The organism is Vibrio lentus (genome assembly GCF_002875945.1).
Classification (GTDB): Bacteria; Pseudomonadota; Gammaproteobacteria; order Enterobacterales; family Vibrionaceae; genus Vibrio; species Vibrio apostichopi.
In genome coordinates this window covers 173015-218172 of the sequence record NZ_MCZK01000102.1, presented here as the reverse complement: position 1 = coordinate 218172, position 45158 = coordinate 173015, and the positions used below count along the sequence as shown (strand labels likewise).

Annotated in this window: 41 protein-coding genes (1 of these 41 cut by a window edge); 19 read left to right on the top strand and 22 right to left on the bottom strand. The window is 44.5% G+C overall.

Annotated elements, in window-relative coordinates; translation table 11 throughout:
* Positions 1-40: 40 nt before the first annotated feature.
* The gene (locus BCT49_RS09540; RefSeq protein WP_133151655.1) at positions 41-940 is read left to right on the top strand and encodes a hypothetical protein; all 900 of its coding nucleotides are present in this window, start codon (positions 41-43) and stop codon (positions 938-940) included.
* A 57-nt stretch (positions 941-997) separates the two neighbouring features.
* On the opposite strand, the gene BCT49_RS09535 is transcribed toward BCT49_RS09540, so the two are convergent.
* The 3 genes from BCT49_RS09535 to BCT49_RS09525 all read right to left on the bottom strand — a co-directional run bounded on the left by BCT49_RS09535 (position 998) and on the right by BCT49_RS09525 (position 5829).
* Complete coding sequence (locus BCT49_RS09535) at positions 998-1396, bottom strand: hypothetical protein (RefSeq protein ID WP_102435030.1); 399 nt, start codon at positions 1394-1396, stop codon at positions 998-1000.
* Positions 1397-1604: 208 nt separating this feature from the next.
* Positions 1605-4058, bottom strand: a complete 2454-nt coding sequence (locus BCT49_RS09530) for a hybrid sensor histidine kinase/response regulator (protein ID WP_102435037.1) — start codon at positions 4056-4058, stop codon at positions 1605-1607.
* A gap of 190 nt (positions 4059-4248) precedes the next feature.
* Positions 4249-5829 carry an EAL domain-containing protein gene (locus BCT49_RS09525; protein WP_102435036.1) on the bottom strand — a complete coding sequence of 527 codons (1581 nt, stop codon included), beginning with the start codon at positions 5827-5829 and terminating at the stop codon, positions 4249-4251.
* 373 nt (positions 5830-6202) lie between these two features.
* On the opposite strand from BCT49_RS09525, the gene BCT49_RS09520 reads away from it, so the two are divergent.
* Complete coding sequence (locus tag BCT49_RS09520) at positions 6203-6625, top strand: lysozyme inhibitor LprI family protein (RefSeq protein WP_102435029.1); 423 nt, start codon at positions 6203-6205, stop codon at positions 6623-6625.
* 131 nt (positions 6626-6756) lie between these two features.
* Positions 6757-7548, top strand: a complete 792-nt coding sequence (locus tag BCT49_RS09515; RefSeq protein ID WP_102435028.1) for a carbon-nitrogen hydrolase family protein — start codon at positions 6757-6759, stop codon at positions 7546-7548.
* 84 nt (positions 7549-7632) lie between these two features.
* Here the strand turns inward: BCT49_RS09515 and BCT49_RS09510 are convergent, their stop codons facing one another.
* The 7 genes from BCT49_RS09510 to BCT49_RS09480 form a co-directional block, all read right to left on the bottom strand.
* Entirely contained in the window at positions 7633-8634 is a 1002-nt protein-coding gene (locus BCT49_RS09510; protein ID WP_048663431.1) for a substrate-binding domain-containing protein, read from the bottom strand.
* A gap of 152 nt (positions 8635-8786) precedes the next feature.
* Positions 8787-9713, bottom strand: a complete 927-nt coding sequence (gene rbsK, locus BCT49_RS09505; RefSeq protein WP_102435027.1) for a ribokinase — start codon at positions 9711-9713, stop codon at positions 8787-8789.
* 229 nt (positions 9714-9942) lie between these two features.
* Complete coding sequence (gene rbsB, locus BCT49_RS09500; RefSeq protein WP_102435026.1) at positions 9943-10821, bottom strand: ribose ABC transporter substrate-binding protein RbsB; 879 nt, start codon at positions 10819-10821, stop codon at positions 9943-9945.
* A gap of 127 nt (positions 10822-10948) precedes the next feature.
* A complete protein-coding gene (rbsC, locus tag BCT49_RS09495) occupies positions 10949-11935 on the bottom strand; it encodes a ribose ABC transporter permease (RefSeq protein WP_017082395.1) in 987 nt (328 codons plus the stop codon).
* A complete protein-coding gene (gene rbsA, locus BCT49_RS09490; protein WP_102435025.1) occupies positions 11932-13437 on the bottom strand; it encodes a ribose ABC transporter ATP-binding protein RbsA in 1506 nt (501 codons plus the stop codon). Before rbsA ends, rbsC begins: the two co-directional genes overlap by 4 nt.
* 120 nt (positions 13438-13557) lie before the next feature.
* Complete coding sequence (rbsD, locus tag BCT49_RS09485; RefSeq protein WP_029222043.1) at positions 13558-13977, bottom strand: D-ribose pyranase; 420 nt, start codon at positions 13975-13977, stop codon at positions 13558-13560.
* Positions 13978-14303: 326 nt separating this feature from the next.
* On the bottom strand, positions 14304-14618 hold the full coding sequence (locus BCT49_RS09480) for a winged helix-turn-helix domain-containing protein (RefSeq protein WP_102435024.1): 315 nt from the start codon (positions 14616-14618) through the stop codon (positions 14304-14306).
* Positions 14619-15028: 410 nt separating this feature from the next.
* Between BCT49_RS09480 and BCT49_RS09475 the strand changes: the two genes are divergently transcribed.
* On the top strand, positions 15029-15661 hold the full coding sequence (locus BCT49_RS09475; RefSeq protein WP_102435023.1) for a porin family protein: 633 nt from the start codon (positions 15029-15031) through the stop codon (positions 15659-15661).
* Positions 15662-15810: 149 nt separating this feature from the next.
* On the opposite strand, the gene BCT49_RS09470 is transcribed toward BCT49_RS09475, so the two are convergent.
* Entirely contained in the window at positions 15811-16854 is a 1044-nt protein-coding gene (locus tag BCT49_RS09470) for an endonuclease/exonuclease/phosphatase family protein (RefSeq protein ID WP_102435022.1), read from the bottom strand.
* Positions 16855-17046: 192 nt separating this feature from the next.
* Here BCT49_RS09470 and bla point away from each other — a divergent pair, with 192 nt between their 5' ends.
* The 8 genes from bla (at position 17047) to BCT49_RS09430 (ending at position 26923) form a co-directional block, all read left to right on the top strand.
* The gene (gene bla, locus BCT49_RS09465; protein ID WP_102435021.1) at positions 17047-17910 is read left to right on the top strand and encodes a class A beta-lactamase; all 864 of its coding nucleotides are present in this window, start codon (positions 17047-17049) and stop codon (positions 17908-17910) included.
* Positions 17911-18149: 239 nt separating this feature from the next.
* On the top strand, positions 18150-20045 hold the full coding sequence (locus tag BCT49_RS09460) for an extracellular solute-binding protein (RefSeq protein ID WP_102435020.1): 1896 nt from the start codon (positions 18150-18152) through the stop codon (positions 20043-20045).
* Between the two features lie 12 nt (positions 20046-20057).
* Positions 20058-21146, top strand: a complete 1089-nt coding sequence (locus BCT49_RS09455) for a microcin C ABC transporter permease YejB (RefSeq protein ID WP_004730359.1) — start codon at positions 20058-20060, stop codon at positions 21144-21146.
* 31 nt (positions 21147-21177) lie between these two features.
* On the top strand, positions 21178-22200 hold the full coding sequence (locus tag BCT49_RS09450; protein WP_102435019.1) for an ABC transporter permease: 1023 nt from the start codon (positions 21178-21180) through the stop codon (positions 22198-22200).
* 9 nt (positions 22201-22209) lie between these two features.
* Positions 22210-23862, top strand: a complete 1653-nt coding sequence (gene yejF, locus BCT49_RS09445) for a microcin C ABC transporter ATP-binding protein YejF (RefSeq protein WP_102435018.1) — start codon at positions 22210-22212, stop codon at positions 23860-23862.
* Positions 23863-23978: 116 nt separating this feature from the next.
* Complete coding sequence (locus BCT49_RS09440) at positions 23979-24527, top strand: RNA-binding S4 domain-containing protein (RefSeq protein WP_102435017.1); 549 nt, start codon at positions 23979-23981, stop codon at positions 24525-24527.
* Positions 24528-25074: 547 nt separating this feature from the next.
* Positions 25075-25599 carry a cytochrome b gene (locus tag BCT49_RS09435; protein ID WP_102435016.1) on the top strand — a complete coding sequence of 175 codons (525 nt, stop codon included), beginning with the start codon at positions 25075-25077 and terminating at the stop codon, positions 25597-25599.
* A gap of 1 nt (position 25600) precedes the next feature.
* Complete coding sequence (locus tag BCT49_RS09430) at positions 25601-26923, top strand: ethylbenzene dehydrogenase-related protein (protein ID WP_102435015.1); 1323 nt, start codon at positions 25601-25603, stop codon at positions 26921-26923.
* A 135-nt stretch (positions 26924-27058) separates the two neighbouring features.
* On the opposite strand, the gene BCT49_RS09425 is transcribed toward BCT49_RS09430, so the two are convergent.
* Positions 27059-27976 carry a LysR family transcriptional regulator gene (locus tag BCT49_RS09425; protein WP_102435014.1) on the bottom strand — a complete coding sequence of 306 codons (918 nt, stop codon included), beginning with the start codon at positions 27974-27976 and terminating at the stop codon, positions 27059-27061.
* Positions 27977-28081: 105 nt separating this feature from the next.
* Between BCT49_RS09425 and BCT49_RS09420 the strand changes: the two genes are divergently transcribed.
* On the top strand, positions 28082-29044 hold the full coding sequence (locus BCT49_RS09420; RefSeq protein WP_102435013.1) for a nitrilase family protein: 963 nt from the start codon (positions 28082-28084) through the stop codon (positions 29042-29044).
* A 142-nt stretch (positions 29045-29186) separates the two neighbouring features.
* Here the strand turns inward: BCT49_RS09420 and BCT49_RS09415 are convergent, their stop codons facing one another.
* The 10 genes from BCT49_RS09415 to BCT49_RS09370 all read right to left on the bottom strand — a co-directional run bounded on the left by BCT49_RS09415 (position 29187) and on the right by BCT49_RS09370 (position 37764).
* On the bottom strand, positions 29187-29630 hold the full coding sequence (locus tag BCT49_RS09415; RefSeq protein WP_048668867.1) for a F0F1 ATP synthase subunit epsilon: 444 nt from the start codon (positions 29628-29630) through the stop codon (positions 29187-29189).
* Between the two features lie 14 nt (positions 29631-29644).
* Entirely contained in the window at positions 29645-31030 is a 1386-nt protein-coding gene (atpD, locus tag BCT49_RS09410) for a F0F1 ATP synthase subunit beta (RefSeq protein ID WP_004730394.1), read from the bottom strand.
* A 42-nt stretch (positions 31031-31072) separates the two neighbouring features.
* Positions 31073-31942 (bottom strand): F0F1 ATP synthase subunit gamma, encoded by an 870-nt coding sequence (atpG, locus tag BCT49_RS09405; protein ID WP_102435012.1) that lies wholly within the window; start codon positions 31940-31942, stop codon positions 31073-31075.
* A gap of 47 nt (positions 31943-31989) precedes the next feature.
* Entirely contained in the window at positions 31990-33531 is a 1542-nt protein-coding gene (gene atpA, locus BCT49_RS09400; RefSeq protein WP_102435011.1) for a F0F1 ATP synthase subunit alpha, read from the bottom strand.
* Between the two features lie 9 nt (positions 33532-33540).
* Positions 33541-34092, bottom strand: a complete 552-nt coding sequence (locus BCT49_RS09395; protein ID WP_009844933.1) for a F0F1 ATP synthase subunit delta — start codon at positions 34090-34092, stop codon at positions 33541-33543.
* An 11-nt stretch (positions 34093-34103) separates the two neighbouring features.
* On the bottom strand, positions 34104-34574 hold the full coding sequence (locus BCT49_RS09390; RefSeq protein WP_004730401.1) for a F0F1 ATP synthase subunit B: 471 nt from the start codon (positions 34572-34574) through the stop codon (positions 34104-34106).
* A gap of 54 nt (positions 34575-34628) precedes the next feature.
* Positions 34629-34865 carry a F0F1 ATP synthase subunit C gene (atpE, locus tag BCT49_RS09385; protein ID WP_004730405.1) on the bottom strand — a complete coding sequence of 79 codons (237 nt, stop codon included), beginning with the start codon at positions 34863-34865 and terminating at the stop codon, positions 34629-34631.
* Positions 34866-34910: 45 nt separating this feature from the next.
* Positions 34911-35681: a F0F1 ATP synthase subunit A gene (atpB, locus tag BCT49_RS09380; RefSeq protein WP_102435010.1), complete on the bottom strand. Its 771-nt coding sequence runs from the start codon at positions 35679-35681 to the stop codon at positions 34911-34913.
* 1 nt (position 35682) lies between these two features.
* The gene (locus BCT49_RS09375; RefSeq protein ID WP_004730409.1) at positions 35683-36084 is read right to left on the bottom strand and encodes a hypothetical protein; all 402 of its coding nucleotides are present in this window, start codon (positions 36082-36084) and stop codon (positions 35683-35685) included.
* Between the two features lie 795 nt (positions 36085-36879).
* On the bottom strand, positions 36880-37764 hold the full coding sequence (locus tag BCT49_RS09370) for a LysR family transcriptional regulator (RefSeq protein ID WP_019823356.1): 885 nt from the start codon (positions 37762-37764) through the stop codon (positions 36880-36882).
* Positions 37765-37921: 157 nt separating this feature from the next.
* On the opposite strand from BCT49_RS09370, the gene BCT49_RS09365 reads away from it, so the two are divergent.
* The 6 genes from BCT49_RS09365 to BCT49_RS09335 form a co-directional block, all read left to right on the top strand.
* Positions 37922-38320, top strand: a complete 399-nt coding sequence (locus BCT49_RS09365; protein WP_102435009.1) for a RidA family protein — start codon at positions 37922-37924, stop codon at positions 38318-38320.
* Between the two features lie 199 nt (positions 38321-38519).
* Complete coding sequence (locus tag BCT49_RS09360) at positions 38520-39980, top strand: aldehyde dehydrogenase family protein (protein ID WP_004730413.1); 1461 nt, start codon at positions 38520-38522, stop codon at positions 39978-39980.
* A 209-nt stretch (positions 39981-40189) separates the two neighbouring features.
* Complete coding sequence (locus BCT49_RS09355) at positions 40190-41185, top strand: membrane dipeptidase (RefSeq protein ID WP_029222845.1); 996 nt, start codon at positions 40190-40192, stop codon at positions 41183-41185.
* 231 nt (positions 41186-41416) lie between these two features.
* Positions 41417-43012 carry a BCCT family transporter gene (locus BCT49_RS09345; RefSeq protein WP_102435008.1) on the top strand — a complete coding sequence of 532 codons (1596 nt, stop codon included), beginning with the start codon at positions 41417-41419 and terminating at the stop codon, positions 43010-43012.
* 279 nt (positions 43013-43291) lie between these two features.
* Positions 43292-45094, top strand: a complete 1803-nt coding sequence (locus BCT49_RS09340; protein ID WP_076673561.1) for a hypothetical protein — start codon at positions 43292-43294, stop codon at positions 45092-45094.
* Positions 45091-45158, top strand: the 5' portion of a protein-coding gene (locus BCT49_RS09335; protein WP_102435007.1) for a DUF3726 domain-containing protein. The gene runs 670 nt beyond the window's last position; the window shows 68 of its 738 coding nt (coding positions 1-68); it begins with the start codon at positions 45091-45093; its stop codon lies off the right edge, out of view. The genes BCT49_RS09340 and BCT49_RS09335 overlap by 4 nt, the downstream gene beginning before the upstream one ends.

The following is a 45158-nucleotide window of genomic DNA, read 5'->3' as shown; positions in this document are numbered from 1 at the left end:
GGGAATCCATGTCATTCGTTAACTATTTAGGAGGTTGTGTTTGAGTCAAAAGTACTTACCGTTTGCTAAAACGATCCTTTTTTATCTATGGATTAGCTTTACCGTCCTTTTCCGGTTTTTGTTGGGCAATCTATATGGTGTGTTAATTACTATGCTAGTTCTTCGATACTTTAGTGAAGGTCTGTTTGGTCATCCAGCATACTCTTGCGACGAACTTATGGCTTGGCTGCATGCACTTAGTGATGAAATGAAAGTTGCTATAGTTAGCTCACTAGTTACTGTTATTGGTTTTCTAGTTGCTTACGCAAGTGCTACCTCAAACTGGAAGTCACAACTATTAGCCAACATAAAACTGCAGGCGTGGGGCGAGTTAAATGCCTTTTTTACAGAGGTTGGTTCACTTGTGACTGACTGTGAAATTTATGCGTCTGAAACTCTAGAAACGTCCGAAAAGATTAGAAATTCTAAGAATAAGCATGAAAAGTTGTTTCTAGTCTCGTATCAAAATGGCAGAGGACATGAAATCGATTTGAAACGTAAAAGGTTGGTTGCGATGTCAATTCAAGTACACCAATTTACTGGGAAATATACCAACGTATTCTTATCGGTACCGAAAGTGCAATCTAATTTTAGTATTGCAGCGAAAGCTCTAAATGAGGTGGCGTCAAAAACTTGGTTTAACATCCCTAGAGCTTATCCAGAAGACACCGATCCGGTAACCACGTTTCTGAGTCAGGTGAACAAAGAGCAGTTGACCGAATTTGTGTCCTCTGTAAATAAAAATCGTATACTTCTCTCCTTCTATCCCGGCAGTGCTGGAGGAATATTGCAATCGGGAGTGGTGCCTTTTAATGGAGTATCCCTATTCAATACGTTTCGACGAGTAAAAGAGTTGCATTCTGCATTTGAAGAACTACGAAAGGCGAAACAAAATAGTTAACAAACCTTTAAGAACTAAGCCAACCAAAGAGGGCGCCTATAACAGGCGCCCTTTGTGTTAGTTGGAAACGCTGTAAGTGTCGTAGTCACGCAATAAGAAGAGTGCGACACAGGCTGCGAGCATTGGCCAAGAGGCAAAGAACAGTAGGTTATTGAACGGGTCCATGTACTTCGCGAAAGACGCGAAGGTGGAACCTGCATGCAGGACCAAAACCGCACCGTAGGTGTACTTCTTCCACATGCCCACAACGAACGCGCCTAAAAACCCAAGCTGAGCAACACCCAACGCCATCATCGCGTTATCCGAGATGTTGATGCCGTAAAAGCCAGACAGCACCTTTGTAGCGTGCTCTGGTACCAGAATCTTATCCAAGCCCCAGAACAAGAAGACGATAAAAATGCCGACTCTCAGCAGCAGTAGGCTCGTCGCCAATTTCGTTTGAAGTTTCTTTTCCATGATATTCCTTTTAATGCACTCAACGATGCGATGAAATTAAATGTTCCTCCAAGGAGACCCATCGTCTTCGCGTTTTCTTTCGTTGTTTTTGAGTGCCTTATGTAACAAGGAATGTCTGGTTGATTGGCTGCTCACTAGATAGCGTTAATGGCGACTTAGGCAGAGTTTGTTCGCCAAGAGAAAGGTGGTGTTGATTACTCTCGCGTACTTAGCCTGTTCGATTAGGTAATTGCGGAGCGTAGGCGATGATCATTCTCTGCGCTTGATGTTCGTTGACCAAGATGCGGTTGATCAGCTTCTGTAGTTGCTCGATGTCGGGCAGTTGTTGGTTCTTCGTTTGTGTTTCTAGAGTCAGGGCTTGATTGGATAAGATGCTGAGCCCGAGGTTGAGTGCCATCCCTTTAATCGAGTGTAGAGTTCGTCTCAACAAGGCTAGATCTTTTGTCATATAGAACTTGATAAGTTGGTCGATGGATTTTTCAAATTCTACGGTTGTTGATTCTAAGAGTATGATTAAACGGTCGTGACTCTCCTTAAACGATTGAATGACATCAGAATGACTTATCTCTTCCTCTGTCAGTCGAAGCCTTTCAATGGGTTCTCGATGTAGCTCTATGATGTTGCTTGTTTGGCATGCGGCTTGGTCGCCTTTGGGTGGTTTAGGCAAGCGTGCCGAAAACTGTTGCAGCGCGTCGAAGAAACTCTCTTGTTGTAAGGGCTTGGTTAAAATGTGGTCTGCGCCAGCTTCAATGAAACTGTCATGGGCTTCGCGGAAAACATCGGCAGTGTAAGCAAAGATCAGAGTCTCTAAACCAAGCTGTTGCCTAATAAACTGAGTTGCTTCAACCCCATTCATTTCGGGCATGTGGTTATCCATCAAAATCAGATCATACTCAGCGGTTTTTAGGTATTCGGTTGCGATTCTTCCATTTTCTGCGAGCTCTACATTGTATCCAAGGTTTTCACAGAAACCTTTGGCAACAATTGCGTTAATGCGATTGTCTTCGACAAGTAGTACGTTCAGTGGGTTCTTGAAAGGCTCTGCCGTGCTGATTAAGTTAGGGACTGCATGTGCTGCTTGGCTTTCTTGCCACTTGATAGGCAACGACACCTGGAATTTGGTGCCAAGCCCGACAGCGCTGTTTAAGGTGATTTGACCGTCCATCAACTCGACCAAGTTCTTAACGATAGCAAGCCCGAGCCCTGTACCACCAAACTTCCTCGTCGTCGATGTGTCTGCTTGTTCAAAAGAATTAAAGATATGTTGATGCTTATCTTTCGGGATGCCGATCCCGGTATCAGTGACAGTGAGAAGTAACCGGCTTTCTTGCTTGTTGAGTACCGCTTGAATCAGCACATGCCCGTCATTGGTGAACTTGGTTGCGTTACCGCCTAGATTGAACAAGATTTGACGAAGTCGCGCGCAATCACCAATGAGCTCGATATTTTCAGGGATTTCGTTTTCGACGATCAAGCGGATACTTTTTTCATCGGCCATAGGTTTGATTGCACCGCTGACTGGATGAATGACTTGATTAAAGTTGAACGGAGCGATTTCCAGTTCGAGCTTATTCTCTTCGACTTTAGAGAAATCGAGGATGTCGTTGAGTATAGTCATAAGGTGCTGACCAGAATCAAGGATGATATCGATGTTCTCTTTGGTCGACGGCTCTTTGGTTTGCGCTGCGATGATTTGAGATATGCCGAGCACGCCATTCATTGGCGTACGTATCTCGTGGCTCATGGTTGAAAGGAATTCGCTTTTTGCTTTGGCGGCGGCTTCGGCTTTTTTACGTTCAGCGATCAGCTCTTGATTCGACGCTTGCATCTGATTGTCACTTTTAACCAGATTGGTCGCCATTTTATGGAAACTTTGGGTTAGCTGAGCGACTTCATCCGTCCCTCTTTGGCTAGGGTTCTGGTTAAGCATTGAAGCGACTTGTTTTAGATGTCCTGCCGCTACCTGATTGGCGGCGTTAAGAAGTATATGAATGCGTTTCTTAATGCGGTTTGACGACCATGCAGCAACGAGCAGCGAGATAAACGTTGAAAATAGCGTCCCAAGCAGCAATACGTAAGTGGTTTGGTTCGCGGAGTTGTCGGACTTTTCGACTCGAATCTGGATGAGTTTCTGTTCAATTTCTATGAATTCAGCTATCTCGTTTCGAACTTCATCAATGATTTTCTTTCCGGTCTGTTTCTGAGTCAGTTCAATGACGTTTTGCATCGAACTGTTACCACTGCCAACGAGGCTACGCTGGGCTATTTCTTTTTCTCCGGCTTCTTTTAACCAAAGATCGTGTAGATCATCGATGCGCTTAAGACGTTCAACTTGTGGCGGGTTATCGCTGACCTGGATACTGAGTGTATTAATTTTTTGATTCCAAACATCTAGAGAAAGGTGATAAGGCTCTAGAAATACAGGGTCACCCGTAATCAGGTATCCACGTTGGCCTGTTTCCATATCAATGGCTAGGTTAAGAAGTTCTTGAGCTCGTGCAATGGCTTTGTGAGTGTGTACCACCCAGTGGTTATCCTCGACCATTGATTGCGTGTTTTGATGGACAGAAAACGACACCAAAACCATCAGGGCAATAGGGGTAGAGAAGCTAACTAATAATTTTCGTTGCAGGGATAGTTCATCAAACCAACTCACAAACATAAAGGCACGCATTCCACACACTAAAGGTCTGTTGTTAGTGTAGGTTAGATTGTTAAGTGTACAAATGCATAGAGTGTGGTTGGGTAAGGTAGATAGCTAAAAGTAGAGCTAGGGCACTAAAACAGTGCACTAGCTCTACTTGTTTGAGGAATAGGCAAACATCGAGTGACACATAAGGTATCGATTCGATTTAGAGTTGCTCTACCTCTGTTGTAGAAGGCGATGCCTCTTGAAGAGCATGACTAGAATCTACATGTTGCTGTCTGAGTAAGCTTATCGTCAGGTTGATTGGCATTGGCTTATAGAAATAGAAGCCCTGGATATAGTCGACGCCCAGTTTAGACAAGATGTTCACTTGAGATTCGTACTCAACCCCTTCGACGATCACTTGCATCCCTAAGGTGCGGGATAGCTGAAGCATTGATTCAAGCAAAGGAATACCAAGGCTAGATTCGTCAGAAATGTTTTTCACAAACACGCGATCGATTTTGAGAATGCTGAACGGAAATTGTCTCACAAAATCTAATCCTGCGTAGCCAGTACCAAAGTCATCAATCGCGACTCTCACTCCTAGATCAGCAAGCTTGGTTAAGTTGTTTTTGATCTTCACCATATCCGCATCAGAACACTCGCCATCTTCTGTGACTTCAAAAACCACCTGCTTGAGAATGTCTGGGTTCTTCTTATAGATGCTAATGACTTTGTTGGCGAAGTTGCTGTTAGAGACAACGTTTCGGCTGATATTGACGCTGATGTACTTGGACTCAAACAGCTCACGATGATTCTTCATTGTGTACAGCACTTCACGCAGCACAAAGTAGGTCAGGTCTTCAATCAACCCTAAGCTTTCAGCCAGAGGAATGAAGATGGCGGGGGACACATTGCCTTCAATAGGGTCGTTCCACCTGAGCAGCGACTCACAGCCTACGATTTCGGTTGTATTTCGGTTGACGATAGGCTGCATGTGAACATGTAGGTGTTTGTTTTTGAGTGCGCTAGACAGTGAGTATTCTAAGCTACGCTGGCTTTGTTTCTTGTGTTTGATGGAAAGGATAACAATGGTGGTGATTCCGGCCATTAGAAAGCCAAACCACAAATAATCCAACAGGAAGTTCCAATAATACTGATAGCCAATGTATGACGTTATGGTCAGCGGGTAAGCATTCGATTGTATCCGTACCTTGGCTATAGACGGCGCAGCCTCAGAAGGGTGGATATCTTTTTTAATCACCTCAACTTGGGCCTGAATTCCGTGCTTGCTGAGGTTTGTCTCTACAATGTCATAGATGAAATGTGGTGGGATCATTAGGCTCACGCCCGCCTGTTCCTTGTTAGAGAAAATCAGCATGATGGATTGCACTTGAGTGATCGCTGAATTTGAATACGACAAGGTTGTTAAGTTAGGGTCGTCATTGAGTCGTTGTCTGATGGTGCTGTACAGGCGAAACGAGACTTCGCCATCGGTAGTCGAGCAGTAAAAACGATCGTCTTTATTGAATACCGCCGCTTCTTTTACCCAATCGGCATCAAAAACGTTTTGGCGAAGTTGTCTAACCATCGAGTCGCAAGTGTGGTCCTGTGTGATGCTTGATAGAAAAAGGTCAAACCTAGATTGAATGCTCTCAAGCCTTGTTTCGACAAGCCTCGATGTGTCTTCCGTTAAATTCTGGTAGTGAGACGGTGTAAAAGGGATAAGCAATGCCATAGAAAAAAAGAAAGAAATGGCAAAGTAGAACGAAGTCTTGGCAAAATGTTGGTACTTGATATCCATAGTTGGAGAAGCGTTACCGATTTGGGTGAGCATTCAAGTTAATTTATAAATTTAATGATTGCGTATCAATAGTAATAATAAATATTGTGAATGTGCGCATGGATTATTGATAAAAATAATATGTCTTCCATTTTTGCTAGCTAAATCTTGATGTTATCTCATTTTTTCTTAGCTACTTTGGAACGATTTTTCATTATTTATACGTATAACAACATTTTATATCCCGATAAAATTTGATGTTATTTGCTTAAGTATTGAAGGAAGTTTAAATATTGAGCCTTGTATAAGTGAGTTAGCTGATAAGGTAACAAGTTAATAAAGTTATATGGAAATGTCATCGAACCATTCTCTGGTGACAATATTTAGGATGTTTATGAAAAGATTGATATCAGTAATCGCACTCGTTTTTCTTTCTGGCTCTGTACTAGCCGATCAACCAGTTGTCGATTGCGAGAATGCAATGAATACCATAGAGATCAATCACTGTGCATCGATCGAGTTGGAAACTGCACTAGTGGAACTTGATCAATACCTTGAAGCGAGCTTTGAACACAATGCATATGATGCGGAGTTAGTCAGTTCAATCAAGGTTGCTCAAGACAGTTGGCAAGCTTACATGACAGCACATTGTGACTCGGTGTATACCCAGTGGCGTGATGGATCAATTCGAGGTCTTATGGCGCTTTCTTGCAAAACTAAGCTGACTAAACAAAGAACGCATGAGGTGTGGGAAAACTTCTTAACCTACATGGACAGCACTCCTCCAGTTTTGCCAGAGCCCAAGCTGATGAAGTAGATGAACTGAGTGCTTATGAGAGTGTGCGCTTGCTTCAACCGTTGGCGTTCGCATCAGTAAGTGAGAGGGGATTATCTTACTCTGTCGTTCTTAGTATCAGGTTTGAAGTGTTACCCAGTAAGGATTCGATTTTGGATAGTGTCAGCATCACCCTCGTTCAGCTTGAAGTTGAATACAAAAACAAACAAAAGAACCTCTCACGAGTCTCTGAGCTTTTAGAAGCCGAGACGTCAGTGGGTGATATCACGTTACTGCCAGAACTGTTTTCTACTGGATATATCTTTAACGAGGCTGCAGAAATTCATGAACTGTGTGAAGATTTCAATAACAGCCCGACCATTGATTCGTTAACTGCTCTTGCCGAGAAACATCAGACGTTAATCGTTGCTGGTATCGCAGAGGAAGATGATGGCCAGCATTACAACAGCGTTGTGGTGGTTGATGGCTCAGGTGTACGTCATAAATACAGAAAAGTCAGTCAAACGAAATTCGACAAAGAGTACTTTTCTAGAGGAAGTGAGTTACTGACATTCGACTTTAAAGGCTTGAAGTTCGGTGTCGCGATTTGCTTTGATATTTGGTTCCCAGAGATCATGAGAGCGTATCAGTCGGTAGACGTTATTCTTCATCCTGCGAATTTTGGTGGTCATCATAGCTTTGCCATTGCACAAGCAAGAGCGCTAGAAGAAGGCTGTCATATCGTCACTTGTAATCGCGTTGGGCAAGATGTGGTTGATGCCTTTACCGCGACATATTGTGGTGGCAGCAGAATCTATTCACCGAAGGGAGATTTAATGCTTCAACTCAGTGAGCATCAGTCTGTTGAAACGATCGATATTCAAGACTTGTCTATTGCGCCTCAATACAATGGTGTTGATGTGTTAGACGAAATACAGCAGATAGCGTCTGCGTTGAGTCGTTAATAAGACAAGTGAAACGCATTAGAGTCGAAAAGGGCAAGGTTAGATAACCTTGCCCTTTGTTGTTTTGATTTGTAGAAAGGCGCACTAAATCGCTTTTACGCTGCTTCGTTCAACTAACGTTGGCTCTAACTCAACAACCTGCGGATACGCATCAGGGGTTTTGAGTCGGTTCAATAGAGTATCTACGGCCGCTTTACCTAAACGGTGTTTTGGCTGGTGGATAGTGCTTAAAGCGGGTGTCATGTACTTCGACAAGTGGATGTCATCGTAGCCAATGATTGAAAGATCATTTGGAATCGATGTGCCATCTTGAGCCGCAGCGTGAATCACACCCATTGCCATCATGTCATTGCTAACAAACAGTGCCGATGGCATCTCGCCACGCGCTTTTAAGGTTTGGTATGAGTCAAAACCGCCATCGCATTCGAAGTTTGATTCAACAATCCACTTAGGGTTGATCTCAAGCTTTGCTTCTTCCATCGCTTGCTTGAAGCCTTGATAACGAGACGATGCTTGATTGCGGTGCAGTGGGCCAGTGATACACCCAATTTGAGAGTGGCCGTTATCGATCAAGTGCTTGGTTGCCATGTAACCACCTTGATGCGAGTTGTCTTGGATCTTATCGCTCGCGAACAACATTGGGCCCCAGTCCATCACAACGATAGGTAATTCTGGGTAGCGTTCAAATACGTCAATGTGCTCACCTTCAAGGGTTGAACACATCAGCATTAGGCCATCAACACGCTTCTGCAGCAAAGTATCGATAGATGACTTCATGCGCTCGCTGTCGCCTTCCGTGTTACACAAGATAAGGTTGTAACCTTTCTCGTAGCAACGACGCTCAACACCTTTCACTACTTCACCAAAGAATGGGTTAGTTGAGGTAGTTACCAGCATGCCTAAGGTTTTGGTTTGCTTCATTTTCAAACTACGAGCCAATGCAGACGGTGCGTAGTTGAGTTCTTTAGCCGCACTGTTAACACGCTCAGCTATCTCTTCACTGACAAAACGTGACTTGTTGATCACATGGCTGACGGTTGAAGTTGAAACCTTTGCTAGCCGAGCGACGTCTTTCATTGTTGCCATAAAAAATCCTTGTGGGAGTAACTTGCCACGTTGCGCGATATTCTGCCTGAATACAGGGGCTTATGCTTGTTATTTGTTGTTACCGAATTTGAAGGCTAACACCCGTTAACGACGGTTTAGCTCAGGAGTTAAGCCTTCAAATAGATATCAAGCTAAGCTGATAATTGCTCTGATAGAAACGCATCAGTTTCAGCTCGGCTTGGGATTGACGTCTGAGCGCCAAAGCGAGTCACTGAAATAGCAGCCGCGGCATGAGCAAACTTAATCGCGCGCTCAAGTGGCATGTCTTCAAGCAAGCCTGTCACCAATGCGCCGTTGAAGGTGTCACCAGCAGCGGTTGTGTCTGTCGCTTCAACACGGAAACCTGCGATTAGCTCGCCTTTATCGTTTTTACTTACCCAAACGCCTTTCGCGCCAAGTGTGATCATCACAGTCTCGATGCCTTTCGCGTGCAGAGCCAAAGCTGCCTGATGAGCGGATGAGCTGTCAGTCACGGTAATGCCTGTCAGTACTTCAGCTTCGGTTTCGTTAGGTGTAATCACATCAACACAAGCAAGCAATGAATCTGATAATGGACGAGCAGGAGCCGGGTTTAGAATCACTTGAGTGCCGCTTTCCTTCGCTACTTTTGCTGCGTATTCAATGCCTTCAATTGGCGTTTCAAGCTGAGTCAGTAGGTATTTAGCACCGCGAATCTTCTCTAGGTGCGGTTCAATTTGGTCGCAAGTCAGCTTGTTGTTGGCTTCAGCAGAAAGACAAATGCTGTTTTCACCCGTTGCGGATACTTGAATCATCGCAATGCCTGTTGGCGTGTTGTCTGCAACGATCACGCCGTCGATGTTGATGCCGTCTTTGGCGAAATCTTGACGGATATTGATGCCAAATGGGTCGTCACCGACACAGGCGATAAAGCCAATATCTGCGTTTAATCGCGCTGCGGCCACTGCTTGGTTTGCGCCTTTGCCGCCAGGGATGACCTGATAGTTACCGCCAATCAAGGTTTCACCCGGACGAGGGAACGAAGGAACTTGCAGTACGTGGTCAGCGTTAACGCTACCTAAAACAATCAGTTGAGTCATGATACGAGCCTTATGATATATCGTATTTGAAAATGCATGGGTCTTTCTCATTACGTTAATTGTCATTACGTAAATCGCTCGCCTAGCTAGACGGCGTATGAGAAACAGCGATGCACTGTCGGTTTTTTTGTTTTTGTCTTGAGTCAGTGAGCTAATGAGCAGGGAGATAGGGGACTCCCTGCTTAATTAGATTTCAGCGTTAAACTGAATTACTTAGTAACAAACAAGCTTACTTAGCGATGATTTTTAGAGGTACTGGTACGTACTCGTCTACTGTTTCGCCTTTCAGTACTTTGTCTGCCATTTCAACACCTAGAGAACCGATTAGGTCAGGTTGTTGTGCAACCGTCGCGCCAAGTAGGCCACGGTTAACCGCTGCGATGCCGTCTTCAGTGCCATCAAAACCAACGATCATTACGTCTTTACCTGAAGCTTGAACTGCGCGAAGTGCACCCAGTGCCATTTCATCGTTCTGAGCAAATACGGCTTGTACGTCTGGGTTAGCTGCAAGCAAGTTTTCCATTACGTTCAGACCTTTAGTACGGTCGAAATCAGCAGGTTGGCTTGCAAGAAGCTCAAGGTCGCTGCCGTTTACTGCGTTCATGAAGCCTTCACCACGTTCACGAGCTGCTGAAGTACCTGCGATACCTTCAAGTTGTATTACTTTCGCTTTTTCGCCCACTTTTTCCATGATGTAGTGACCCGCCATTTCACCGCCGATTACGTTATCAGAAGCAATGTGGCTCACTACGTCACCACGGCTTGCGCCACGGTCTAGCGTTAATACTGGGATGTCTGAGCGGTTAGCAATACGAATAGCGTTAGACACAGCATCTGAATCCGTTGGGTTAATCAGGATTGCTTTAACACCACGAATGGTTAGATCTTCAATGTTCGAAAGCTCTTTGCTTGGGTCGTTTTGAGAATCAAGAACGATAAGCTTGTAGCCTAGCTCTTCCGCTTTCGCTTCTGCGCCATCTTTCATGGTTACGAAGAATGGGTTGTTCAATGTAGACAGAACGATTGCCATTGTATCTTGCGCCTGTGCAGACACAGATACCGTTGTAGAAAGAAGAGCAGCAGAAATAAGAGTCGCTAATTTTTTCATGGTGTAAGTCCTTTGTGTAGGGTGAGCTAGGAGGTGAGTCCTAGCTCGTAGTTACATTATTTATAGATTCTAATATTTAAAGGTAAAACAGGGTGTTACTTGTATTAACCTAGAGTATGAATAGGTTTTATTTGTTTTTGTTGTCGACCAATACCGCCAGAAGAATAACCACTGCTTTTGCAATCATCTGGTAGTAAGAAGATACGTCTAATAGGTTTAGGGCGTTGTTTAGGAAGCCGATAATCAGAGCACCAATCAATGTGCCCATGATGCGACCACGACCGCCGGCTAAGCTTGTGCCGCCAAGAACTACGGCTGCGATGGCGTCTAATTCATAACCCATACCTGCGGTAGGTTGAGCTGATGACAAACGCGATGCCACGATGATGCCTGCAACCGCTGCTAACAGACCACAGATTGCGTAAACACCGATTTTTACTTTGTCTACGTCGATGCCTGATAGGCGAGTTGCTGATTCGTTGCCACCAAGAGCGTAAACGTAGCGACCAAAGCGAGTGTGGTTAAGTAGGTACCATACCGCTGCGAATACCACGACCATGATCCATACTGGAACTGGGATGCCCATTGCGTAGCCTGTACCGAACCAAGCGAATGCGTCTGCTGTGTCAGTGAAGCCTGTTGAGATAGGACGGCCATCTGTGTAAACCATGGTTACGCCGCGCAATAGAGTCATGGTTACAAGCGTTGCGATGAAAGCTTGAACCTTACCCTTGGCGATAATCACACCACTGATTGCACCCAATGCTGCACCTGCTACTAGAGCGGTTGGCACTGCGATCATCACAGGGATTTCCATGCCAATCATGCTGGCAGCGAACGCGCCACAAAGTGCAAGTACAGAACCGACACTCAAGTCGATACCTGCGGTTAAGATAACCAACGTCATACCCACAGCGATGATTGCGTTAACCGAGGTTTGGCGCAGAATGTTCAGGATGTTGTCGACCGTAAAGAAGTTCGGGTTTAAGAAAGAAACGACAACAATCAGGAAGATCAAAGCAATCAATGACTTTTGATCAATCAGCCACTCTTTGCTGATTAACGGTTTTTTCTTTGGAGCTTCAGTTGTTTTGCTCATGGTTTTAGTACTCATGCTGCGTCCTCGTTGATCTTTTTACCGACCGCACACGCCAGTAATAATTCTTGGTTTGCTTCTTTAGCATCAAATTCACCGCTTACACGGCCTTCATGCATCACCATGATGCGGTCACTCATTCCTAACACTTCTGGCATTTCAGATGAGACTAAAATAATGCTCATGCCGTCGGCTTTGAATTTATTAATGAGTTGGTAAATTTCTTTCTTAGCACCGACATCGACACCACGAGTGGGCTCGTCGAGAATCAGTACTTTTGGTTTGGTCATCAAGCCTTTAGCGATAGCCACTTTCTGTTGGTTACCACCAGAAAGGTTGCCGATGATTTGCTCGCGAGTCGGGGTCTTGATGTTGAACAGTTTGATGAAGTCATCAACCGCCATCACTTCATCTTTATGTTGGATTTGACCTTTGTTAGTCAGTAGGTCAAGTGAACATAAAGACATGTTTTCTTTTACTGAAAGCCCTAGAACCAAGCCATCGCCTTTACGGTCTTCAGAGATGTATGCAATGCCATTGGCAAGGCCATCTTTTGGACTAACAGGGTTAATGGTTTTGTTTTCTAAGTTGATGACACCGCGCTCACTCGGAAGAGCGCCGTAAATCACTTTCATCAGTTCGGTACGACCTGCACCCATCAAGCCAGATACACCCAGGATTTCGCCGCGCTTTAGAGTAAAGCTCACGTCATGAACGCCAGAACCCGTCAGGCCAATCACTTCAAGGCAGGTTTCACCGTGGCTCTGGCCGATACGTGGATATTGCTCGTCCAGCTTACGACCAACCATCATTTCGATTAGGCCATCTTCATCGGTGTCTTTTACTTCACACTGGCCAATGAATTTACCGTCACGAAGCACGGTGATGTCATCACAAATCTCGAAAATCTCTTTCAAGCGGTGAGATATGTAAACAATGCCGCAGCCTTCAGAACGCAGCTCATTGATCACTTTAAATAGCGACTCAGTTTCAGTATCGGTTAGTGCATCCGTTGGCTCATCCATGATGATTACCTTAGATTCAAACGATAGGGCTTTCGCGATCTCTACCATTTGTTGCTCACCAAGGCTTAACTGACCTAAAAGTGTTTTCGAGCTGTGTTTTACATTAAGACGTTTAAGTAGCTTGTCCGCTTCTTGGTACATTTCGTTCCAAAGAATACGACCCATAGTCCCTGTGATTTCACGACCTAAGAAGATGTTCTCGGCGATGGTTAGCTCTGGAATTAGGTTCAATTCTTGGTGAATGATACTAATGCCGGCTTGTTGTGAATCACGAGGTCCTTTAAATGCTGCTGGTTTACCTTGGTAGGCGATAGTGCCGCCATCCAAGTGGTAAATGCCGGTGAGCACTTTCATGAGCGTTGATTTACCTGCACCGTTTTCACCCATTAACGCCATTACGCGTCCTGGGTAAACGTTGAGGCTTGCCTTATCCAGTGCTTTCACACCAGGGAAGGCTTTCTCAATTGAACTAAGTTCTAAAATGGCTTGAGTCATGTCGGTTCCTTTACTCGGGGCCAGTTGTATTTGGTTGTGTCTATCTTTGTTCAGCAATGACGCTGGACTGTCGTTACGTTTTGCTTCAAACGCTAAGTTTGGGTTAAAAACAAACTCGGTTTAAAACGTTACGCCAGCTTGGAAAATAACATTCGCATATGGTGTGCATTCACCTGTGCGAATCACCGCGCGGCTTTCATGCGTGCGCTCTTTGAATTCTTCATGAGTAATGTAAGTAATCGAAAGCGGTTTGCCGCAACGCGCTTCTTCTGTCTTGATCAAATCAATCAGCGCAGCGTGGTGCTCTGGGCTTACTTTCGCAAACTCTTCTGCAATCACAACACCTTCAATTTGAGATTCATCCAGCATGGTTTTAACCGTTTGCTGAAAGCTTGGTACACCGTGAGTCAATGCAAGATCAATACGAGTTACGTGGTCTGGAATCGGTAAGCCCGCGTCACAAATCGTGATTTCATCTGTGTGGCCAAGAGTCGCCACTAAGTAAGAGAGTTCAGAATTAATTAGAGTACTTTTTTTCATATCACGACCTATCGAAAAATAACGTTTAATGGGTTGAGAACAACTCAAGAAAAATCCATCGAAACGTTTCGATAGTGATAATAGTGTCTGATTTATCATTTGCACGTTTGATTGTTTTAGAGTGTGATAACGATCATCGAAACGTTTCGATGGGGTGTTTTTTGGTGATCTTAGTCACCTCGATTAGTTGCATAAACACGAACAAAACTGATGAATATGGGGGTTTTAGGGGGAATCGAATTGGATGGAAAGAGGAGATGTTTACGATGCGTCATTCACACCGTTTAGCCTGACAATGGCTGTTCCTAATCCCCAGCTTCTCGCCACTAAGTGGATTCAACCGATAATGCGTAGCCAAACTTGTTGATGGTAATTATCTGTATGTTTGGAGCTCTCAAACGAGCAAAGACGTTACGTAGGTTATAGACGACGTTGGCGAGAACGTGAGGAGATGAGAGTTGTCCGTCCCAACAGGTATCAACGATGTGTTCTTTCGAAATGGGTCTTCCCGTATTTTCTAGCAATAAACAGAGCACTGCCAAAAGGTGAGGGCGTAAAGTGATTTTGTTTCCCTGTTGATTAGTAATAGTTCGAGAGTCGATATCAATGATTAAGCCGTTGAGGTCTATGGTCTGGTTCATTATGTTGTGGTTTGTCTTATTTTGAATGGTGGAGATTGAAGATGGTTGCGCTGCTATCTAAGTGTGCGAATGATCAAAGCGCGCGGATTATGCGAAATAACGCCACTCCTGAAAGTAAGCGTGCGTAAGTTCACGTGATTAAAATCTAAAAATGGGATGGTTTGAAAATCAAGGAGAGGTTTTCTTCTAGAAATGGTTGGTTTTTATTTCGTTATTATTCATGTGTTTAATTGGTTTTTACTGATTCTGTTGTTTGAAATTACAAAGTGGTTATATTTTTATTTATTTTTTTGTTTTCTGTGAGCTTAACCTGCTCGCGAATTCGACGGGGTGTCGGATAACTCTAACAAGATTGCGAAGCACAGGAAGGCGCATCAATCTTGATTTGTAATAAGTAAGGTCAAACGGTAATGAACAACAAATTTATTCTAAGCATCGCTATGATGTCAGCAGTGGCAGCAAACAATGTAATGGCAGCAGATAGTGGTTTCTACCTAGGCGGCGCAATCGGTACGTCTGGTGTGGATGATGGTGGTATGTTTTCGGGAAATAACGACCCGGTGACTTTTGAAGCAGAAGACAATACTTACCGAATTATCGCAGGCTACAGGTTTAACCGTATTGTATCACTTGAACTACAGTACACGGATTTCGGTGATGTTGTTGCTAAATTCCCACGAAGCGGAGACGGTTTTACATGGACTCCTCAAATATTTTCGGCTGCTGCAAATCTTGGCTACACATTTGATAATGGCGTGCGTCCATTTGGTACGATTGGATTATCTTCAATCGATTTAGATATGAAAAACTCTGATGGTTCGCGTCCTTCAGGTTCAGACTTCGACGATACAGGTACAGGTGTTCGTCTGGGGGTTGGTGTTGAATACACACCAATAAAACATCCAGAATTTAGCCTAAGACTTGGTTACGAAGCGGATGCATTTACTGTAGAAACTTACGAGGGTTACAGTTGGAATCAGAGAAAAGTTGAGAAAGACGTTGTATTAGATTCATTCTACCTTGGCGCAACTTACAACTTTTAAGTTTCACACTTTGCTAAACGGTAAATCGGTTTCTAAATGGGGCGTTGGTTGGCTCAACCCGTTTGGCTAAAGTGGAAAGCCGCAGTTTTTAACTGCGGCTTTTTTAATGCTTATCTTTGGTGAATCTGATTGAGAATGTAATCGAATAGTTAGGCTTCACGGATATGAGCGGTGACAGCGACGATGGCATGGTCAGTACTGAATTGGTCGTGTTCAAAACTAGGATTGATGAGGTGATGGTCTAGCACTGTGTAGTTAGAGATCTCCATCAAGCTTGATGAGTTCTGACAATCAAACTCGTTCGACATCAAGATGTAATCCAAAACTGACCCTGAAGCGCCGTAGTAGTGGGTTGGTTTGCGCTGTTCGAGCAAGTCTTCTTCATGCAGCTGATGATAGAGATCCCAACTGTCTCTTAATCGGAAGTGCGATAACCAATGTCTGCTCGCTTCATCTCGATTCAATGAATAGCTCAACAGCCCTTTGAACTCATCATTGAATAGGGGCTTGTTAAAGTCGCCCATCAACACAACAGGTTGATCGGTTTGGTAGCGTTGATTGGTGATGTATTGATGCAGCATTTGAGCTTCTAGGCCACGTTGAACACTCGATAACCACGATCCTAGTTGTTCCTGATGAAGCTTAACTAAGGTGTCGCTTTGCGGTTTGTTATCTGCTGAGCGGCCACTGGATTCTGGCGGTTCAGCTTTGGGTTCGGTTGGACGTTGCGATTTGAAGTGCACAACATAACAGTCGGTCGAACCTAAATGGGGTAACGTAATCGTCGCGTGAGCAGGTGTTCGGTTGAATGAGAATTTGTCGCCAAGATTGAAGGCTGAAAGTAGCTCTAAATCCGGTGTCACAGGCTGCACATTTTCAATCGGGTAGCGAGAGGCGATACCCACGACAGGCGAGGTATACAGGTAATCATCTTCAACATGCGGGCAATCGACAACCGCAAAGTACGGATAACCCAGATCATTCATTAACTGCTCTAAAGACTGCGGGCTAAATATCTCTTGGAAGCCGATCACATCACAATCTAATGAACCAATCGCTTCAGCCATCCAGCCTTGTTTCTTCTGCCACTCCTCGAAGCTGTAGATGTTCTCAAAATCATAATAAGCATTCGGTGGTTCGAGGTAGTTCAAAAGATTGAACGTTGCGAATGTTATGTGGTTTGGTTTATTCAAGGTTGAATCCTATTGAAATCACTCCTTTAAGGATATCTAAAATGTGAAGATATTGTTCGGGTTTAGTCAGCTATTTTTACTTGCTCTAGATTAGGGAGTCGCTTTCTGCTTAGATTCTCTCCGCTCGATGCTTTTTAGGTGTCGAGTTTAATTTTATCTACGATCAATCGATCGCTTTTTTATGGTTTTACAATGAAAAAATATACCTCTCTCGCTCTTGTGTTGTTGAGCGCTTTCTTCTCTACACCGTCATTGAGTCATTCTTTGGATCCCGAGTCTATTGAGCAAATCGAGTCTCGTGTATCCGCGCGCATTGGTGTTTCTGTTTATGATTCTGCAACCAAGAAAACATGGAGTTATAAGGGCGACGAGCGCTTTCCAATGATGAGCACTTTCAAAACCTTAGCTTGCGCCAATCTTCTCTATGATTCTGAAAATGAAGGGTTAGATTTAGAGTCTAAGGTTGGGGTTAAATCTGATGAGCTTATTGCTTGGTCTCCGATGACTAAAGCGTTTGTCGGTAAAGAAATTTCACTCACAGGTGCATGTTCTGCAACCATGGAAATGAGCGACAACACGGCCGCTAATATAGTGTTAGCTGGTATTGATGGGCCTAACGGGTTAACAGAGTTTTTGCGTTCAATCGGAGACCGCGAAACGCGTCTTGACCATATCGAACCCGATTTGAATCATGCTCGACCGGGTGATGTTCGTGACACCACAACACCAAACACTATGGTGAAAACGTTGAATGAATTGGTGTATGGCAACGTGCTATCAGAAGCTTCTAAAGCTCAGCTTAAGACTTGGATGAAGGATAACAAAGTCTCTGATGGGATGATTCGTTCGATCCTGCCTGATGGTTGGAAGATTGCCGATAGGTCAGGGGCGGGCGCTTATGGCTCACGCGCTATCACGGCTATCGTGTGGAGTGAAACTCGCGCTCCGTTGATCATCAGTATCTCTCTTACAGAAACCAAGTTAACCATTCCAGAGCGTGACACTGTGATAAATGAAATTGGTGAACTTATCTTTGATGATTACCGCGTTCAATAGTTAATACCCACTTCACGATACTTCGCGCTAGTCACTGACCCAGCTTCGGTGCTAGCGCGTTCTATTTCTTTAGACCGAACCGAGTAATTTGTAAATAAACCGTCAGAGATGGAGTGCTGATGGTTTTATTAGTTATTACATGATGTTAGATTTGAACCTATACTTGTTTTAACGGTGTGCATTCAAAGCCGGTTAATCAAGTTGAATATCGAATTCATAACATTTGAAGGGAGAGTCAAATGGGAACAGATTTCCGAAGCAAAGCCTCGCAGCGCACTCAGTTTTTCAGGTCTAATTTGAAGTCATGTGCAGTCATGCTGCCGCTAATTGCTCTATATCCCTCTGTTACACACGCCTCTGTTACCGAATCAACTCCCGCTGTCACCGTTATTGAAACCACGCAACTGGTCGGTTTTGGTGAAGCAAAATATCCTGTCGATTTCACTCATTTCGATTACGTTAATCCTGATGCGCCAAAGCAAGGCAAGGTGACCTATGGCAGCATAGGTACTTACGATAGCTTTAATCGATTCGGTTCCCGCGGCGTTGCTGCAAGTTACACGGGTGAGATTTACGATACCTTGATGTTTTCTCCGAGTGACGAGATTGATGCGTACTATCCATTGATCGCTTCCAAAGTTCGCTACGCAAGTGATTTCTCTTGGATGGAAATCGACATCAACCCAGATGCTAAATTCCAAGATGGAAAACCAATCACGGCTCACGACGTTGCCTTCACCTTTGATAAATTTTCAAAAGAAGGTGTGCCTCAATATCGCGTGTATTACAAAGAAATTGAATCAGTAACGGCTGTTTCTGATTCGGTTGTTCGTATTGAGATGAACAAGCCAAACCGCGAGAAGCTGTTTAGCTTTGCCCAAAGTACTCGTGTATTACCAAAACATTTCTGGAAAGACAGAAAACTGTCTGAGCCGCTGAGTGAACCGCCTGTGGGCAGTGGCCCTTATAAGATCATCAGTTATAAATCGGGTCAAAGCGTGACCTACGGTTTAGATGAAAATTACTGGGCTGCGGATCTGCCAGTTAACGTGGGTCGCAACAACTTCAAGCAAGTTCAGTACGATTACTATCGTGATGACACCGTAATGCTGGAAGCCTTTAAAGCAGGGGAGTTCGATCTTAGAACAGAAAACTCGGCTAAGTTCTGGGCCAACTCTTACACAGGCGCAAACTTCGATAAAGGCTACATCATCAAAGAAGAGATCAACCATGAGAAGCCAGAAACGACTCAAGGTTTTGTCTTCAATATTCAATCTCCTGTGTTCTCAGATCCTAAAGTTCGTGAAGCGTTAACCTACGCGATGGACTTTGAGTGGATGAACAAAAACATGTTTTATGGTCAGTACAAACGTACTCGTAGCTACTTCCAAAACACAGATTATGAAGCGAAAGGCTTACCCAACGCAGACGAAGTTGAATTGCTGTCTCAATACAAAGATCAAATCCCACCTCGAGTATTCACTGAAGAATTCCAGCCATCAGTAACCGATGGCAGTGGCCGTATTCGTAGCCAGATGCGTACTGCTTTCAAACTTTTGAAAGAAGCAGGCTGGGTACTGAAAGACAAAGTGATGACCAACGAAAAGACTGGCAAGCCGATGTCATTTGAGTTGTTGATTTACAGCCCAACCACGGAACGTATCGCAACGCCTGTTCAAAAGAACCTCAAGCGAATGGGTATCGAGATGAAGATCCGTACCATCGATACCACTCAATACATCAAGCGCTTGCGTGATCGTGATTTCGACATGGTGTCGTCTTCATTTTCGGCAAACCCTTATCCTAGCCCGAACTTAATGATTGTTTGGAACTCTAACTACATTGATTCTACTTACAATACTGCAGGTGTAATGGATCCGGTGGTTGACGCGTTAACAGAAGAAATTGCGCGTAACCAACAGCATCCTGAAAAGCTGCTTACGTTAGGTCGTTCACTTGACCGTGTATTGCAGTGGAATTTCTACAACATCCCGCAATGGCACGTCGGTGAATACCGCGTAACAATGTGGGATAAGTTTGAGCGTCCAGATGTATTACCTAAATACGATTTAGGCATTGATACATGGTGGATTTCAGAAGAGAAGGCGGCTTTGCTTCCTGAAAAACGTCGCTAGGAGTTAGTTAGCATGGCCGCGTATATATTTCGGCGTTTACTGTTGGTGATCCCCACGCTGTGGGCGATCATCACTATCAACTTTTTCATTATTCAGATTGCGCCCGGAGGCCCAGTAGAGCAAGCCGTTGCCCAATTAGAAGGGCACAACTCTGGTATCATGGAGCGCTTTTCTGGTGGTGGACAAGAAGTTGATTTAAGCGAAAGTGACCAAGCGTCTGCCAGTGGCTATAAAGGCTCTCGTGGGCTTGATCCGGAAGTGGTTGAAGAGATCAAAAAGCAGTTTGGTTTTGATAAACCGATTCACGTTCGCTACTTCGATATGTTGAAAAATTACGCGACCTTTAACTTTGGTGAAAGCCTGTTTAAGGGCGGTAACGTTATTGATTTAATCATCGAGCGGCTGCCCGTCTCTATTTCTTTGGGGTTATGGAGTACGTTAATCATCTATGTGATTTCGATACCTTTAGGCATTATGAAGGCGATACATCACGGCTCTCGCTTTGATATTTGGTCGAGTGCGGTGGTGATTGTCGGCTATGCCGTTCCGGGCTTCTTGTTTGCGATTATCCTGATTATTTTGTTCGCGAGCGGTAACTACTTCAGTTGGTTTCCATTGCGCGGGCTAGTGTCGAGTAACTTCGATCAGCTTAATTGGTATCAGCAAATTGGCGATTATTTCTGGCATTTAGCATTACCTATTTTTGCGATGGTCATCGGCGGCTTTGCCACACTCAGCATGCTGACCAAAAACTCCTTCCTTGATGAAATCAATAAGCAATATGTAGTGACCGCCCGAGCGAAAGGCTTGGACGAGAGCAGTATTCTCTATAAGCACGTTTTCCGTAACGCCATGCTGATCATTATTGCGGGTTTCCCAAGCGCATTTATTAGTATTTTCTTCACGGGTTCTATGTTGATTGAAGTGATGTTTTCACTCGAAGGCATCGGTCTACTTGGTTTTGAATCGACCATTCAACGAGATTACCCAGTGGTGTTCAGCTCTCTCTATATCATGACCTTGCTTGGCTTGGTACTGAGCATTATCTCCGACCTGACGTATACCTGGGTTGATCCTCGAATTGATTTTGAAGCGCGTTAATGGCGAACGAATAACAAGGTATTGATAATAAATGTTTAACAACCCTTTAGCTGAAGCTCGTTGGTTACGTTTTAAAGCAAACAAGCGTGGTTTTATCTCCCTTTGGATATTTACCATCTTGTTTGGCTTGAGCCTGTTCGCTGAGATCATTGCCAACGATAAGCCATTATTGGTTTCTTATGATAATCAATGGTTTGTACCTGTTATCAATAAATATGCCGAAACAGAATTTGGTGGCGAGTTTGAAACCGAAGCCGACTACAAAGACCCGTATGTTATCGAACTCATCGAAGACAGCGGTTACATCGTGTGGCCAATCATTCCGTTTAGTTACGACACGATAAACTTCGATATTTCAGGTGCGGTGCCATCGGAGCCAGATTCAGTGAACTGGTTAGGAACCGATGATAAAGGGCGAGATGTATTAGCTAGGATCATTTACGGCTTCCGCATTTCCGTTCTATTTGGTTTTATTCTGACGATTGTATCGAGCGTGGTCGGCGTCGTAGTCGGGGCGACACAAGGTTACTACGGTGGCTGGGTCGACTTGTTTGGGCAGCGATTTATTGAAGTCTGGTCGGGCATGCCGACTCTATTCTTGCTGATTATCCTTTCCAGTTTTATCGAACCTAACTTCTGGTGGTTACTCGGAATTATGGTTCTGTTCAGTTGGATGAGTTTGGTGGGTATCGTGCGTGCGGAATTCTTACGCTGTCGAAACTTTGATTATGTAAGAGCCGCGCAAGCCATGGGTGTTGATGATAAACGTATTATGCTTCGTCACATGTTGCCCAACGCGATGGTTGCTTCGTTAACCATGATGCCGTTCATTCTTTCTGGATCGGTCACCACGTTAACCTCATTAGATTTCTTGGGTTTTGGTTTGCCTGCGGGTTCTCCTTCGTTAGGTGAACTTTTGGCGCAAGGTAAAGCGAACTTACAAGCGCCTTGGCTCGGTATTTCTGCCTTCGTCGTACTTTCTCTGATGCTTACGTTACTCGTCTTCGTTGGTGAAGCGGTACGTGATGCCTTCGACCCTCATCAACAGAAGTAAGGATAAGTTATGACTTCAAATACAGCTCCTACTTCAGGGTCAACAGCAGAGGCTGCTAATGCATCTCCAGTTCTGACCATTGATAAATTATCAGTCGGTTTTGGGCGAAAAGATTCGATAGAACAAGTGACGCAAGATGTCTCTTTAGAAATATACAAAGGTGAGACACTCGCGCTAGTGGGTGAGAGTGGCTCCGGTAAATCGGTCACGGCTAATTCGATTTTAAAGCTGTTACCAAAAGGCTCATCTCATTACTTAAACGGTAAGATCAATTTCTCTGGTACTGATATCTTGAGTTGTTCTGAAAGGCAATTACGCGGGATTCGTGGTGGCCGTATTGGGATGATCTTCCAAGAGCCCATGGTTTCGTTGAACCCACTCCATCGCGTCGGTAAGCAGCTGGTTGAAACTCTTTCTATTCACCGAGGTATGAGAACCAATAAAGCTCAAGCCTTGGCGATAGAGTGGCTTTCAAAGGTGGGTATTAGCTACCCAGAGCAAAAGATTTCAGCTTACCCGCATGAGTTATCCGGTGGTGAGCGTCAGCGTGTAATGATAGCGATGGCACTGATCAATGAGCCAGAGTTGCTTATTGCTGATGAACCCACAACGGCATTGGATGTATCGGTACAAGCGCAGATTTTGGATTTGTTGAAAGACCTGCAACAAGAGCTGGGTATGGCGATGCTCTTTATCACCCATGATTTGAGTATCGTTCGTAAAATTGCCGACAGAGTGGCGGTAATGAAAGATGGCCGCCTTGTTGAAAGCAATGACTGTAAAACACTCTTTAATGCACCATCTCATCCTTATACTCAAAAACTTATTAACTCAGATCCTAAAGGCTTACCTGTTCCTGTATCACCGGAAAGTAAACCCCTGCTCAACGTCGACCAACTTCGTGTTTGGTTCCCCATTACGGGCGGTTTGTTCAAGCGTACTATCTCGCATGTTAAAGCTGTAACAGACATGGAGTTCAGCTTGAAAAAGGGGCACTCAATCGGTCTTGTTGGCGAGAGTGGTTCGGGCAAGTCTACAACTGGTATGGCGATATTGAAGCTGGTGGAGAGTGAAGGGTCAATTACCTACGCTGACGAACAAATTCAAGGCTTAAACCGCCAACAGATGCTGCCGTTTCGAAGCCGTATGCAAGTGGTCTTTCAAGACCCATTCTCTGCGTTAAACCCAAGAATGTCGGTCGCTCAAGTTATTGGTGAGGGTTTATTGGTGCATCAACAATTGGATGACACTGAACTCGACCAACGCATCTGTGACGTAATGAAAGAGGTCGACCTAGACCCTGAAACTCGCCACCGTTACCCGAATGAGTTTTCAGGTGGCCAAAGGCAGCGTATCGCGATTGCTCGAGCTTTGATTTTAAAGCCAGAGTTTATCTTGCTCGATGAACCAACATCGTCATTAGACAGAACGGTACAAGCGCAAGTCCTAGATTTACTGAAGTCATTACAAGAAAAGTATGGCCTGACTTATTTGTTTATTAGTCATGACCTCAACGTGGTGAAGTCTCTATGTCACTACACCATTGTCATGAAAGCGGGTGAGGTGATAGAGAAGGGTGATACGGAAACCTTATTCGGCAATCCGCAACATGAATATACTAAGCAGCTTGTGAGTCTTTCGAATGTTGGTGGTGCGATGTAAAGTGGGTGCGTAACGAGAACAAACGGGTGCTCGGTGAATTCAACATGGTCATTTAGTTGTTTTAAGATTACACTGCGCCCAATATTTCAGAAGTACATATTTAGGTAGAGGTCACCATGGACCAAGAACATTACGAAGACGCTGATTACGAAGGCCAAGAGCTTGGCGAAGAAGGCGAAGAGATTGAGATTGAAGCAATTGGTATCGATGTATCGTCTCAGCCAATCGAGCTCTACAAAGTGTTTAAAATTGCTAACTTAGTGAGTGGTGGCGGCGAAGCTAAGCACATCATTTTTGAAGGTTATGTCGCGGTAAATGGTGAATTAGAAACTCGTAAACGTCGTAAAATGTACGATGGCGACTTCTTTGAATTCAACCAAGAGTACTATGTAGTGGTGTGTGATCAGCCAGTACAAGAAGAATCAGAAAAGCCAAAAAAGAAAGACGCGCCTAAAAAAGACAACAAGGCGAAGAAAGGTCAGTCTAAAAAGGATTCTAAGAAGAAAGAATCTAAGAAAAGCAAAGCAGAAATGCTAAGCGCAACGGCTGAACCAAAGAAAGAGAAAAAAGAGAAGAAGAAAGAAAACAAACCGAAAAAGAAAGCGGATACGCCTAAGCCACAACGTGACGACAAAAGCGGCCGTAATTCGATTGAATTCTTCTAAAACTTAAGCAACGTTAAACCTCGATTTTACGTTAAGCAGATACCAAAAGGCTCACTATTTAGTGAGCCTTTTTTGTATCTGTATCCTGCGTGCTAGAGTCGATTAAAGGTGAAATCGTGTGACTAGGCAGTTATTTTAAAGAGTATATCTTAGGCTTCAATAATCACTTTCTAATGATGATTTATTCGTCTGTGCTTAGCTGAGTCCATACCCAAAAACACATCATGAGATGATATTCGGTACGATGCTAATATCTAACCTCTTTATTCTCTTTAATTTAATTATCGGTAACTTTAAAATCTGATAAACAAATTTATCTTGTTTTTTTACATAACTCTAATCTGTAGTTGTCCTTCAATATATTAAGCTATTTCAATGGTTTGTTGGCGATTAACGTCTGTCCGGAAAGGAAATTGACCGTCATCAAAAGTCCTGAGTGTGAGTAGAAAATATAATATTAGTACTTTAGTGGTATTGGCTGCTGAAGATAATAAAAATCATATCAATAAAATTTTCTCTTTATTAACGATACACTTAGGAATTAATTATGAAGGTATTTGTCCCTACCGAGCATTTCAGTCCTGTCAGTAAGTTTATACATATCATATCTGCCGTTGCCTTTATCGGTGCGCTGTTGATCATGCTGCTTGCGCCAGATCCTGATTCATTTGCTTTTGGTGTTCACCAATCTTTGGGCATGTTGGTTATTGTGCTGTATTTGGCTCGTATTGTTTGGATGAACTGGGCAGGAAAGCCGAACGCGCTTGGCACTAAGTTCGAAAAGTTCATGGCACATATGGCTCACTTGGCCTTGTATGGCATTTTGATTCTGATGCCGTTATCTGGTTTGCTTATCGCGATGGCAAAAGCCAAAGATACCGTGGTATTTGGTTTATTCACCATTCCTGGGTTTGCAGAACGTAATTCAGGTTTGATCGATTTTGCTTCTGGTCTCCACTCTTTCTTAGAAATCATCTGTTACCTGCTGGTCGCTATGCACGTTGGTGCGGCACTTTATCACCACTTTATCCTTAAAGATGACACCCTTAGCCGAATGATGGGGAAGAAATAATATGACGATGTTCTCTGTAAGAAATAGCGTTTTACTTGCTGTGTTGAGTGGTTTGTCTTTGAGTGCCAATGCCTACAACATGAGTATCTATGACACGGAATTAGACGTCGATTGGAGCGACATTCCTGTGGTTGAGAAAACCATGTTTTTCCCAGGCAAAGTGACCTTCGATTGGATCAATTCGCCAGCGCATAAAGGTACGCTCAAAAAAGGCTTTGAAACCAAAACCTGTTCGAGCTGCCACCAAGGCGAAGAAGAAGGCCTTGGTGAAATGTTGGTGCAAGACGACAGGCTAGGTAATTTCCCAGACAAAAAAGGGTCGATTCCTGCCGAGTTCCAGTTTGCACACGATGATGAACACCTTTATGTGAAAGGAACGTGGGAAACGGAATCGCCTTTCCCAGCACGCTTACACGACACGCTTTTTTTCCAAGACGACAAATGGGCAATTATTGGCGGTGACCGAGGCAAAAACCCTTACACACCTATCTATGAAGACCGTTTCTCGCTGATGATTGACGATGGCTCGGTGTTGCAGTTCCGTGAGCAAGGGTGTTGGATGTCTTGCCACCGTGGTGCGCGTGATATCGGCCAAGCAACAGCGAGAGATGTTCAAGCATTGGATGTGGTTGGCGCGTTTGGCTTAGATCAGAAAGACATTCGTAAGTACCTTCCTGAGTCTCGCACTGAACGTTACGGCGTAAACTGGGACAAAGTGAAGCCACAAGAAGAAATCGATAAGCTGAAAGCGGAAGGGCAGTTTGTGGATTTGATGCAATGGCGTTCGACACGTTCTGCACCCACCAATAGTGCTGATGATGGTTATGTGTTTGAGTATCGTTTGAACGATAAAGGCACCACCGTGTTTACTTGGAACTTCGATAGGAAAACAGGCCTGCCTAAGTACATGTACGATAAGTCGGTAACCGGTTTCTACGCGCTGAATAAAGAAGACTTTAACGATCTCAACAAGAAGATAGCAATGGTTGAAGGCGTTAACGTGATGCCTTACGACGCGAGTAAAATTGAAGAAGGCCAATATCTTCAAGGTCGATTAAACCGAGAAGGCGCAGGTTCTGCGGGGGATAACAACCAAGTATTCTCTTCATGGGAAGACGGAAAATACACGGTTATCTTCAAGCGTAAGTTGAACACTGGCCACCCAGAAGATGACAAAATCATGGAAATTGGCGGCACTTATGACATGAACATCGCGATTCACGATGGCGAAACAACAACACGTTTCCACTATGTCGCGTTCCCGTTCACGGTTGGTATTGGTGAGGGTTCTGAAGGCAGTGTTATTGCGTTGCCGATTAAGTAACGAGTAACTTCACTTGATGTGAGAAACAATCTTAGGTTCTTGGCTGGTGTGCGATTCGCATAATCATCAAGAGCCTTTTTTGTTCTAATTCAGTTATCTTTTCTAACTCAACGAACTGCTGCCCTAACTTTTGCTCTACTTGTCTCTTTGGCTTTCTGTTTGCTTGGCCTGATCAGCAACAAACGCTACAAATTGATCGCGGAGTGTATTTTCGCTATTTCCATTCCATATCAGGCCGACTGGCCAAGTGGCGTGTTCACCTTGTAACGCAATGAATTCCACATCGGTGTTACTAATGAACTGCGCACTGCTAGGTACAATGGTGAAACCGATGTTGGCAGAAACCAACGCCAGCAAGGTCAGAATATCGTCGGCTTCTTGCGTCTTTGATAAGTCGATTTTATTGGCAAGACAATATTGCTGAATCTGTTTGTCTAGTCCGGGACCTCGGTGTTGGGCGAGCTTTAGATAAGGCCATTCCGATAGTTCAGATATTGCCTTACTTGATTTATTAGAACTCAACTCGGCAGCTTGCTTGAGAAGGTCTTTGTGTATCGCGATCACAAGGGAATCATTGAATAGGGTTAGACTTTCTAAATCGGAAGAGTCGGGTATCCGATTGAAGCTGATATCGAGTTCATGGATCAATAGCTCGTCTGTTTGCTGCTTTGAAGGCGTGTCATTCAAGGTGATGTGAACGTCTGGATATTGCTGTTTATACGCTGCAATAAGCTTGGGCGCTTCATGATAGGTAGATACGCCAAAACCAATGTTCAAATGTCCCTGAGTTCCGTTCACCACAGAGCCTGAAAGCTGCTCAAACGCTTGCATCGAATGAACCAAACGTTGGGCTTCTGCTAGTAACGTTTTGCCTGCGTGCGTTAGCTCTGCGCCATTCCTACCACGAGAAAACAGAGACGCCCCAATGTTGGACTCAAGTCGTTGAATCTTTTTGGTGAGGGCCGATTGAGTAATGTATAGCTGTTCTGACGCCAAACGGTAATTGCCCGATTTAGCCAACTGACAAAATGCCTTCAGTAAATCAAATTCCATTCCAAATGCTCATTGAACCAAGAATATCTTTCATTATATGGAATTGAATCGATTTTTTATACTGAGTTCATACCAATTCGATAAAGAGAAGTTTGAGGGCGAATCATGAAGAGAGACATCAAAGTAGCGTCGGTTCAATTTAACCACCACGCAGGTGATAAGGCGTATAACTTATCGGTTATAGAGCAATATGTTCAAAAGGCAGCGGACAGTGGCGTGGAGATCATCAGCTTCCCAGAGATGTGCATCACCGGTTATTGGCATGTCTCTGAATTGTCGCGAGGCGAGATAGAAGGACTGGCGGAACCTGTCCCGAGCGGTGAATCGACTCAAAAGCTTGTTTCGCTAGCAACACAATTTGGAATGAGTGTTGGCGCGGGCTTGATAGAGCAGGGTACTGATGGTGAGTTATACAACACTTACGTATTCGCCATGCCCAATGGCGAGGTGCAGAAACACCGTAAACTGCATACCTTCGTTAGCCCTCACATGAGCAGTGGAGACCAATACACGGTGTTCGAAACGCCGCATGGCTGCAAAGTCGGTATCTTGATTTGTTGGGATAACAACTTGGTCGAGAACGTACGAATTACCGCTTTGAAAGGGGCTGATATATTGATTGCCCCACATCAGACGGGCGGTTGCCAATCACGCAGTCCGAACGCGATGAAGCGAATTGACCCAGAGTTGTGGTTTAACCGTCATGAAAACCCGGAAGCAATTCGTGCTGAAATGCAGGGTAAGAATGGTCGCGAGTGGCTAATGCGTTGGCTGCCTGCAAGAGCGCACGACAATGGCATGTTTGTGGTGTTTAGTAATGGTGTCGGCGTTGATATGGATGAAGTCAGAACAGGTAATGCGATGATCCTAAGCCCTTATGGTGAAATCATCACCGAGACGGACAGCGTAGATAACGACATGGTGATTGCAGAGCTAAAAGCGAAAGAGTTGGACATGTGTACGGGCAGACGTTGGATTCGTGGCCGTAAGCCAGAGCTTTATCATTCACTTACACAACCTCTTGGTCATGAACTTGATCCGCACCAAGCGCGTTTTGCTGAGAAGTAATGTGAAGATGCTGGTGGATAAGGCGAGTAAATAAGGAGTCGGCAGGGAAGGGGTTGATTCAATAACATCGGATGTAGTCTACCCACTTAAACGGTTTTTAAGTGGGTAGACTATTTAAGCATTAAGCCTCTAAGTTCTATTCTCAGTGGCGAGTGCGAGAAGACGTCAGTTCTGATGCGCGTAGCTGAGCAACGGCTTTCGCTAATTCTAGCTGAGCTTGTGCAAAATTGATGTCGACATTGCCCTTGTTGATATTCTCAAGAGCCGCATATTTCGCTTCTTCTGCGCGAGCACGGTCAATGTCTTTGCCGTGCAATGCGGTATCGGCTAACACCGTTACCACATCCGGCTGAACTTCAAGCATGCCACCAGAGACATACAGCACTTGCCCCTCTGATTTAGGGTCTGTGACAAACACTGTCACGCCTGGCTTTATTTTACTGAGAAGCGGGGAGTGACCTGGGCGAATCCCCAGCTCACCGTCAGCGCCAGAAACGGCTAGGGCATACGCTGGACCTGAAAACAGCGTACCTTCCGCACTTACAATATTAAGTTGAAATGTATTATCTGTAATTCCGATAGCCATGGTGCACCTGCCTCTTAGAGTGATTTAGCTTTGTTAAGCACTTCGTCGATAGAACCACAGTACAAGAACGCTTGCTCTGGGATATCGTCGTATTCGCCGCCTAGCAGGCCTTTAAAGCCTCTCAGTGTTTCACTTAGCGGTACAAATACACCTTTCTGACCAGTAAATACTTCTGCTACGTGATAAGGCTGAGTTAAGAAACGTTCAATCTTACGAGCGCGAGATACCGTCTGCTTATCTTCAGTCGATAGCTCGTCCATACCAAGAATCGCGATGATGTCTTTTAGCTCTTTGTAGCGTTGCAGCGTTGTTTGTACTTTTTGTGCAATGTCGTAATGCTCTTGACCAACGACAAGAGGATCCAATTGGCGAGATGTTGAATCCAACGGGTCGATTGCAGGGTAGAGGCCTAATGCAGCGATATTACGCGACAGTACAACGGTTGCGTCTAAGTGAGCAAAGGTTGTTGCTGGCGATGGATCGGTCAAGTCATCCGCAGGTACGTATACCGCTTGAATAGACGTGATCGAACCTTGTCTGGTTGATGTGATACGTTCTTGAAGCACACCCATCTCTTCAGCCAATGTTGGCTGGTAACCTACCGCTGATGGCATACGACCTAGCAGTGCTGATACTTCTGTTCCCGCAAGCGTGTAACGGTAGATGTTATCAATGAACAACAGTACGTCACGACCTTCATCACGAAAGCGCTCAGCCATAGTCAGGCCTGTCAGCGCAACACGTAGACGGTTTCCCGGTGGCTCGTTCATTTGACCGTAAACCATGGCAACTTTGTCTAGTACGCCAGCTTCTTTCATCTCGTAGTAGAAATCGTTACCTTCACGGGTACGTTCACCAACACCGGTAAATACAGAGAGACCTGAATGAGCTTTGGCGATGTTGTTGATAAGCTCCATCATGTTGACGGTTTTACCAACACCCGCACCACCGAACAGACCGATTTTACCACCCTTAGCGAAAGGACAGATAAGGTCGATAACCTTAACGCCTGTTTCTAGAAGTTCAGTACTGTTGGCTTGTTCTTCATAAGAAGGAGCTTCACGGTGAATTTCGTAGCTTTCTTTCTGGCCGATTTCACCACATTCATCAATAGGTTGACCAAGCACGTTCATGATACGGCCTAAGGTTTCTTCGCCCACAGGGACCGTGATTGGAGAGCCTGTGTTTTCAACAGTGAGGCCGCGGCGCAAGCCATCTGACGTGCCCATTGCAATACAACGAACGATACTGCCACCCAACTGTTGCTGAACTTCTAATACGAGTGAGCTTGCTTCTTCGCTCGTCACTTTTAATGCATCATAAACGCGTGGGCTGTTGCCGCCGCTGAACTCGACGTCTACCACCGCGCCGATAACTTTAACTATTTTTCCAACACTCATCTCTAAATCCTCAAATTCTATTCTGACCCACTCTTTCTGCCCTTAGACAGCTTGAGCACCTGAGACTATTTCACTCAGTTCTTGGGTAATGGCAGCCTGTCGCGCTTTGTTGTAAACCAACTGCAAATCATCGATGAGTTGGCCTGCGTTATCGGTCGCCGCTTTCATGGCCACCATTCGGGCTGCTTGCTCACAGGCAATGCTCTCTACGATGCCTTGATAAACTTGCGATTCAATGTATCGATGTAACAGCTCAGAGAGGATGTCTCTTGGTGCTTGCTCATAGATATAGTCCCAACGACGAGCCTTTTTCGTACCGTCATCAGCCTCAGAATCTGAGGGGTGGGGTAGCAACTGTAAGGTCGTTGGTTCTTGAACCATGGTGTTGATGAACTGGTTATAAACGAGATACAAACTGTCGATTTTTTCGTCGTCGTAATGCCCTAGCATCGCGTTAACTGTACCTAAGATGTCTTCTAATTTAGGTGCGTCACCAAGACCTGACGTTTGCGCGATAACATTGCCGCTGCGTTGGAAAAATGAGATAGCTTTTGAACCAATTAAGGTGGTTTCTACTTCAACACCTTTGGTACGCCACTGTTCCATTTCTTCTAGCACTTTCTTGAACAGGTTAGAGTTCAAGCCACCACATAAGCCCCGATCGGACGAAATAATGATGTAAGCAACACGTTTTGGTTCACGCTGTTGAAGATAGGGGTGCTGGTATTCCAGCGACCCTGATGCGACGTGAGAGATAACTTTGCGCATGTTCTCGGCATATGGACGTGTTAGCGTCATGTTGTCCTGAACCTTACGCATCTTACTTGCCGCAACCATCTCCATTGCACTGGTGATTTTCTGAGTGTTACTAACACTGCCTATCTTGGTGCGAATTTCTTTAGTATTTGCCATTATCTGCTCCTAATTTGTTTTGATTTCCAGCCAACAAACCGGAGCGTTTACCAAGCTTTCAACGCTACAAAGTCACCAAGCAGTTTTGCAAGTGCACTGTCGATCTCGTCGTTGTAGTCACCATTAGCATTGATGGTGTCGAACAATTCTGGGTTTTGGCCTTTTGCGTAAGCAATCAATTCTTCTTCAAAACGTGCAACTTTGTGCAACTCTACGTCAGCCAAGTAGCCTTTTTCTGCTGCGTAGATAACCGTTGCTTGCTCAGCGACAGACATTGGAGAGTATTGCTTTTGCTTCATCAATTCGGTTACACGCTCACCATGGTCAAGCTGCTTACGCGTCATGTCGTCTAAGTCAGAAGAGAACTGAGAAAATGCGGCTAATTCGCGGTATTGAGCTAATGATGTACGGATACCACCAGACAATTTCTTAATGATCTTGCACTGAGCTGCGCCACCCACACGAGATACCGAGATACCTGGATCAACAGCAGGGCGTAGGCCTGAGTTAAACAGTTGGGTTTGTAGGAAAACCTGACCATCAGTAATTGAGATTACGTTGGTTGGTACAAACGCAGATACGTCACCCGCTTGAGTTTCAATGATAGGCAGCGCGGTTAATGAGCCTGTTTGGCCTTTCACTTCACCGTTTGTGAACTTCTCTACATATTCCGCATTCACTCGTGCTGCACGTTCTAGTAGGCGTGAGTGGAGGTAGAATACGTCGCCAGGGAAGGCTTCACGACCCGGTGGACGCTTAAGTAGCAATGAGATTTGACGGTAAGCGACGGCTTGTTTTGATAGGTCATCGTAGATGATCAGTGCATCTTCACCGCGGTCACGGAAGTATTCACCCATGGTGCAACCCGCATAAGGTGCTAGGTATTGAAGCGCGGCAGATTCTGATGCTGATGCCACAACAACGATGGTGTTTTTAAGCGCATCGTGGTCTTCGAGTTTACGAACAACGTTTGCGATAGTCGATGCTTTCTGGCCAATCGCCACGTACACACATTTGATGCCCGAATCTTTTTGATTGATGATCGCATCGATGGCTAGCGCCGTTTTACCTGTCTGACGGTCACCGATGATAAGTTCACGTTGACCACGACCGATAGGCACCATGGTGTCGACTGCTTTATAACCGGTTTGAATGGGTTGATCGACGGACTTACGTTCGATTACACCCGGTGCAATTACTTCTACTGGGTCGAGTCGGTCACAACTCACTGGGCCTTTGCCATCAATAGGTTCGCCTAGTGTGTTCACGACACGGCCAAGAAGTCCGTTACCGACAGGTACTTCCAAGATACGACCTGTCCCTTTCACTTTCATACCCTCAGAGAGGTCAGTGTAGGGGCCCATAACCACGGCACCGACTGAGTGGGTATCAAGGTTCAGCGCAAGAGCGTACTTGCCACCTGGAAGCTCAATCATCTCACCCTGCATGACATCCGCAAGGCCATTAATGGTAATGATGCCGTCACGAACCGAGACTATGGTGCCTTCGTTGCGAGCTTCGGTGCTCACATTAAATTTCGAGATGCGATCTTTAATCAGGTCGCTGATTTCATTTGAATTTAATTGCATAATTGTTACCTATCTCGCGTGAAGTTGATGAGCTAATCGGTTAATTGATGTGTTCAAAGAACCATCGATGACGGTTTCACCCGCCTTGATTACGATCCCGCCAACCAGCGAGTCATCAATAACCTGTTCCATTTCAACCTGACGCTCTAATTTCTTCTCAAGTGCAGCAGTGAGTGATGTAACTTGATCTTGTGTAAGCAATTCTGAACTGGTGACAGTGACAGGGATTACACGTTCATGTTCGTCCTTTAGGTCGCTGAACAAGTTAAACAAGTCTCTGATCACGGCAAGACGGCCATTCTCAGCCAAGACTTTGATGAGATTAATGACGTGGTCATCAACAAGCCCTTGGCAAACGTGAATGATGAGATTGACCAGTTCTTCAGATTGCTGTGTGTGAACACCTTCTGCTGATGAAATCTGTTTAGCGATCGTTTCTTCTTCCGCTACCGTCACAAGAATGGACAGCATTGAGTGCCACTCTTGTAACTTGTTTTCACCTAAAGCAAAGTCGAACGATGCTTTAGCGTAGGGATGAGCAATATTGGTGTAATCTGACATATTGCCTCCGTTTAGAGTTCGCTTATCATTTGATCAACTAACGCTCGGTTCGTTTCAGAATCTAGGTTTTTGCTGATCAATTTCTGTGCACTTTGAATAACAGCGTCTGCCATATCCGCCTGAAGTTCACGGCGTAACTTTTGACGTTCGCCTTCTAGCTCAGCTCTACCTTGTTCTAAGATGCGTGCCTTTTCTTGCTCGCCTTCTTGGTGAGCTAAGGTGATGATTTCGTTGCGGCGTTTCTTGCCTTGCTCAATCAGTTCGGTCACATTTTTTTTCGCATCTGCGACGAGTTGTGCGCCATTTGATTTTGCTAGTTCTAGCTCTTTCGCTGCATTCTCTGAATGGCGTAAACCATCAGCAATTTCTTTTTGGCGCTCGTCTAACATCGCGGTGAGAGGGGGCCATACATATTTCATGCATAGCCAAACAAAAATCACGAATGAGATTGCTTGACCAAACATGCTGGCATTTAAATTCATACCTTCCTCACTAAATCTTGATTATTTACAAATCGATCTTTTCAAAGCTTTTAATTAAGCAACGGCAAAGATGATGTATAGACCGATACCAACACCGATCATCGGTACAGCATCAACAAGGCCCATCATGATGAAGAATTGAGTACGAAGCATTGGAGTAAGGTCTGGTTGACGAGCAACACCTTCAAGGTATTTACCTGCTAAGTTACCAATACCAGATGCCGCGCCTGCTGCACCTAAACCGATCAGTAATGCACCTGCTACATATAAAACTGCGCTTACGATATCCATTTGTATCTCCGATAAATAATTTGTTAGTTAATTTTTAGTTATTAATTAATGGTGTTCTTCTGTTGCCATTGCTAGATAAACAACGGTCAGTACCATAAATATAAATGCTTGTAAGAATACGATTAATATGTGGAATAAGGCCCATGGAACACTCAGTGCCCATTGCATCCACCATGGCATTAATGCAATAAGGATGAATATCATCTCGCCTGCATACATGTTTCCGAATAATCGTAAGCCTAATGATATTGGCTTTGAAATTAATGTTATTAATTCAAGAACTAAGTTAACAGGATATAAAAGAGGGTTATCAAATGGCTGAGTAGTAAGCTCTTTGATAAAGCCTTTCAAACCTTTATTCTTTAACGTATACGTTAATAGTAGAATAAACACACCGAGTGCCATCGACATTGGGATATTTACATCCGCTGTCGGTAGATCTCTAAAGTGTTCTAAACCTATTGCACGAGTTAACCCTGGTATTAAATCAATTGGTAATAGGTCGACTGCATTCATTAACAGCACCCAAACAAAAGTGGTTAATGCCAGTGGTCCTATTAATTTATCCTCCGCTTGAAAAATCTCTTTGACTAGGTTGTTAACGAAATCAAAGATAAGCTCGATAAAACATTGAAAACGACCTGGAACACCGCTAGTGCCCCGAGTGACTACATATCGAAAAGCTCCAATAAACAGTAAACCTGTAATCCAAGATACCAACATTGAGTCAATGTTGAACGCCCAGAAACCATCACCTGTAGTTAAGAAGGTTAAGTGATGCTCTATGTATTCGTGAGCGGTAGTGACTTGATCCATACTACACGTACTCCGATCTTGTAGAGGCAGTAATAAATGGTGTTAAGAAGTACCCAATCATTGTGAAAATATACGCGTATAATATTACTGGGTTATCCAATTTAAAAAACTGGAATGCCAAGATAAACATTAAGAACGTATAGGTTATTTTCACGACACGACTCATTTGCATTAAGTCACGTAAACTATAATTAGGGTTCTTGTGCACCTTAAGGCTTGCATATATAAAACCAAACAGCGGTGGTAACATCGCGATTACGACACCCAAAGCTGAAGACTCCATATCTACTTTATTACCAAAAAACACTTCATATAAAACTACACCGACGGCTAATACTATTTGGCAGAGAACAACTCTTTTAGCAGCAACAAGGATGTCGCTACTTATCCCATTAAGCCTCATAATAAAACCCTATATTTAACAGTGTAAGTTAATATAAAACACAGTTTGAATATGTTTTGTTACTAGCACTTACTTGTTAATAGCAATTTGACTTGTTAATAAACCTTTACTTGTTAACAAAGAAATAATCTTTCTGGCTTTATATCTCCTGACGAAATTAAGCGAAATAAACTAACTCGCTATCGTTTCGACAAAATATAAACTACGCCTAAAATTATGTGATCAAAACGACAAATATCGACATCAATAATTCCATTTTTGAAATGAGTGTTTTCCATTTATGAAAGTAATAGTTCGATTAGAATATTCATGAGAATTTAAGATGTATTATTTTCTAGGGTAGGAGGGGGTTTTCAGTAGAATTTAGAGGGTTAATTTGGCTGCTTACGATCTTATCAATTAAGACTATTCAAACACTTACAATCAATTCCAAATAAATTACAGAGCGTCATTCCGGTAGCCGTTGGCACCGTTTTAACCACTGATGTAAGCCTTTGTTTGTTGAGTGATTTATCTATACGGCGTTCTCTATCGAAAACAAAATATTTTTTAATTTGTTTGTCACACAGCTATAAATCATGCTTTGAAACGGATAAATGGTCACTTAAGAAAGAGATTCTGGGAATCATTCAGCCCCAATTATGGATGTACAGAGCTGAAAATCGGCGCTAAAACTTATGATACAAAGATACAAAGATACAAAGATACAAAGATACAAAGGCCAAACGTGGAGCTAGATCGGAACTCATGCTCCACCATCGGCCTTATAAAGGAAGCGAACTTAATCAGCTTCCTTTATGAGTCTTCATAACTTAGGTACTGAATACACAAATCGTGAAAGGCTTGTGCTTGTGGCGATATCGTCCGGTCAGCCAACCTGAAAATACCGATCTGACGCTGTAACGGCGGGTCAATCAACGGAATCCACACTAAGCGAGTCTCATTGGTTGGGAAGGCCAGCTTTGGCAGCGTGGTTACGCCTATCCCAAGTTCTAATACCGAAAACAGCGAAGTAATGTTCTCCACTGAATAGAGCGCTTGTTCGCTGAGCATTCGAGCGGGTGTTGGGTCAAGTAGGGTACAAGTACCATTGCGAATGAAGGGTTGTTTTAACAAAGTTTGCCATTCGATTCCCTCTTTTTGAGAGGCGATAGGGTTGTCCTTGAGGCAGACCACACCGATAGGATCGGAAAGTAAAGGCGTAAAGTCGATGCTCTCTTCTTCTAAATGGGAGCTATTTCCGAGGGCAACATCCACCTCTCCAGACAATAATCTCGCTTCCACACCTGCCGCATTATCATCAATCAAGCTGACTTCTACATTAGGGTACTGCTCACAAAAAGCCCCTAAAACACTAGGGATTAATTTTGCGGCGACCGATGGCACGCTCGCTATTCGAACTCTTCCTTGTTGTCCCGCCGCGGCTGCGCGCAGGTCATTGTCTAATGCCTTGTAAACATTCAGGAATTGAATGATTTTTGGCAGGCATATTTCCCCGAAAGGTGTCAGGGTTGATTTGTTGCCTGTTTCAAACAGTGGCTGGCCAAGTATTTTTTCCAGCTCTTTTATCGATGTAGAAAGTGCCGCTTGCGATCGATTTGCACGGTGAGAGGCCGCTCGAAATCCTCCTTCTTCGACCACTAAAACAAAATGTTTTAACTGTTGTAGCTTAATACTCATGGCACTGATCCTTCTCTAGCCCTTGCTATACCTTACTTTTTGAAAGGTGATAGGTTTTATTTATCAAATGCACAAAATTTACCGTTAGATTTATCAGTCGTCAAGGTGCAGTATTTAACCATCTTGAAACATAGTTGTTACAAAGTTGGATGAAATCGTGAACGCACAAACTAAAAAACACCCAGTAAAAACCGAGCTTTTTGCTTCAAAAGCACCACTAGAGTGGGCAATCGCTAATAACGGCACTCTATATACAGCGCAGATTCCAATTGATGAAACTGGCGCAGTAGTAGAAGGCGGTATTGAAGCGCAAACGCGTCAGACTTTTAACAACCTTGTTCATACGTTGGAGTGTGCAGGCGAATCTATGGATTCAGTGCTGCAAGTTCTGATTTACGTGACAGACCGTGAATATCTAAAAACGGTAAACAGCGTATACGGAGAATACTTCAATGCACCTTATCCAAACCGGGCTGCGGTCGTCGTTGCAGGGTTAGCAAGAGAAGAGATGCTGGTCGAGTTCGTGGTTTATGCATCGGCGTCTCAACCTGAATAATCAGACTGTGAACTAAAGCTATTTGCGGATCAAAACTCTTTTAATTTGAAGTGGTTTATTGATACAAGCGACTTGGTTCACTTTAGAAACAAAATATACATCTTATTTTAGCAATTAATTACCTGAATACTAACAGTTTATTAATTAACCAGATGGTTGCCAGACTCAACCGCAACCTAACCGTTACAAGGACAGAATGATGACTCAATTACAGAATGTTCAAGCAGAAAACGCACTTTACATCGGCGGCGAATGGCAAGCGGGTGTAAGCACCGTTGCGAACATTAACCCATCAGATATTTCTGAAAACATCGGTAACTTCGCACAAGCAAGTGCTGACCAAGTTCAACAAGCGATTTCAGCGGCGAAGCACGCTCAACCAGAGTGGGAAAAAACGCCGATTGAACGCAAGCAAGCAGTGCTTCAAGCGATTGGTGATGAGCTGATTGCACGTTGTGATGAGCTGGGTACGTTGCTTTCTCGTGAAGAAGGTAAGCCTTTTGCTGAAGGTCGTGGTGAGATTTACCGTGCAGGTCAGTTCTTCCAGTATTTTGCGGCTGAAGTGCTTCGTCAAATTGGCGACAACGCAGAATCAGTACGTCCTGGCGTTTCTGTAGAAGTGACTCGTGAAGCGGTGGGTGTTATCGGCATCATCTCTCCTTGGAACTTCCCGACAGCAACAGCAGCTTGGAAAATCGCTCCAGCGCTTGCTTTCGGTAACAGCGTTATCTGGAAACCAGCAAACCTAACACCAGCAAGTGCGGTAGCACTCACTGAGATTATCCACCGCCAAGGCATGCCAGCAGGCACGTTCAACCTTGTTCTAGGTAGCGGTTCGAAAGTAGGTGATGCACTGATCAATTCTAAAGAAGTGAACGGTGTGAGCTTTACTGGTTCTGTTGATACAGGTCGTAAGGTTGCAGCTGCTACAGCGCCAAACTTCGTTCGTTGCCAACTAGAGATGGGCAGTAAGAACGCACTTGTGGTTGCTGATGATGCTGATATCCAAACAGCTGTTGATGCAACTATCGCAGGTTCGTTCTCTGGCGCAGGTCAAAAATGTACAGCATCTTCTCGTCTAGTGGTTATGGATGGCATTCACGACCAATACGTTGAAGCGCTAATCAAACGCATGAGCGAACTGAAAGTGGGTCACGCACTAGAAGACGGCGTGTTCATGGGCCCTGTTGTTGACGGCAACCAACTTGAAGCAAACCTAGGTTGGGTTGAGAAAGCACGTCAAAGTGGCGGTGAGCTCGCATTTGGTGGCGAACGCCTAAGCATGAAACACGAAGGTTTCTACATGTCTCCAACGCTGTTCTTGAACACTAAGAACGATTGGGAAGTGAACCAAGAAGAAGTGTTTGCACCAATGGCAAGCGTGATTCGTGTGGCTGACCTAGAAGAAGCTATCGCGACAACCAACGATACTCGCTTTGGTCTAACGGGCGGCATCATTACTCAAAGCCTACGTACTAGCGCAATGTTCAAGCAACAAGCGCAAACAGGTTGTGTGATGGTGAACCTACCAACAGCAGGCACGGATTACCACGTACCGTTTGGTGGTCGTAAAGAGTCTAGCTTCGGTCCTCGTGAGCAAGGTCAGTACGCGAAAGAGTTCTACACAGTGGTGAAGACAGCTTACCAGCGTCCTTACTAATCAACTTTCAATATAAGAATTGGATAGCTGAGGATATTAAGTCCCAAGCTATCCAGCTATCGAATTGGCCTGATTCACAGAGTCAGGCCAACATCCAAACCAAAGCAGAAACGAACTTAGACAAGTGATTTAACCCATTTTTGAAAACATGTTATTTGAGCGTGTTTTCAAAACCGAGCTAGAACACTGAGCTTTCAATAGGAGTGGTTATGTACCAGCAACGGATTGTTATAGATGGATTGCAATACTGCAATTGGAACAGAGAATATTTCCAAACACTAAAGGCGAGCGGCATTACAGCAGTTCACGCTACCGCGGTTTACCACGAGACAGCTCGTGAAACCTTATCTCGCTTTGCAGAATGGAACTTAAGATTCGAGCAGAATGCAGACATTATCATGCCGATTCATTCAATGGCCGATGTTGAAACTGCAAAAGCGACGGGCAAAGTCGGCATTTTTTTAGGTGCTCAAAACTGTTCTCCAATCGACGATGAGATTGGTCTTATCGAAGTGATGCGTCAGCAAGGTCTTTTGATCATGCAACTGACGTACAACAACCAGAGCTTATTGGCGACGGGTTGCTACGAGAAGAACGATACGGGTATTACTCGCTTTGGTAAGCAAGCAATCGAAGAGATGAACCGAGTGGGCATGATCATTGATATGTCTCACAGTGCCGAGCGTTCAACGCTTGAGGCGATTGACCTATCTTCTCGTCCTATTTGTATCAGCCATGCGAACCCAACGTTTGCTCATGATGCACTACGAAACAAATCAAACGATGTGATTAAAGCCCTAACCGCACGCGGTGGCTTAATCGGATTCAGCTTATACCCATTCCACTTACCAAATGGCAGCCAATGTACGTTGGAAGATTTCTGCCAAATGGTTGCGACTACCGCTGACATGGTTGGCGTAGAACACCTAGGTATTGGTAGTGACCTATGCTTAAACCAACCTCAAGCCGTTCTTGAATGGATGAGAAATGGTCGTTGGTCTAAAGCCATGGACTACGGTGAAGGCTCTGCGAACAACTCAGGTTGGCCAGATGCGTTGCCTTGGTTCTGTGGTAGTGCGGGTATGGAAAATATTTATAACGGATTGATGCGTCATGGTTTCAGTGAGTCTGAAGCTGGGCAAGTCTTAGGAGAAAACTGGTTTAACTTCTTGAAAGATGGCCTAGAGCCTCAAAGCAAGGGTTAAGCGCTTTCTCACTAGTAATCATCGAATTAGCAGCCTTCTAATTAACGTTCATTTAGAAGTGCTGTTTTAACTAATTTCACTATTCAAAAGGAACAACGGTCTATTTCGCAACGCGGTAACCCAAACATGGATTAGCCTGCCCAACACAAAAAACAATAGGGCAGGTGTTAAATACACCTCTTGTAGTCATCATTAAAATGACAGCTGCAAAGAAACCTCTGGAGTCAGAGTATGTCTGATTTAACCAATAGCGTGAAATCTTCAAACGTAAATGCGGGTCAAGCAAACACAGCAAGCAAAAAACCTCAGTCTGAATCTACTTCAGACAAGTTAGGATTAACCAACCCAGCACTTTGGTACAGCGGCGGTTTTATCGCTCTGTTCGTAACGCTTGCTTTGTTTGATGGGGAGCTACTCTCTACCCTAGTAAATACGGGCTTTGCATGGTCTGTAAAAGTGTTCGGCCCTTATTGGCAAATGCTTCTTCTTCTGACTTTTCTTATTGGTCTTGGCCTGGCGGCAGGGCGAACAGGCAAGGTTATCCTAGGCGGCATCGCGAAACCTGAAATGGATGGCTTCCGTTGGATGGCTATCATCTTCTGTACGCTACTTGCGGGCGGCGGTGTATTTTGGGCGGCAGCAGAGCCTATCGCACACTACGTTAACCCACCACCGTTGTATGGCGCACAAGAAAACGCACAACAAGGCGCGGTGAATGCTTTATCACAATCATTCATGCACTGGGGTTTCCTAGCATGGGCAATTGTGGGCAGCTTAACGTCTATCGTGGTTATGCACCTTCACTACGACAAAGGCTTGCCTCTTAAACCTCGTATTTTGCTTTACCCAGTTTTGGGTGAAAGAGCACTAAAAGGCCATACAGGCGCACTGATTGATACATGTTGTATTGTCGCTGTAGCGGCGGGTACTATCGGTCCGATTGGTTTCTTAGGCTTACAAGTCAGCTACGCTCTGAATGAACTGTTTGGTATTCCAGATGGCTTCACAACACAGCTAATCATCATTTTGTTCGCTATCGTCCTTTACACATTGTCTGCATTAAGTGGTCTTAACCGCGGAATGCAAATGCTAAGCCGTTACAACGTAATTTTAGCAATGGCATTGATGGTCTACATCCTTATCTTTGGTCCAACGAACTTCATCTTCAATGGCTACATCCAAGGTGTAGGCAGCATGATAGATAACTTCATCCCAATGGCAACATACCGTGGTGACGAAGGTTGGTTAAGCTGGTGGACAGTGTTCTTCTGGGGTTGGTTCCTAGGTTACGGCCCAATGATGGCAATCTTCATCGCTCGTATTTCACGCGGTCGTAGTATTCGCCAATTGGTATCAACCATTAGTCTGATTGCACCGTTTGTTACTTGCTTCTGGTTCACGATTGTTGGTGGCTCTGGTCTTGCGTTCGAAATTGCAGATCCAGGCAGCGTAAGTAAAGCGTTCGAAGGCTTCAACTTACCAGGCGCGCTACTGGCGGTAACTCAGCAGCTACCTATGCCAATGCTAATTTCTATTTTGTTCTTGATCTTAACCACGATCTTCATCGTAACGACCGGTGACTCGATGACTTACACCATCAGTGTGGTTATCAGTGGTGAGACAGAACCTAATGCAATTATTCGTACTTTCTGGGGTGTGATGATGGGGGTAACAGCGTTAATTCTGATTTCCCTAGGTTCAGGCGGTATTTCTGCGCTGCAATCGTTCATTGTTATCACAGCGGTACCGGTGTCCTTAATCTTACTGCCATCGCTTTGGAATGCGCCTCAAATCGCAATCAAGATGGCAAAAGATCAAGGTTTATAAAGAGCAGGCTTTTTAAAGAGCAGATTTTTTAAAGAAAAGGGCTCTGTAAGACAAGAGCCCTGTAAAACAAGAAACTGATTAAATAAGAATAAATCAGCCTTCGAAAGAAGGTTGATGCAAAAATTCCGAAAGGAACAGCAAACCCGTACTGGTGAAGATACACCGGACGGCAAAGTATTTAGGTCAATCGATCTAGTCAGGACAAATAATAAGGGGCGAGCTCGCTTGCCCCGCATAACGTGAAAGCTAACCAGCATACTGTAACAACGAATGCTTCAAATGACGGCAACGATCGGTTCTGAATGGCTAGCAAAATCCTATAACTATAAGGTGGTGAGCAAAATGGATGCACATCGTTCTACCTACACTGAATCAGCATTACGTGACGCAACAGTCGTCATGGCACCGGAAAGGCTAGGTGCTATGCACCAAACACGCATCAGCTTCGTAAGAACTCTGATTCGTAAAATGGCGCAGCAAGAGTGGAAAGTGACTAAGCATGAGTGGCAATTAGACGCTCAGGGTTTTGGTCACGTTATCTATAAGCTAGCGACGCCAAACCATGTTTATCATTTGGTTGTTTTTTGCGATGAAATTGCAGACGACGAACGAAATGACCGTGTAATTGCTGAAAAGTGGGACGTAACGTTTGCGCTTGTTCTTGGTGATGTTGATGTCACCCTACTTGAAAGACTTCGTGCGAATGTACCGCTTCAAGAAGCAGGCCGTAATCCTAACAATGTGCTTGTTTTAGCGCGTGCCAATAAAAGTGTACGTGTGTTTGAACATATCGTTAGTCACTTGGCTAAAGGTGTTCAACCAACACCTAAAGAATTGGCTGAAGTGGGCTACATCCTACGAACTACTGCAGTTTACGGTAATGGTAAATTTGGCATTGCTGACTTCAAAATCTTAGAGAAAAATGAAGATTTTAATCAGTCGTTTAGCGCTCAAATGTGCGCGGTTTATATGCTGCGTGAGTTCAGCCTAGATTGGGTTCATTACCTAGCCGAACAACAAGGCGGTGAACAAGCGATTGCTTTACACCGTGGATTACAACGCTACCTAGGCGTTGGTAACGCGACAGGTTTAGGCATGGCCCCTTACCTGATTAACCACCCAAGTATTGTCGATCAGTGGATGACAACCCGTGAACATGCATTGGCGGACGTGTTGTCCAGTCAGACTGATACGGCGTTGATCGAGCCACTACGTACGTTAGTTAAAAAAGCGATTTGTCATTTAGAACAAGTCGTTACCATCAATGAAACACAGCAAGAGCTGAACAAAGCCGCTGTTGATGATTTGAAAGCAACAGAGCAATCGCTAGAAACGTCTGTCAGCCAGTGTGATACATGGGCGCAGTTAGTCGAGCAATCTAAGCAAATGAGTATGGAAGCCCAAGAAATCCTTATCTCATGCTTGATGGAATTGTACCCAGAATTAGTGGACGCCCATCAAGAGCAAATGAATTGCAGCGAAACACTGTCGCTTCCTAGCGGCAAAAAGATTCAAGATCTTCTGGTTGTATTAGAAGAAAAGTACCGTTGGGCGATCACGACTGACTTTACTAAAGCAGAGAACAACTACTGGTTCTGGTATCGCTCTCAAGACAAAGAAGAGCCAAGACTCGGTGTTCGAGGCGAAGAACTAGGTGAAGAGCGTGAATTGCCGTTGGATATCGGACGTCAAGCTTACCGTTTGTACCACGCTTTATTGCAATTCGCGCCTGAGCTTTCTTTGGCTGAATTCCTTGTTAAACAGCCGCAGCATCGTGCAATCGCGCGCCGTGTGTGGACGCTAGGTAACAAAGCGATGGGCGACATTCAAATGAATGTGCTGCACCAAGATTCGCCGCCAATGCACTTACTGCGTTGTAAGCTAGCGATGTTTGGTGCGACTAAGTTTGATCCTCGTTCAGATCGCTGGGTACGAGTGACTTTTTTCCAAGGTGCGCCATTGCTTGATGAGATTCATCAGGACGAATGGGTGTTCCCAATATTACCAAGTGAAGCGGAGCTCGCTGACTCACAAAAAGCTACTACACATATCAACGCTCAACATGGAGGTAAATCGTTATGATCGTTTCTCACAATGAACTGGTAGCGGCCGTCAATAAAGCCTTTTTGGGTATGCGTCGTACATG

Bases quoted from the DNA above. Each gene is read 5' to 3' on its own strand.
- BCT49_RS09530 (WP_102435037.1), bottom strand. From the start codon at position 4,058: ATGTTTGTGAGTTGGTTTGATGAACTATCCCTGCAACGAAAATTATTA.
- atpG (WP_102435012.1), bottom strand. From the start codon at position 31,942: ATGGCAAATACTAAAGAAATTCGCACCAAGATAGGCAGTGTTAGTAAC.
- rbsD (WP_029222043.1), bottom strand. From the start codon at position 13,977: ATGAAAAAAAGTACTCTAATTAATTCTGAACTCTCTTACTTAGTGGCG.
- BCT49_RS09510 (WP_048663431.1), bottom strand. From the start codon at position 8,634: ATGGCAACAATGAAAGACGTCGCTCGGCTAGCAAAGGTTTCAACTTCA.
- rbsC (WP_017082395.1), bottom strand. From the start codon at position 11,935: ATGAGTACTAAAACCATGAGCAAAACAACTGAAGCTCCAAAGAAAAAA.
- BCT49_RS09475 (WP_102435023.1), top strand. From the start codon at position 15,029: ATGAACAACAAATTTATTCTAAGCATCGCTATGATGTCAGCAGTGGCA.
- BCT49_RS09425 (WP_102435014.1), bottom strand. From the start codon at position 27,976: ATGGAATTTGATTTACTGAAGGCATTTTGTCAGTTGGCTAAATCGGGC.
- BCT49_RS09435 (WP_102435016.1), top strand. From the start codon at position 25,075: ATGAAGGTATTTGTCCCTACCGAGCATTTCAGTCCTGTCAGTAAGTTT.
- BCT49_RS09420 (WP_102435013.1), top strand. From the start codon at position 28,082: ATGAAGAGAGACATCAAAGTAGCGTCGGTTCAATTTAACCACCACGCA.
- BCT49_RS09340 (WP_076673561.1), top strand. From the start codon at position 43,292: ATGACGGCAACGATCGGTTCTGAATGGCTAGCAAAATCCTATAACTAT.
- BCT49_RS09460 (WP_102435020.1), top strand. From the start codon at position 18,150: ATGGGAACAGATTTCCGAAGCAAAGCCTCGCAGCGCACTCAGTTTTTC.
- BCT49_RS09390 (WP_004730401.1), bottom strand. From the start codon at position 34,574: ATGAATTTAAATGCCAGCATGTTTGGTCAAGCAATCTCATTCGTGATT.
- BCT49_RS09520 (WP_102435029.1), top strand. From the start codon at position 6,203: ATGAAAAGATTGATATCAGTAATCGCACTCGTTTTTCTTTCTGGCTCT.
- atpE (WP_004730405.1), bottom strand. From the start codon at position 34,865: ATGGATATCGTAAGCGCAGTTTTATATGTAGCAGGTGCATTACTGATC.
- yejF (WP_102435018.1), top strand. From the start codon at position 22,210: ATGACTTCAAATACAGCTCCTACTTCAGGGTCAACAGCAGAGGCTGCT.
- atpA (WP_102435011.1), bottom strand. From the start codon at position 33,531: ATGCAATTAAATTCAAATGAAATCAGCGACCTGATTAAAGATCGCATC.
- BCT49_RS09375 (WP_004730409.1), bottom strand. From the start codon at position 36,084: ATGAGGCTTAATGGGATAAGTAGCGACATCCTTGTTGCTGCTAAAAGA.
- BCT49_RS09450 (WP_102435019.1), top strand. From the start codon at position 21,178: ATGTTTAACAACCCTTTAGCTGAAGCTCGTTGGTTACGTTTTAAAGCA.
- BCT49_RS09535 (WP_102435030.1), bottom strand. From the start codon at position 1,396: ATGGAAAAGAAACTTCAAACGAAATTGGCGACGAGCCTACTGCTGCTG.
- rbsB (WP_102435026.1), bottom strand. From the start codon at position 10,821: ATGAAAAAATTAGCGACTCTTATTTCTGCTGCTCTTCTTTCTACAACG.
- atpB (WP_102435010.1), bottom strand. From the start codon at position 35,681: ATGGATCAAGTCACTACCGCTCACGAATACATAGAGCATCACTTAACC.
- BCT49_RS09440 (WP_102435017.1), top strand. From the start codon at position 23,979: ATGGACCAAGAACATTACGAAGACGCTGATTACGAAGGCCAAGAGCTT.
- bla (WP_102435021.1), top strand. From the start codon at position 17,047: ATGAAAAAATATACCTCTCTCGCTCTTGTGTTGTTGAGCGCTTTCTTC.
- BCT49_RS09455 (WP_004730359.1), top strand. From the start codon at position 20,058: ATGGCCGCGTATATATTTCGGCGTTTACTGTTGGTGATCCCCACGCTG.
- BCT49_RS09415 (WP_048668867.1), bottom strand. From the start codon at position 29,630: ATGGCTATCGGAATTACAGATAATACATTTCAACTTAATATTGTAAGT.
- BCT49_RS09370 (WP_019823356.1), bottom strand. From the start codon at position 37,764: ATGAGTATTAAGCTACAACAGTTAAAACATTTTGTTTTAGTGGTCGAA.
- BCT49_RS09345 (WP_102435008.1), top strand. From the start codon at position 41,417: ATGTCTGATTTAACCAATAGCGTGAAATCTTCAAACGTAAATGCGGGT.
- BCT49_RS09395 (WP_009844933.1), bottom strand. From the start codon at position 34,092: ATGTCAGATTACACCAATATTGCTCATCCCTACGCTAAAGCATCGTTC.
- atpD (WP_004730394.1), bottom strand. From the start codon at position 31,030: ATGAGTGTTGGAAAAATAGTTAAAGTTATCGGCGCGGTGGTAGACGTC.
- rbsK (WP_102435027.1), bottom strand. From the start codon at position 9,713: ATGACTCAACTGATTGTTTTAGGTAGCGTTAACGCTGACCACGTACTG.
- BCT49_RS09525 (WP_102435036.1), bottom strand. From the start codon at position 5,829: ATGGATATCAAGTACCAACATTTTGCCAAGACTTCGTTCTACTTTGCC.
- rbsA (WP_102435025.1), bottom strand. From the start codon at position 13,437: ATGACTCAAGCCATTTTAGAACTTAGTTCAATTGAGAAAGCCTTCCCT.
- BCT49_RS09360 (WP_004730413.1), top strand. From the start codon at position 38,520: ATGACTCAATTACAGAATGTTCAAGCAGAAAACGCACTTTACATCGGC.
- BCT49_RS09355 (WP_029222845.1), top strand. From the start codon at position 40,190: ATGTACCAGCAACGGATTGTTATAGATGGATTGCAATACTGCAATTGG.
- BCT49_RS09480 (WP_102435024.1), bottom strand. From the start codon at position 14,618: ATGAACCAGACCATAGACCTCAACGGCTTAATCATTGATATCGACTCT.
- BCT49_RS09430 (WP_102435015.1), top strand. From the start codon at position 25,601: ATGACGATGTTCTCTGTAAGAAATAGCGTTTTACTTGCTGTGTTGAGT.